Source organism: Pseudoneobacillus rhizolycopersici, assembly GCF_054786815.1.
Genome location: NZ_JBTOOE010000021.1, coordinates 1 through 57,671, shown reverse-complemented (window position 1 = coordinate 57,671; position 57,671 = coordinate 1). Strand labels below are relative to the sequence as shown.

Below are 57,671 nucleotides of genomic sequence, written 5' to 3'. Positions count from 1 at the left end.
CATTTCATTTACAGTAAGCAATGGTAAGCCTAGTATCAACCCATTTATCATCCTCCTACAAGAGGATAATCTTCAAGGGACGCTGTTAATGGGCAATTCACCAGCTAAAGATGGAGTGATTTATCTTATTGGAAAAAATAATAAGAAGGACTATCGCTTTTTTGTTCGAAATGGGACTTTTTCGGGTAGCTTACCTGACGGGGAATATCAAGTTGTTCGTTATATATCTAATGGGAGTGTTATCGACCGAAAATGGAGTCAGGAATTTACGATTTCAAACGGGCAATTAAGCAAGCCACTACTCATCTCACTGCCCGATAATAATTTTACCGGGACAGTAGAAAAGAGCGGTGAAGTCATCCAACTTGGTACGATGACCATAAAAAACAAAGAGACAATGAGTGAGTTCATCGTTAGAATTAAGGATGGGGTATTCACCGATTACTTAGCTGACGGTCGGTATATGATCATCAATGTATCAAGCAACACCATAAGAAATCACTATGAGGAAATTCACTTCCAAGTGGAAGATGGTCTTATTTCCATTTCGACTGAAATCAAACTGAAGGAAGATAATGTGATTGGGACAGTGCGAAAAAATGACACCGGCATTACTGGATCGATGATCATTAAACAGGAAAGTGGTCCATTTCGAGTGAGACTTGCGATCATGGATGGAAAATTGAGTACCTACTTACCAGATGGAATCTATAAGGTCATATCGATCTATAGCCAAAACGGCAAGAGCGAAGAATTTGACACAACATCTTTTATAGTCAGCGGTGGAAGCTTACAGGGGACATTGGATATACAATTAAAGTGAGGTGGACATTATTCCGCCTTGCTTTTTTACTTTTTAAGATAAAGTTGTAGGTTGGGCTTACTTGGGCAGATGCGAATGACAAAGGGAGTGTAACACCGTGTACTTGTCACCCGAGCGAGTAGCTTTAAGGAACAGAATTCAACAAAAAAGACGGAATCCGATTGATTTCGTCTTTTTGTGTTCTATTTAATAAAAATAGCTTGGCTTTTGTAGTGACTAGCTTTACTCAGAGATTTCTTGATTCAATTGGTCTATTGCAGATTTGACTTTTTCCACTAATTCGCGTGGGCTAAAGGGTTTTAAAATGTAATCATCTGCACCAAGTTCAAAAGCTCTGACTTGTGCTTCGGATTCCCCGTGCGCCGACAAAATCATAACCGGAGTATTTTTGATTTTCCTTAGTTCTTCTAACACTTGAAAACCGTCTTTTCCAGGCATAAATAAATCTAAAAAGATGATATCAAAATCTTGCTGAAGTGCTTTCTCTAAACCCACTATTCCATCGGTTGCGATCTCTACCTGACATGACTCCCTTTCGAGATAGAGTTTTAATAGGTTTGAGATTCGAATCTCATCCTCAACTATTAATACTTTAACCCCCATTATTCCCATCTCCTCCTCGTGAAGCCAATGATTCCTTAGTGAATTATACCATTTGTGTCTATTTTGTGACAATGATAAGACGATTTTAAATGTCCGGTCTAAACTTACCCTGACCACTTCGAGCACCTCATCTGTATATAGGGAATGAAAGGAATTATTTGAACAGAAAGGGCAGTGATGAAGAATGATTCATGGGCAAGAAGAAGAAAAACAAAATTCTTCCGCAAATCAAAAGCCAGTGGGTGAACGACCTTTCTTTCCATGCACAAAAGGGGAAGACGTGAAAGAAATCATGGAGATGTGGGATGCTAACGGATTTGGTTATTCAAATCTTTATGCCAAACAGCAGCTGTTAGCTTGGTTGGATGACTCGAAATTTTTACATCCAGGGCAAGTGATCGTCAAAGCCATGAAGATTGCCTGTGCCAACAACAAGCGGAAGCTGAACTATGTGGTAGCGATCCTTCAAAACTGGCAAAATGAATCGCTATTGACCATGGAGGAAATCGAATCTTATCAAGAAAAGCTAAAATCTTTACAAAAAACAAGGCAAAAAACAGAAACAGTTTGTTCTGGAAGAGCGATTCCAAATCGAACGGAAGTTGACTTAACGGCAGGTGAAGATTGGTGAGTATGGTGGAAATGGCTTTTTTAGGAAGTTTAATCAAAGCGGAATATTTACTGAAGGATACAGTGGTTCAAGTGGAGCATCTGGAAAGTAAACGGCATCAAGAAATCATGAGAAAAATGATGCAGTTATCTCGTGTTGGTAAAAATATCGATCTCATTACCTTTACCACCGTACCTGAACTCGATTCATTTGGTGGGATGTCGTATCTTTCAGAATTGTTATCGCATGCAGATCTTGGGAAATTTGAAGAAATCGAGCAACTCATTTTAGAGCAGTGGAAAGAGCGGGAGAAGAGAAATATATTAACGGTCGCAAGAATTCATGATTGGGATATTGCGAAGGTCATTACCGAATTAGATAAAATCAATCAAATAAGAATGGATGATCATACGTCGATTCATGAAGCATTAGCAGTCATTTATGAATCGCCTTGGGAAGACCAACCATCCTTTAAGGGAGCAACCACGGGTATCCAAAAACTCGATGACTTTACGGGTGGCTTTCAGAACGGTGAGGTGACCATTCTAGCAGCAAGACCTTCAATGGGAAAAACGGATGTGATGCTTCATTTTGCCAAAATGGCCGGTTGGGCTGGATATCTTCCGATCGTCTTTTCTTTAGAAATGCCTGAAAGGTTAATAACGATACGATTAATGGCCTCAACTGGGGGATATAATCGGTCAAAAATGCGGGATCCAAAAAGGAGGCTGGACGAAAATCAAAAGAACAAATGGTCGGATGTCGTAGGAGCTCTCGCTAAAACGAATTTACAAATTTTTGATGGGGCTGGTCAAACGATTGCCGAAATGAGGGCCAAGACCCGTAAAGTCATGAACCAATTTCTCAAAAAGCGACCGATCATTTTTATCGATTACTTAACGCTCATTCGTTCTAGTCAACCTTTCGGGGGCAACTCCCATTCTCAAGTCACAGAAATATCTCGATCTCTCAAAATGATGGCAAAGGATTTTGATTGCCCGGTGATCTGTTTGGCTCAGCTTAATCGCTCGGTGGAAAACAGGGCTAATAAACGACCGATAATGTCAGATATTCGTGAATCAGGCAGTGTCGAACAGGATGCGGATGTCATTTTATTTCTGTATCGTGAAATGTATTATGACAAGGAGTCTGAGGATCGAACAATCGAGATGATCATTTCGAAAAACCGTAATGGTCCAGTAGGAACATTCTCCGTTCATTACAATGAATATACCGGTAAGATTGACGAGCTATACGAGCAAAGTCAATCAGCTGACTAATAAAAGCCAAAGTAGTGTTTCAAAATGCAAATAGAGGGGTGTAATCGTATGTTAATCCGAGAACTATACCTGGATAGTATTCATTATGATGAATCCGTATTAGCCCATTTCATCTATCATTTACTAAAGGAGAAGAAAATTGCATTAGATGACGACATTTCCAAACTAGATTTATATGAAGCAGACACGCAGTTAGTAGCGAAAATGATAGACGACAATATTTTAGGGATTCATCCGGTTAGGATTTACTCACTCAAAATGTCTAGGGAAACATTTGTTTTTATCTTTGCTAGAATTGAACAGGCTGCCATCCAATTCTTTATGCAAAAATTTCGCCAAGCGCCATTGAACTGTCAAGAATATCCACTAGGTGTTCCATTTACTAGAGGAAATGATCTCATTTCCTTTCGGGATATGAGGAAAGAGATGAGGTGTTTTCCTGCAATAGCAGGGTATTTTAGGAAAATGGATTGAGTTTTTACAAAATAGACAAAACGTTTAGTTTAACCCATAAAAGTATGAAAAGCAGTGTGTTTTTTAAAAACACACTGCTTTCAGTGAGGAGTGTAGAAGATGACATACATACCGAAATTAGCTTATGAATTGCAAACATTTGATGGTGTGGAATCACTGAATCACCATATGAATCTACATTATCAATCTCTCAAACATCATCTGACAGAAAGTGGCGATCGCGTTTTTCATTCCATAAAAAAGTATTCGTGCAAAGTGGCAGGTGTATGCTGGTTAAAGCAGGAAACACTAGCAAAGGCTGCAGATGTATCCATCAAAACGGTCGAACGGACGGTAAAATGGTTAACAGAGGCTGGCGTCATGAAAATCTATCACACGAAGCGCTCTAACGGGCTAAATGGAAATTGTTATTATGTCTTACAACCATTTATACAGCAAAACCTAGCAGTAGACGTGGAAGAGATCAGCTCGATTGAGGAAGCAAATGTCGGAGCGGATGAAAGCCTATTAGATCAGATGGCTCTTGGACATACCAATCACGAAAAAAGTGACAAACTCTTTAAAAGCTCTTATAAAACTTCTATAAACTCAACTAAAACAACTATAAACTCTTTTTCAACCTCCAAAAAAGGAGAAGGCTTCGATGAATTAATGACGTTTTGGGACCAGAATGGATTTGGTGCTACTAATCATTATGGAAAACAGCAGTTGTTGTTATGGTTGGATCAAACATGTTTTATACAACCCTTTGAAATGATATTAAAGGCCATGTATATTGCATGCGATCAAAATCAGCGAAAACTAAGCTATGTAGTTGGAATTCTAAAAAATTGGCAAAAAGCCTCTTTACGGACTCTAGATGAAATAGATTCTTATCAGGAAAATAAGCAAAAATCAGTAGCAAAGACTAAGAAAATAACGGAAATAACTACTTACGGTAGAGCGATTCCTAGAGAAAGTGAAGTTGATTTTAGTGCGGGGGAAGACTGGTGATTATGATGAAAAGATGCTTTGGGCGAAATATTTTCAGAACACAAGTAACGGATGCCATGTCGAGGAGATATTTTTGACATGATTGAGCTGGTACTAAAGGGTACTAACCTTTTAACATGCAACTTAGAAGGTTTCGGACTAGAAATTTAGTGAAATTGGACCAAATTTTGTTCGGAACAAGGTGAGCTGTTTTATATAAAATGAACCTCTCTATCCATCTTTCATTTTTAGTTCCAATTAATTTGAGACCGGTTGCATAAATGGTTGACAAGTGTAATACAAATGAACTAAGAATATTCTGAAAAGTTGGTAAGGTGAGACATGGTGAAGAAAAATATTACGATATCAGATGTTGCAAGGATGGCGAATGTCCATAAGTCTACTGTTTCAAGGGTATTAAATAATCAGCCATCCGTTAATCCCAAAACGAAGGAAAAAATATGGAAAACAATAAATGAACTAGGTTATTCGCCAAATCGTTCTGCACAATCTCTTGCATCTGGAAAAACGAAGATTATTGGGGTGATTATCTCGGATAATCATTTAAGTAACCTATTAATAGGTCCGTTTTTCCCAGCTATCTTAAAGGGAATAACAGCTGCTGCCGAAAAAGCGGGATTTAATATATTGCTAATCCCTTCACCAAATAACAATACGGATTCCTATATTGAAGTCATCAAAAAAAATACGGTTGATGGATTTGTCATTGTAGGGACACCTTATCATGACGACCTTAATCAAATATTGAATGAACAAAATATTCCTTATGTTTTCATTGGAAAAACGAAAACATCTAATGATGAAAATAGTTATTATGTAGCAGCGGATAATGAAGCGGGTGGTTACATGGCAACGAACTATTTGTTAAATATGGGACATCGAGATCTCGTTGTAATGGTATCAGAAATTAATGACTTCATCCTTCTTCATAATCAAGAAAGAATTTCTGGAATCAAACATGCATTCCAAGCACATAATCTACCATTTCAAGACAATATGATCGTTAAAACACCTTCAGGTATGGATGATAGTTATTATTTTATTCGTAACTATTTAAAAACAAATAAACCGACTGCTCTACTGGTTTTGAATGAAATTACAACCATGTCCTGCATAAATGCGTTACTAGATGATCAATATCATATTCCAAAAGACATTGCCATTATTGCATTTGGAGACCCACTATTTTATAGCCAGATTAGACCTCGATTAACAACCGTTAGCCAAGATGTTGAATGGTTAGGTAAAACCGCACTAGAAATGCTCCTTAGACGAATCAATATGGAAGAAATTTATCCAACCTGCATTGTAAATAAACCAGAATTAATCATTCGAGAAAGTACGTAATCATATAAATTTACGTCATGTAAATAAATGAAACCGGTTGCGAAATGAAAAATAGTAGAAATAGACGAAGCTTATTCATTTCATTTTTAGGTCTTGTAAACACCTCATTGGGAGCAATATTCAGAATTTACATCTGAATATTTATGATAAAAATGTACACAAGGGGGCCATTCAATGACTTACAACAAAGGAAATGAGTTTGTAGGAAGGCAAAAGCATATTTTATGCCAGGAAGGTGATGTTGCACCATATGTGTTATTACCTGGGGATCCTGGAAGAGCGGAATTGATTTCTACATTTTTTGATGAGAGAAAGTTGATTGCAAAAAACCGGGAATACACCGTCTACACAGGAACCTATAAAGGTGTTCCCGTTTCAGTCTGCTCAACTGGAGTAGGCTCACCATCTGCTGCGATTGGGATTGAGGAGCTTGGCAAAGTGGGAGCACATACCTTCATTCGTGTAGGTTCCGCAGGTGGTTTACAGGACGAGGTAAATCCTGGAGATATTTGTATCGCTACTGCTGCTTATCGGAAAGAAAGTACCTCAAAGGATTATATTCCTTCAGAATACCCGGCTGTTGCCGATTTAAACGTAACTTTAGCCTTAATTCAAGCCTCACGTGAACTAGGTATTCCAACCCATGTTGGATTATGTTCATCTGGGGATGCCTTTTACGCACCAAAGCCACCAGGATTTACGGAAATGCTGCATAATTCAAATGTATTAGCAGGAGAGATGGAATGTTCAGCAATTTTTGTGATTGCTAGTTTACGGCGTTGGAGAGCTGGAGGAATCTTGGCGATTGACGGCAACATTTGGAGGAACGAAAGGAAGAAAGAAGGATCGGATGAAATTTTTAATAAAGCAGTTGAAAATGAAATCCGCATTTCACTTGAGGCTTGTAAAATTTTATACGGAAAAGAAAAGTGATTCACGGTTAGTTTTAGGTTCAGGAGGATGAAAAATGAATGTTGAATCTGAAAATACAGACCTGTCAACCTTTGAGAAGGAAAATAGGCTAAAGTCTTTTCGGTTATTTGAAAAATTCGATCAGTTCAATGAAACAACTCTAGCAAAATTGTATATTTCCCCAACTATTCTTGTATTAATATTGATCGTATTATTTCCCGTTTGTTATGCATTATTCCTTTCTTTTAACGATGTTCAATTTGTACAAGGGAAGTTAACCTATACCTTTGTTGGATTTGATAACTATTTACGAGTTTTGGAGGATGTAAGAATCCCAAATATTTTATTCAAAACTGTATTTTTTACGATCATAACCGTGGTAGGGACAATCATCATTGCGTTTGGGATCGCCTTATCTATTCATCATAGTGTATGGGGTGCAAGCTTATTTAAACGACTCTTTCTAATCCCTTGGGCATTATCTAACGTAGTCAATGCTCTTATGTGGAAGTGGATGTATAGCGGTAGTAACGGGATTATTAACGAAATTATGGTAAAGCTCGGTCTCATTGAGCAATATAAAATTTGGTTAACGGACCCTTCAACCGCATTAGGAGCTATTATCCTTGCAGATATTTGGAAAAGCACTCCATTTGCAGCTTTATTAATTCTTACAGCACTTCAAACGATTCCAAAGGATTTATATGATGCGTCTGAAATAGATGGTGCTGGGAGCTTGGCGCAATTTCGATTTATCGTACTACCGACTATTCGTCCGATTTTATTAGTCGTTTTCATCATCCAAACGATGTGGACACTCCGTGTTTTCGACCTGATTTGGGTTTTAACACAAGGTGGTCCGGTTGACAAAACGATGATTTTGAATGTTTATGCTTATGAACAGGCATTTAGATTTTTCGAAATAGGCTATGGCTCGGCGTTAGCTTATTTGATTACATTTGCGACGATCATATTAACATTTTTGTATATTAAAGTCCTTGGTAAAGGTGAGTAAATCACATTATCTATTAAGCCCATCAAAGGGGGAAAACTAAAGTGAGATCTTTTAATAAGACCATCTGGTTTGTCTGTATGATATTTACCGTGATTTTCGCAACTGCTTGTAGTAATGATACAAGTAGTAAAAATAAGGATGGGAAAAGAGAAGTAAATATCCTATATGTTGGTGAGCCGCAATTTTGGTTAGATCAAGCAGAGGAATTTGAAGAGGAAACAGGGATTAAGGTTAATTATGAAAGCATTCCTTTTACACAACTACATGACGCTATGTTTACGAGATTTTCTGGGGGAGGGAGCAATTATGATGTTATCCATGTACGAGATGATTGGGCCGCTGAATTTGCCTCTCAGGGATTCCTCCAGCCACTTGATGACTATATGACTGATGAAATGAGAGATAAATTTTCTCCGTATGCCCTGGAAGCTCTCTCATATAAAGGGAAATCGTATGGAGTACCACGTTATATGTGGCTATGGCAATTCTATTACAATAAGGAAATGCTAAAACAAGCCGGATATGACAAAGCACCTGAAACTTGGGATGAACTTGCGGAAATGGCAAAAACTGTCCAAGAAAAATTGTCGGGAGTAGGAGGGTATGCTGAACCATACGGACAAAACTTTGCTTCCACCCCATTTATTGTCCATTTAAGAGCAAATGGTGGGGAGTTCTGGGATTATGAAAAAAATGTCCCAACATTTAATACTCCTGAGGGTGTAAAGGCGTTACAGTTTATGCAGGATTTGAATGTCAATCAAAAGGTTTTATCTCCCCTTTCATTTGAGTTCACAGGGACTGGACCAATGTCTGATGCTTTTGTACAAGGGATGTTTGCCATGAATATGAACACTCCACATACCTTCCCAATGTCCAATGATGAAAAGCTTTCAAAAGTGGTAGGAGATATTGAAGTAAGCTTGATTCCTGGGGCCAGTGTAAGGTCAGCAGGTTATGCTGAAACCGGCGGATTGGCGATACCAAGTTCTGCTCCAAATAAAGATGAAGCCTTTGAATTTATTAAATTTGTTACAAGTTTTGATCAACAGAAGAAAATGGCAATTGAAGCTGGGCGGATTCCTGCTGATAAAAATGCTTTAACCGATCCAGAAGTGTTAGAGGCACATCCTCATTTTAAGACTGTAGCAGAGCAAATTGAGTATCCGTTTGGGATGTTTAAACATGAGAAAGCGACAGAAATTACCAATGCTGTTTCGAGATTTATTACCGAGGCAGTTAATGGAACTAAAACAGCCGAAGATGCTTTAAAGGAGGCCGAAAAAGCCGTTTTAAAGATAATTAATCGATAAATGATTTTCATGCCTGTGGAGGTTACAAGAATCTTGTAACCTCTCTTATCAAAATAACGAAAGGATGTCGCGATGATGAAAAGGCAGGGAGATCATTATTACAAATTAAAAAAATGGCTAAAAAATATCATTCTATTTTTTATCTCCATTCTTCTAATGATCTTTATCCTATTTCCATTTGTTTGGCTAATTCTCTCAAGTTTTAAGGTTCCAGCAGAGCTTTTTAGTAAGCCCCCAACTTGGCTCCCGAGTGAGGGAACGCTTGAATATTATATTGAAATTTTCCGGGATTCGGCTTTTAGAATGGCATTGTGGAACAGCTTGCTAGTATCTGTCTTTTCAACTTTAATCTCTTTATTACTAGGATCCTTAGGCGCATATGCCTTTGCTAGATTTGAATTTCCTAAGAAAAAGGTCTTTTTTCTATCTATTTTATGTACGCAAATGCTACCGCAGATGGCCCTTATTATCCCTTTGTTCATTTTGATGCGGATGACAGGTCTGCTTTATACGTATCAAGGTTTAATTTTGGCATACGTCACTTTTTCCCTCCCATATGTTGTATGGATGTTCAGAGCGTTTATTATCACTGTACCCTATGAAATTGAGGAAGCAGCAAGAATTGACGGATGTACGAGAATACTTGCCCTATGGAAAGTGGTATTACCTCTTGCAGCTCCAGGGCTAGTCACCACTGGGATATTTGTTTTTATAGGTGCGTGGAATGAATTTTTATTTGCCAATGTCATGGGTGGAACGAATATTAAAACCATTCCTGTTAGAATCGCTGAGTTTATTGGTGAAGAAAGAATTGCCTATGAGTTGATGTTTCCAGCTGGTGTTATTGCTAGTTTGCCAGTATTAATATTGGTTCTATTCTTCCAAAGATATATTGTCAAAGGGTTAACGGCTGGTTCCGTTAAATAAATGGAAAGAGGGTAGAAGGAAATGAATTGTGATTTGTTAATCAAAAATAGTTCAATCTTATCAAAAGACTTTGAGATTATTGAAAATCAATCCATTGTCATTCATAATCAAAAGATTGTTGAAATTGGTTCTTATCAAGATTTAGCAAGAAAATATAAAATAACAAATGTTCTAGATGGTAAAGGGAAACTAGTAATGCCTGGTTTAGTAGACGCTCATACACATACCTGTCAGCAATATCTTAGAGGAAGGGTAGCAGAAGAGTACCCAATGGTGTGGGCAAGAATTTTAGTCCCGTTTGAAAGTAATCTGACTGAAGATGATGTCTATCATGGTGCCCAATTAAGCTGTCTTGAAATGATTAAATCAGGTACGACATCTTTTGCAGATGCAGGTGGACGTCATATGCACCGAGTTGCTGAAGCAACCATTGAATCGGGAATGCGAGCAGCTCTTACCTTTTCCACTATGGATACGGGAGCCTTTATCCCCGACAATATGAAGGGATCAGTAGAGGAATGTATCGAAAATATTGAAATGTTATACCGTGACTATCAAGGTCAAGGTGATGGGCGAATAAATGTTTGGTTTGGAATAAGACAGGTATTAACTAGCACTCCAGAATTAATCAAAGCTACCGTTGAAAAAGCAAAGGAATACCAAACAGGCATTCATGCTCACTTAGCAGAGCATCGTGATGAAGTAGGTCACTGCCTGCAAAACTATCAATTAAGACCGACGGAGTTCCTGGATTCTCTGGGGGTACTCGGTCCTAATCTTTTGACCGCACATAATGTTCTACTTTCTGAAAAGGAGATTGATTTATTAGCAGAGCGTGATGTGAAACTGGTCCATTGTCCTCGTAACAATTTAAATAGTCACGGTTTTTCAAAGACACCTAGAATATTGCAACAAGGTATATCAGTTGGAATTGGAAGCGATGGAGCAGCCAATTCAGGGTTATGTTTATTTGATGAAATTAGGGTTTTAAAGTTTGCAATGAGCGGTATTTGGGGCATTCCAATTTTTGACCCAATAGTCATTCCAGCAAAGGATCTATTGAAAATGATTACTTTTGGTGGAGCAAATGCCATTATGCATGGTGATCGACTAGGGACGATTGAAGAAGGAAAACTTGCGGATTTAATTCTTATTGATATTGATCAACCGCATATTTCTCCTACACATAAGCTAATCAATACCCTTGTTGATGCTGTAAATGCCAATGATATAAAAGATGTGGTTATCAATGGAAAATTAGTCATGAAAAATAGGGAAGTCCTAACCTTAGACGAAGAGAAGATTCTATTTGAAAGTAAAGCTAGACTTAAATCAATATCTGAAAGAGCAGGGATTTAACGGATGCAAGTTGAAAAACAACGTCTACTCATTAATAGATAATCATTTACAAGGCTGAAAGGAATTGACTCATGAAAAAAGTGATTATGGACGTGGATACAGGTATTGATGATGCCCTAGCTATTGCGTATGCGATTGCCTTACCGGAAATTGATTTACTAGGCATCACAACCTCGTATGGAATGGTACCCGTAGAGTATTCTTACAGAAACACGAAAGAAGTAATCAAAAGTTTGAATCAAAAAATACCTGTTTTTAAAGGTTCTGAAAAACCATTGGTTCGAACAAAGGAGTACAAAGGGAAAATCCATGGAATAGATGGATTAGGGGAAACGTTAGGACCCGTTACTCAAACCTATGAATCAACGAAACCTGCCGTTGATTTTATCATTGAAAAGGTACACGAATATGAGAATGAATTAACCATAGTCACAACCGGACCTTTAACGAATTTAGCGAGCGCCATCCAAAAGGCACCTGAAATAGTTGAAAAAGTTGGGAGAATTGTATCGATGGGAGGAGCAGTATCAACTCCAGGTAATGTAACAAAATTTGCTGAAGCTAATATCTACATTGATCCTGAAGCAGCCAATTTGGTTCTTCAATCTCAACTACCCATAACACTTGTAGGCTTGGATGTTACAAGAAAAACACTATTATCGAAAAACGAAATAAATAAATGGAGACAGAAGGGGACTAAAACAAGCTTATTTTTTGCTCAGTTCACTGAATTTTATATAGAATCTTATAAAAAAGTCCATCCATTTTTAGAAGGATGTGCTTTACATGACCCTTTAGCCGTAGGTGTAGCAGCTTTTCCTGAAATCGTAACGACAATTCCTATAAACCTTAAAGTAGACCTGGAGGGTGAAACGAGAGGAAGAACAACAGAGGATTTGAATCAAATTAATGTAAACAATTCAACAACAGATGTTTGTTTGCTTGTCGATGAAAAAAGATTTAGGGAGGATTTTTTAAGGTATATCGTGTGGAATTTTTAGCGAGTTTATAACAAAGAGTTGCTCCAAGAAGTTCATACTTCGGTTCAAGAAGCTAGCTGCCCTAAATAAGGAACAGCAGCTTTTTTTTGTAAATGGACGTTGATATTTGAAAAGTTATCCTATTGTCATATCTCCTATGATGGTGAAGGACGAATTGAAGGAATACTTTTTGTTGTATTTGAGTTATTACTATGACATGTCGCTGCTGGGGCAGTAGTTTAATATATTGTACATTTTATAGGTGGTGACCCCGAACACCAGCAAAAATTACTTATTAGGCTCCACAAAAAATTGAAGAACCTTACTAAAGGTCTAACTCCTTAATGAATAGTTAGACCTTTTTATCAAGTAATGATAAATTTCCTATTTGTAAAATTATTTGAATTGAATGTAATAAATTGGAGATTATTGTATAATTAGAAGGAAAATAATCGAATTTTGGAGTTGTTCCTATGGCAATTACAGTTCCCGAATCTATAAGGTCATCAGCAACAGCTGGCGAACGCCTATTTTTCCGAACTCTCAAAATGTTTCTTCCCGATGATTATATAGTATATTTCGAACCCGAAATCCAAGGTAGGCGGCCAGATTTTGTTATCATTGGTCCCGATCTTGGTCTCTTGGTGTTGGAAGTTAAAGATTATACGAGGAATACTCTTTTCCAGATTAACCATGATGAGTGGCATATCGTAACTACATCTGGCGACCAGGCTGTTCTTAAAAGCCCGATGAAACAGGCACGAGAAAATATGTTTCATGTTGTAGATGCTCTAAAAAAGGATAAAAACCTAATTCAGTTGGAAGGGAAGTATCAATTTCAACTTAAGTTTCCTTATGGCCATGGAGTGGTATTTACCAGATTAAAATCAGCTGATATGGTGAAGGACTCTTTATATTCGGTTATTGAGCCAAACCTATGTCTTACAAGGGATGAAATTGATCCAGATAATGATAGTTTTTCCGAAGAAGTATTGATGGAGAAGATATTAAATATGTTTGTGGTTCCATTTCGGTTAAGAGAGCCACTAACTTTCGAGGAGATAAATTGTATCCGTTATCATTTATTTCCGGAGGTACGGATTAGTGCAGAGTTTAAACCGCCTGTTCCATATCATGATCAGCTTTTACTCTCTTTGCATGATATAAAAACAATGGACTTACATCAGGAGAACTTGGCTAAGCAACTTGGTGATAAGAACCGATTAATTAGAGGGGTAGCAGGTAGTGGGAAAACATTAATTTTGGCGAGCAGAGCAAAAATGATTTCAAAAGAGAATCCGGATTGGAAGATATTAATACTTTGCTATAATATCTCACTAGCAAATTCCATTCAACAGTTGATCATACATATGTTAAATGAACCCGAAGACTTGTTTGATTTTGATTTTTCGAATAGTGGCACTGAAATAGTGAAAAACCAGAATGTCATGGTGAGAAATTTTCATGCTTGGCTAAGGAACGATTTACGAATATCTGAGCACCAGATTCCTACCATATTAGAAAAGTTAAAGAATCATGAGACCATTTTACCAAAATATGATGCCATCCTAATAGATGAGGGGCAGGACTTTGAACCAGAATGGTTATCTTTAGTTAGTAGTTTAATCAATGAACAAACACAATCGTTATTATTGGTAGAAGATCGTGCACAGAGTATTTACAAAAGAAAACGGTCCTATCTACAAGATACTGGGTTAAGTTTCCAAGGACGTTCCAAAGTCTTATCGATAAACTATCGTAATACCGCTCAAATTGTGAAATTTGCCTGGGATTTTTATCGACAGCTCTCAAAATTCAAGAATAAAGTAGTGAACCGCGATCTAGAGGGGGAAATTATCGCTCCACAGAGTACCAAACGAAAAGGTCCAGAGGTTGGTATTGTGAAAGCTAAAAACTTTTTTGATGAGATGAGATTGATTGCACGGCAGATAAATAAACTTATTTCAGATAAAAAGGTTCCGGCTCATGAAGTACTTATCCTATACCGAGTTAAGAAAACCTATAAGTACCCAGTCATTGATATCATAAAAAAATCTTTAGCAGATGAAAAATTGCCTTATTTTTGGATTACAGAAAACGATGTTTCCAAACGGTATTTTGAAAAAGAGGATGGCAAGGTCAAGATTAGTACGATTGATAGTAGTAAAGGTCTTGATTACCAAGCAGTGTTTATTGTTAATGTCGATTCTATGCCTTTTCCTTTGGAAGATGATGAGGAGCGGGAAGTCTCTCTTCTATATATTGGGATGACTAGAGCCAAGCAATTTCTTTGTTTGTCGTATTCTGGGGAATCTAAATTCACTCAATACTTCGATAAGATACAGGAAAATAGGGCATTAGATAAAGATAAATTAAAAATTATAAAGTAAGTGAGGTACTAATGATGCCAATTTACAATAAATTAGTTCGGGATCGAATACCAGAAGTCATTGAAGCAACAGGAAAAAAATTCACTACAAGGATCTTAAATAATGAAGAATACATAACTGAATTAAAAAAGAAAACTTATGAAGAGCTAGACGAATACATGAAAACTGAAAATAGTGAAGATGCCATTGAAGAACTGGCAGATCTTCTTGAATTGATGCATGCCCTGGCCGATTATCATGGAGCATCCATCGAAAATGTTGAAGACGTTAGAAAGGAAAAAGCGCAAAAACGCGGAGGATTTAAAGAGAAAATCTTCCTCATTGAGGTTCAGGATGAGTAAGGTCGAACTAATCACTCAAAATTTAGGAGAGCATTTGCTTGAACAAATTAAGACGGCCTCTACCATTTGTATCTTGACTTCGTTTGTCATGAAATCTGGTGTTGATTTTTTAAAAGAAGCCTTAAAGACTGCAGCAGAGAGAGGAGCAGATATCAAAATCTGCACAGGTGATTATTTATTCATTACACAGCCAGAAGCTTTAAATGAATTACTAATGATCAATCCTGCTATCGAAGTTCGTTTATGGGTTAGTAATGGTATCTCCTTCCACCCGAAGGCATACTTATTTCAGACAGAAGATAAAGAATGTTTGTTTATTGGCTCTTCCAATCTATCTAGGTCTGCTTTGACTCAGGGGGTAGAATGGAATCTATCCGTTAGTGAGAATAAAACCGTTTATAAACAAGCCCTTGATCATTTTCTTAAAATATACTTAGCTGAGGAAACCATTTGGTTAAATCGTGAGACCGTTAAGGATTACAGAGAAAAGTATCAAGTCTACCATCAAAAGCATCCCCATTTGGCAACAGAATGGTCCAAACTAGAAGAGCTTGATTTGATGTTACCTACAAAACTTAATCCGAAGCAGCCAAGTCAGGTGCTGGATCCTCCGGTCACTTATGACGACATTAAACCGCGATTTGCTCAATTAGAAGCATTGGACGAACTGAATAAGACCATAGAGGAGGATTACGATAAGGCACTCGTGGTTATGGCCACAGGTTTGGGTAAAACCTACTTGGCTGGTTTTTTTGCCCAAATGTTTAAGCGGGTATTATTTGTTGCACATCGTGAAGAGATTCTTAATCAAGCTCAAGAGTCATTTCGGAATATCATGCCGGAAAGATCAACTGGTATTTATAACGGTAACCATAAGGATTCCAATGTTGATTCCATTTTTGCCTCGATAAATACGTTAAGTATGAAAGCTCATATCCAAAAATTTCGTAAAGACGAATTCGATATAATTATTATCGATGAGTTTCACCACGCTGCTGCCAACATGTATAAGCGTGTCTTAGAATATTTTAAGCCGAAATTTTTACTAGGCATAACGGCTACCCCTGATCGCAATGACAATAAAGATGTTTATGCGATTTGTGATGGAAATGTTGCTTTTCGGCTAGATTTCTTAGATGCCATAGAAAAGAAGTGGTTGTCGCCTTTTAAATATTTTGGAGTGTATGACGATACTGATTATAGTCAAATTACTTGGTTTGGTACCCGATATGACGAAGAGGAACTGTTGCAAGCCCAGTTACGAGAGGGACTTGCTGAAAAAATCCTTCAAGCCTGGGTAGAAAAAAAGCAAACGCGAACAATAGGTTTTTGTTCATCTATTAAACAAGCAAATTATTTATCAGGATATTTTAATGAAAACGGCTATCGAACAGTCGGTCTCCATTCCCAGCAGATAGGGATTAGCCGAAAATCTGCCATCGAACAGCTAAACAATGGGGAACTGGATGTCATTTTTACAGTTGATCTATTTAATGAAGGGGTAGATATTCCTTCAGTAGATACCCTTCTATTTGTAAGGCCAACTGAATCATTGACTGTTTTTACACAGCAAATTGGGCGGGGATTACGAATCTATCCTGGCAAAGAATACTGTGTCATTATTGATTTAATTGGTAACTATCGTAATGCAGATATAAAGCTTGGATTGTTTGATACTCAATCAGGCGAGAAAAAAGGGAAGCAAACTCACCCGGTAGTTCCAGAGTACTGTGAACTTAACCTAGACCTTGAAGTGATCAACCTGTTTAAAGAAATGAACAGGAAAACACAACCTAGAAGGGATCGGCTACTTAACGATTATCATACATTGAAAAATGAACTAGGCAGACGGCCAACATACCTTGATTTGCATTTAAGAGGCGAATCTGACTCTATCCAATACAAGCAAGAATTTCAATCCTATTTTGGCTTTTTAGATTGGGCAGGTGAACTTTCCGATACTGAAAATGAGATTTGGAAGCGTTACCAAGACTGGTTGATAGATGTTGAAAAAACCGGAATGACTAAAAGTTATAAAATGATTGTTCTGATGGCTATGCTTAATCGTGGACCAGCTAACTGGTATGCTCCGATTACACCGAGAGAGGTTGCACCATTTTTTTACCAATACTTAATGAAGAAGGAATATCGCAAGAGAATTGATTTTTCAGATAAATCCTCTAAGGAATTATGGCAATATAATCAAGATAAGGTTAGTAAACTAATTGCAACTATGCCAATGTCGAAATGGAATGGAAGCTCTAAACAGTTAACAACCTTTGAAAATAACCTGTTTTCACTAAATTTTAATGTTTTACCGGAAGACGAAGAAATCCTTCATAATTGGACGAAGGAAATATGTGAGTATCGGTTACATTATCATTTTGAGCGGAAAGCGAAGTAACGATTAGAAATTAGTCGAAAGTAATATTATTATGTAAACAAATAGGGCGTTACTTTGTGTTTATTCAAAATAATAGAAAGGAGGTAGCTAGATGGCTAGAAGAAAAAGTGCAGCTAAACGTGAAGATTAATTTATAGAAGGAGTATTGGGTTTATCAGGCTTCGGAATAGGTATCATTACTTGGTATTTTTCCAAATCATTTCAACTAGGCTTGACACTGGGACTTATTGGTGTAGGGATAGCAATTATTCTACTCTTTTACAGGAAGTTTAAATTTAATGAAAAAGTAAGAAAATCCAAAATCAAAGACATCGACACCATGACCGGCACTCAATTCGAATATTTCCTCAAGTTAATATTCACAGACCAAGGCTATAAAGTCCAAACAACCAAGGTAACCGGCGATTTCGGAGCTGATCTTGTGATGACTAAAGGTGAGAAACGGATTGTAGTTCAAGCTAAACGGTATAATAGTAGAGTAGGGATTAAGGCAATTCAGGAAGTCGTTTCGTCCATTGCACATTACCAAGCAAATGAGGGCTGGGTAGTAACGAACAATGAATTTACTGATGCCGCTATCCAGTTGGCAAAGTCTAATCGAATTAAACTTATTGAAAGAAACGAATTAATCCAGATGCTTTCTTCATTAGAAGAACAGCAAACTGCGAAAACGATTCAAGAAGTGGCTACCAGTCATGAAGTCGAGACCTGTCCAAAATGTGGCTCAGAATTAGTTTTACGAAAAGGTAGCCGAGGGCAATTTTATGGCTGTAGTGGTTTTCCAAAATGCCGTTATACCAGAAATGTAGAATAATTGTTTAAAGGGCAATTTCTAATTAATAGAAAATGCCCTTTAATATAGTAAACTAATTACAAAAAGATGAATATTATCTATTAGATATTACATTAATGTGTAAAACTGGGTCTTATCTACCTATTGGTTACGATTCATAAGGGGAGGAGAATATATGGATATTGCTATCCGTAATGCTAACCGTAGTGATTACGAGTCACTACTGCCTTTATTCAGACAGGTTCATGATCTACATGTTCAAGAGCGCCCAGATGTATACAAAGAGAATTCGAACCCAGTAGATCAAATGTTTTTTCAAAGCCAGCTAGATGATGTAAAACAGCATATTATTGTAGCTACCATCGAGAATAACATCGTTGGAATGGCAGTGTTGAAGGAAGAAGAGATAGTTGAAAATTCATTTGTAAATGCAAGAAAGATATTATTGGTAGCTAGTTTATGTGTGGATGAAACGCATAGAATGAAGGGTATCGGAAGAAGCCTCTTGCAATATGTTTTTGATTTTGGTAAAAGTCTGAAGGTTGATAGTATAGAATTGGGAGTGTTAGAAAAGAATTCTTCTGCAATTGAATTCTATGAATCTATAGGTATGGTAACAAAGAGTAGGAGAATGGAGTTTTTATTGGACCATAGTAAGAATGATTTTCTATAACAAGACCTTATCATAAAAAGGGGAATCTACCATGCAACTACTTGTAAAGGTAATTAAAACGGATACCGAAATCATGTCTACTTTTAGCATTTTCAAACAACTGCGTCCACATGTAATACAAGATGAATTTGTTGAAAAAATAAATCGGTTACAGGAGCGTTATGGTTATCAGTTAGTTGCCATATTGGAAAACGATGAGGTTAAAGCAGCAGCGGGATATAGGATAACCGAGTCTCTCGCTTGGGGAAAGTATTTATATGTCGATGATTTGATTACAGATGAAACAAGCCGGAAGAAGGGTTATGCGAAACTCCTATGGGATTGGCTGATCAGTCAAGCAAAGGAAAATGACTGTGAACAATTTCATTTAGATTCTAGTGTTCAACGTCATGATGCCCATCGTTTTTATCTCAAAGGTGGCTTAGATATCACCTGTCATCATTTTCAAATGACTCTTAAATAAATAAAACACCATCATTTTTGAAAGGTGAGCTCTTACGTACAGTTATTGGACGCAAAATCTAAACTGTGCATTCCATAAATAAAAATGAGGGACACACCTGTCCTTCAATGGATGAGGAGAGGCAAACATGCAAGAATCAAAATTAATTTTTATGGAAGGACTTCCCTCCACAGGAAAGTCCACGAATTCAGGTATTTTATTAGCACAGTTGAACCGAAATGGTAAAAAAGCGAGATGGATTCACGAAGTAGCAAGACCTCATCCTACTTTATTTTTTTATGAGGCCTGTTTAAAGGAAAACGAATATCGTAGACTTCTAGAGAAATACCCCAGCTCAGAAATACTACTTAACCGACTAAAAACTAGCCGCAAGAATACAATTGTATTTGATTTATTGGAGCTAGAATGGAACTATTCACATTTGTTGGATAGTGATGCTTTAGATGAAATCAAAAGCTATGATGTATGGAATTTTTCAATCGAACAGTATATAGAGGTATCGTTGGAAAAATGGCAGCATTTTGTTGAGGAACAGCTTCAACGAGACGAGATCATCATTTTAGATAGTAGCCTTTTTCAATTTCAAATATATACTTTTGTATTAGCTGGGGTCTCGTTTTCGAAACTAGAAGCATACATTAAGCAAATTTATGAGATCGTGGCTCCGCTAAATCCATCATTGGTCTATTTATATCGAGAAAATACCGAAGACACGATTGATTACTTGATTAGGGCTAGGGGAATATCGTTTTTAGAGAGAATCTGGGAACGAGATCAGAAACAACCTTATTATCAAAACCGTCCTGCCGGTGCGGAAGGTTATAAAATGTTTTTAAGAGATTATGACAAGTATGCAAGGTTATTATTTGATTCATCACCATTATCCAAGTTAGCCATCGAAATTAGCCGAGGTAATTGGAATGAATATGTAAATGAGTTACTTAAATTTTATCATATTGATTATAAAGAATTTCCGACCTATCCCTTTCCAAATGGGAGATATCATAATGAAAAGCTAGGAATATCCATTGAGATTAAAAATGAAACTTGTATTTTACCGGGTGGAGGACAAAAGAAATTATTGGCTAAATCTGAAACGGAATTCTATCTCAATGATCTGCCTGTTATTCTTCGATATACCAATGATCGTTTAGTTATTGAAGGAGAACAACTATGTGATCGATGGACGACAAAAGGTACGATTTATACAAGGTTAAATTAGAAAATAGTAGGGGACAGGTTTGTCCTTACCTTTACATAATGCAGAGGTTCATTCCAGTTTGGAGGGTAAACTTTGGGGGGTTTTCATGAATGTGTAGGGACCGTTAAGGATATCCATAGGTTTCCTGTAAAATCAATCTTAGGAGAGTCTTTATCATCCATTTCCATTGACATGAGAGGTCTCTAGATGATTTATTTCTATCACAATAAAAAACAGTTCCGTTGAATCATTAACGAAACTGTTATTAAATAAGAGAATACGTTCTAGTAATAATAAGGGGATGGATATGGATATGGGTGTGGATAGCCCATCCCAACCCCTGGAGCCCCTAAACCAAGACCTGGATAATAACCAAGACCTGAGCCAGGCCCGCCTAAACCAAGACCTGGAGCAAAACCAAAACCTGAACCAGGTCCACCTATACCAGGTCCTCCTAAACCAAGACCTGGACCAAAGCCGAGACCTGAACCAGGTCCCCCTAAACCAAGACCTGGTGAAAAACCAAAACCTGAGCCAGGTCCACCTAAACCAATGCCAGGGCGAATCCTTTCATCAATTGAATGGGTAATATAATTCACATTATAGGGTATCATTTTTATCCTCCTCATTGTATGTTACCTTAAAGCATATTCCTCCTTCGGGGAAAGCTCTTGGGTAATTGACCTAAATAATAAATTTTTTTGTGACATATGCGGAGTAAATTAACATTAACTTTTTTATCTAATACCACAATGCTTTCGGAAAATCATTTCCTTTTTATTGACTAGCAAGATTATGAAAAGATGTACTAAAACGAAACTAAACTAGCTAATAATAGCTGCTTTCTTAAGGAACTGACGGAGGCTTAACACAATAAAGCCTATAGAAATTGATCAAGCCTATTGTGATGAGCTTACCCAGATTTACAATCGCCGAGCCTTTTTTGAAAAATGTGAAGTAGAGTTTGCAACAGCGAAAAGGACTACATCCACTTATCCAGTTGTTTTGATGGATGTAGATTATTTTAAAAGAGTAAATTACACTTATGGCCACCCTGTTGGCGATCAGTTGCTGAACCATGTGGCCAAAGTTTGTCAATCGCTGGTAGGATAAAACATGCTATTTGCTCGATATGGTGGGGAAGAGTTTGTTCTGGCACTGAAGGGGAGCTCGGCATTTGAGGGTGAAAGAATAGCGGATCAAATGCGGAAGCATCTAGAAACACAACCTCTTATCATACCTGAAGGCATTATTTCTGTTACTTTGAGTTGCGGTGTGGCAAAAGTGAAGGAAAACGACGATGAAACTTTATACCAGCTCTTAAATAAGGCAGATAGAGCTTTATACATGGCAAAAGAAGATGGTCGTAATCGAGTACGAGTCTATTAAGTTTGGAGCTATTATCAAAACGGCTATACCCCTAAGTAAAATGTACCCTCATTTAGAGTGCAAAATCATAACTAACTAGTACAAATAGCGTAGTAAAAAGCATGATGCAATTTTGTTATCATGCTTTTTTGATTCTAGTTAAAAGTGCCTGTCACCTCCCCGGAGGACGGAGGGACAGCCTCTCTGTTCCGTTTGCATAGCATTTGTATTTCTTTTTGTTGGAATTTTCACATTTGGTAGTATTTTGTGTGAATATTTGGTATTTTAAAAGGATAATAACCTTATTCGGAGTAAGAATCGGTTCTCATTTTAATGAAAGGATTTGGTTGGCTAATGAAAAGACAAACAACCGCTGCTCTAATCCTTGTTTTAATAGGTATGTTAGTAGGATGTACAGATACAACTAATGAATCTACAACTAGCACTAACAAAAATAGTACTGTTTTAGAATCGACGAAAAAAATAGTATCCAAAAATGATGAAAATGACACTAGAAGTGCATTAGAGGCATGGGACGCTGTTGATACTAATGAATTCTTAAGAGCTGTTTCTGATATTAATGATTTGGAAGGGACGAAATTGGAATCAAATGAAGGAGCGGAGGAAGTAGAATCATTAGCCCAGTACTCTAGTGAAGATATTGAATATGCTCGTGTTTGGTTACAACTTGGAAGTAATCAAGCAATTGATGAATTGAATGTTCGTCATATTCCAGCGGGCACTCCACTAAATCCTGATGATGAAACCAGTGCAAGTTATCCTAGGGATGTAATCCAGTTGGCTGGTTCTCGTCTAGTTGACGGTTCCGTGACTTATTATGAAAATGGCGATGGCACCATCGTTTTGTACAACATTCCGCTGCGTTGGGACGGTATCTATCCAGCTGGAGAACCATTTTACCAAGGTATTCTGAAAGAAACAAAGCTAGTTTCCATTAACCCGGGTGACGATGAAAAGGTTATGGAACTAATAAGATTATTAAACGTTGTTGATTAAACGCTACTACGGTGGGGTAATTATTTTATCGTTAAGTGGTTAAGGAGAAGAAATCATGTTCGATATTAAAAACTACGCGTCATTTGAAAAAATCGAACCAATTCACAAGGGTTGGTCGAGTGATAAAAAGTACTATATTGAAACCAAGTCTAGTGAAAAGTTGCTGCTTCGGATGGCTGATAGTTCTAAGTTTGACAACAAAAAAAGTGAATTTGAAAGGATGAAAGTGCTGGCCGAACGCGGTTTGCCGATTTCACAGCCCATTGATTTTGGCGTTTGTGACGGAGGCATGAGTGTGTATTCACTTTTCACCTGGTGTGACGGTGAAGATGCTGCCATTGTCTTACCTCGTCTAACCGAAAAAGAGCAATATCAGCTTGGTGTGAAATCGGGGCAAGTTCTGAGGGAAATCCACCAAATTCCTGCGCCTAAAGAGCAAGAAGACTGGGGTACTTTTTTCAACAGAAAAATAGACAGGAAGATCAAAAGTTACACGGAATGTCTCATCAAATTTGAGGATGACGATAAAATCATGGCCTATATTAAAGAAAACCGATACCTCCTCCATGGTAGGCCGCAGAGCTTTCAACACGGTGACTATCATGTCGGAAATATGGTTATTTCATCAGTGGGAGAACTAAGTATTATCGATTTCAACAGAAATGATTACGGTGATCCATGGGAAGAGTTTAACCGCATCGTCTGGAGTGCTGCTGCCAGTCCGCAATTTGCAACGGGACAGCTTAACGGTTATTTTAACGGAAGACCACCTGAGCTGTTCTTTCGACTTTTGGCATTGTATATTAGTAGCAATATGATTTCTTCCATTCCCTGGGCCATTCCTTTCGGTGAAAAGGATGTAAAGGTTATGTTAATCCAAGCACAAGAGGTTCTAGTATCATTTGAAAGAATGACGAATCCTGTACCGAGTTGGTATTTAGGGGATAGTTAAATAATGAATAGGAATGAATAGAAGGAGGAATTTTTTTATGTCAAGAAAGGCTTTTAATGCATCTGGAGCAGTTGCTGTTGGACCTTATTCACATGCCGTTGAAGCGGGAGATATTGTCTTTTTATCTGGGCAAACCCCAATAGACTCACAGACTGGAAAACTGGTAGAAGGTGATATTGCTGAGCAGACAGAACAATGTTTTAAAAATCTTTTCCACGTATTGGAGGCGGCAGGTTTAACTCCTGATCATGTTGAAAAAGTGAATGTATTTTTAACGGATATGAATGATTTCAAAGCCATGAATGATGTTTATTCTAAAAGATTCTCTGAGCCATATCCTGCACGGACAACGATCGGTGTATCATCCCTGCCTCTTGGAGCACAAGTTGAAATCGAAATGATTGCTAGAAGAAGATAAACGAGTGGTATCAGTTCCGAGACCATTCATTCTAAAATGGGTACCAACTCTCGCTTCAATAGCAACGAAAAAACGGCTAGAGGGAGCTCTAGCCGTCTGTACGTACAAATTTGTTTCGGATCAAATAGACAAATAAAAACATGAACAAAGGCACAATGTCGCTAATCGTTTCTAGAAACATAGATTGTGGTTCATACATTGTTCTGATGATTCCACCATCTGAGCTACCGAGAGTTCCGTTAAAGATACCGTAGCAGACATTCCACCCCCAATGAATGCCTGTATTGGCCCAAATCGAACCAGTCTTATAAATTGCATAGGTTAATGACAGTCCAAGGATAATAGAAAATAATGTGTTCGTTAAGCTGAACCCTTCGTTCCAGAAGTCGTCGAGGGCATATAGGATAAGGGAAATCATAAACACCCATTTCACTGGAATTCTTTCTTTTAAATGCCCAAATACATACCCGCGGATGATGATATCATTTAGCAAAGAACCGACCAAAAATGTGAGCATCACCATCAAAAGTGTCATGATCATTTCTGGGAACGGCTGAAAGCCTGTTATTTCAAATCCGCCAAGTAGATAAACAATTAGGTACTTCATCAGCAAAAATGAAAAGCCAATCGAAAACCCAATGGTCATATTCCTCCACCATTTTGGATGGAAGCTGATTCCGATTTTTTTAAACTCTTTTACCTTTGTGAGCATTAAAATTCCCTTTAATAATGGAAAAAACAATAAGACTAATAAAACCTGTAGTAAAAATTGACTTGACTTTGCAATACCAACGTTCAAATACAAATCTAGTATAATGAATCCTGCTATTACGATTCCAAAAAAACGCATAAGTATCTCCTTAATTTATTTATTCTTAATTATAAGAAAAAAAAGAGGAAATGCCTAGTCGTTTTCTTCGAAATATAAGGGTGATCGTTTTTTGGATGACGTAGTCCCTAGCATTTTTAAATAGGTTAATATGGCAACATCGAACATAGCAAAAAATGTTAAGAACAAATGTTTGTATCTTGGTATAGTGGATATAAGGTAGGTGATACAAAAATGGATTATGCAGTTAGTGTACAACGAACACTTGATTATATCGAAGAGAATCTTCATGAGCAAATTTCGCTTGTGGAATTAGCAGAGATTGCTTGCTTTTCACCTTTTCACTTTCATCGTGTATTCCAGGCAATGGTAGGAGAGTCTGTCATGGACTATATCAGAAAGAGAAGGCTCACCATTGCTGCAGAACGTTTATTCTATAGTGATGAAAAGGTGATTAATATCGCAATCGATGTTGGTTTTCAATACCAAGAGTCGTTCAATCGCGCTTTTAAAAAGTTATACAGCGTTTCACCGCAGCAATATCGAAGGGCTAATCGAATTTCAGGGCCCTTGCACGGTAAAGCCTACCTAAATACAAATCAACTTTCAGGAGGATGTAAGATGGAACCAAAATTAGTCATTAAACCAGCTTTTCACATTATGGGATATGGACTCAAAACAAAAAATGAAGATGGTCAGAATAATAGGGATATCCCTGAATTTTGGCAGCAGTTCTTAAACAATAAATTGGGTTGTAACATTCCTAACCCGATTCATGAAAATGTGGAATTTGGCATTTGCACAGATTTTAACCCTGAAACAGGTGAGTTTGTTTATCTCATTGGGAAGGAAGTAAACGAAGGCACCGAGGTACCTGAAGGAATGATGTATAAGAGTTTCCCTGAACTGGAATATGCAGTATTCACGACCCCAAAGTCAAATGACGATTCCTTTACATCTTCCATTCAGTCTACTTGGAATTATATTTTCACTGAATGGTTTCCACAATCCGGCTATGAGCATAGCGGAGTAGTAGAATTTGAATTGTATGACGAGCGATGCCATGGATCAGAGAACAAAGAAATGGACATCTATATTCCTATTAAAAAGCAAACCATTAAGGCTTAAAGGCTATCTAGGAATAATGAAAAAGTCAAATCGATGGCACTTTAAGACCAATCATTTTTCTTGTCAACCGGAAAAAGCTACCACATAGGTAGCTTTTTGTTATTTTTTCTTTAGTTTCAGGCTCTCTATTTATTGATAAATTGATTCTAAGATACTTCTTTAAGACTATAATTCTCAAAGGTTGTAAATTTAACCCTATTATGTTAATATTTGATAAGATACTTTTGAAGGGAGTGAGTTTAGACGATGAAGAAAAATTTTAGCCAACTTATCTGTGTGCAATCCTCTTTACAACTCACTCGACCGGTTAACTAATTCATTAGTACTTACTGAATCCATACTTGTAAAACGGGGAATTCTTTTTCATTTCATAAATGTTGAGCCACAGGGTGAATAACTCTGTGGCTTTTTTAGTGGATTGTCACTCTGAGGTGGTTTCGAATTTTTCTTCCATTTTATTAATAATTGGAGGAAAAACATGAATAGTAAATCTTTAGGATGGAATTCTTTTTTTGAAAGTCATTTTAATAGTTATCTTGAGAAGGGCTTTTGTGCCGCTAGGGTGATCAGAAAAAATAATGAAATCTATACGATTTCGGATGGCGAACAATGTATGCAAGCCAAAATAACCGGGAAGTTTAGATACGCGACAAACCTTTCAAATGAATATCCAGCGGTAGGTGATTGGGTCGTTTTTAAACATAATGAGAATCATCCATTCGGATCGATACAGGCAGTTCTACCAAGGAAAAGCTATTTTTCACGTAAGCTCTCCATCTCAGGTGGAAGGAAGCTAAAAAAGGGAATCATTGATGGTGGCTTAACAGAGGAGCAAGTCATTGCATCCAATATCGATTTTGTGTTTATTGTCACTGGGTTAGACGCCAATTTTGACATTCGCAGAATCGAAAGGTATATCACCTTAACTTATAACAGTGGAGCAGTTCCCATCATTATTTTAAATAAATTGGATTTATGTAATAGTCTAGAAGAAAAAGTGGAACAGGTGAAACAGGTTGCGGTCCATGTCCCTATCCTAACCATTAGTGCCGAGAAACATATCAATATGAGTAGCTTGGACCCATATCTTTATTCCGGAACGACCATTGCTCTCTTAGGTTCATCTGGAGTGGGGAAATCGACGATGATTAATTACCTTTTAGGGGAGGATAAGCAATTAAAGCAATCTGTCAGCAAGGCTACTGGAAAAGGGAAACATACAACCACAACTGCTGAGCTTTGTATTCATCCATCCGGCTATATGATTATCGATACACCGGGATTAAGAGAGGTCCAACTTTGGGGCGATACCAGTAGCTTGGAGGAAAGTTTTAATGATGTTACTAGTCTATTTGGAAAATGTAAATACTCCAATTGCAGTCATCGCACCGAACCAGGTTGTGCCATTCAACAAGCCATTCAAGACGATATCATTAGCCAAGAGCGTTTCGAAAGCTATCAAAAGCAATTTGATGAACTCTACAGGCTAACACTAAAGAAAAAACAACTTGATATCCAAAGAAATAAAAGACAATTCCAAAGGAAAAGGACTAGATAAAAATAAATAATGGGAGACGGAAAGCTATCGTGACCGCTTGAAAGAGATGACACAGTTTATACTTGATAAAGTGGGACACGATCGCTTTAGTTAATAAGTCATACTCTTGTTTAGGAAGCAGGAGTATGTACTAAAGTGGGTTTTAGTAAGGTAGATATTTCTAAATCGTAAAGTTCTGGCAGGTCAAACAGGCTTTCTTGTCGAAACTTAGACATATGAAATTCATGAAATTGGAGGAAAAACAGATGGCAGAAGTGTTGTTGTTACACCATGTTTTAGGCCGAACGAAGGGGATTGAAGCAATCGCCAATCAACTGAGAGATGCGGGGCATACTGTGCACGTGCCAGATTTATTTGACGGCCGCTTGTTTTCCTCGCTGGAGGAAGGCATGGCATTTGTGAAGGAAATCGGATTTGAAGAAGTGACGGCGCGCGGCGTTCGAGCAGCAAGCGAGCTTTCACGCGATGTCGTCTATGCTGGTTTTTCACTCGGTGTCCCGGCAGCACAGCAGCTCGCTCAAACTCGTGAAGGCGCCAGAGGGGCATTGTTTTTTCATGCCTGCCTCCCGACTTCGTTCTTCGAATCTCAGTGGCCGGCCAACTTGCCTGTACAAATTCACGCCATGAGAGAGGATCCTTTTTTCGTTGAAGACGGCAACATCGACGCGGCGCGTGAGCTTGTGGCGTCGGCCAATCACGCAGAACTTTTTCTGTACGAAGGCAAGGAACATCTCTTCACCGACAACAGTTTACCGTCTTACGATGTTGAAGCGACGAAACTTGTGATCAAGCGGGTTCTCGACTTTCTCGCGTAGTTATTAACGAAAAATTTTTAAGTAGCTGGGACATTACTAGACCAAATAGTAAAAAAAAGTGCATAGCGCCATTTTAAAAATGTAGCGACTGTAGCAAAACAACTGAGATAATGGAATCATGGTGAGCTTAAGAACCATGATGACTTATCGGAGGCCGATTTGTGAAGTCGCTTTGTTTTTGGCGCTTAAAGCTGGATCCAAAAGCCACTTTTTATACTTTCTTATCTATTAAAAATGGTAGCTTCATATTCCATCCCCTAATTTCTATAGAAAATCATTATGTTTTGCCAACTCCATTTCGCTACTACGCTATAAGTATGTTACTTAAAGCTTGTTTGGAGTGGTCTAAAAATCAAAATGCAACTTCATTCGATTTAAGCGTCACAAGAAAGCCATTTCTTTTTTTGAAATTGAGGTGTAAATATGAAAATTGAATTTTATAATTTAGATTCCGTAAATGAAACAGAGTTAGAATTTGCGGTAATTAGTGCTTTTTATAAAGGGAAGTGGGTTTATGTTAGACAAAAGGGTAGAAAAACTTGGGAAACACCTGGCGGTCATAGGGAGTATGGAGAAACGATTGAATTAACAGCAAGAAGAGAGTTGTTTGAAGAAACTGGTTGTCTAGATGTTGATTTAACTCCAATTTGCGACTATTCAATGGATGATTCTGATACTAAAACTTTTGGAAGGTTATATTTTGGGAGGATAAGGGATATTGGTCATTTGCCAGTTTCAGAAATTGATGAAATAAAACTGTTTGAGAGCCTTCCTAATCATCTTACTTATTCTGAAATTCAACCACAACTCTTTGAAAAGACACTTGCGTTTGTTAAAGATTCTGAAGCTCTGGATTTAAACTAATGAAGAGTGATTCTTCCATAAGAATGGACTTTTTTTCATTCCTTAGGCGGTAAAGAGTTAGGTTAGTTTCAGAACTCTAATTTTGAAGGATTACAGCAAATAAAAGTTAGCAAAATAGTGAGATAAAATGGAGGGAGAAGGTTTATGAAGTTATTTCGACGCATCCCCAAAAATAGCGAGCCAATATCTTTGAGCCATAGTCAACTACGATTATTATTAGGAAAACAATTTGTTATTGGTATTTTATTAGGTTTTATTATTCGAGAGTTACTTATTAGATTCTGAACTAATCACGAGCGATTGTGCCAAAAGATGCCAATACAGAAAGCAGAGATTATACGGTATTTATTCATATTACTTGTTTATCTCGGCTTTTTTACTCAGATCCAGTAATGAGGCAGGACAATGCAGTAAAATAAAGGATTATTTTTTATCAATCTTGAATGAAAATATATTCTTAGTTTTTGGAGGTTGAAAATGGAATTCTATAAATTTAGTGAAGATAGTGGGAAGAAGATTTCAAGATTTAATTCAGATTTTATTATGTCCCGTATTATCCAAACTGAAAAGCCAACTCATATAGGTTGCATGTACTTAGAGGAAAACGGAGTTATAGGCTATCATCAAGCGGTAGTACCTCAACTTCTTTTAATTATGAATGGAGAAGGTTATGTTCGAGGTGATAATGAAGAATACATTAAAGTTCAATCAGGAGACGCTGTTTTTTGGGAGAAAGATGAATGGCATGAAACCAAAACGGATACAGGATTAACTGCTATCGTCATTGAAAGTGAAGAATTAAGTCCGTCATCCTTTATGCCTTTAAAGAAATAGAATGTCACCTTATTAAAGGAAGCTTAGGTTTTCATCTATTACAGTCGAAATGGATGATATTGGCTTAAGGTAACTTTCATGAACGGCTTCTATCATTAATCTAAAGCTGCAATAGTATAAAAATAGATAACAAATGAAGGAAAAGGGTTTGAAAATGACGACAATCGGACTAATTCGGCACGGAATAACTGAATGGAACACCTTAGGTAAAGCTCAAGGCGTAAGTGATATTCCTTTAAATAAGTTAGGTAGAAAACAAGCATCAGATATTGGAGATAGGCTGTCTCAAGAAGAAAAATGGGATATTCTTATTACAAGTGACTTATCAAGAGCGATTGAAACAGCAAAAATTATTGGAAGTAAAATAGATTTAGGAATTAGTCATATGGATGAAAAGATTCGAGAAATACATTGTGGGAAAATGGAAGGAACAACTGAAGCCGAAAGGATTGAAATATGGGGGGATAACTGGCGTGAATTAGACCTAGGAATGGAGAAATTTGAAGATGTGGCAATGAGAGGAATTAAATTTATGGAAGAAATAATAAGTCTTTATAGGGGGAAAAGAGTTTTAGTCGTGAGCCACGGTGCTTTAATCGGTCTTACATTACAACATTTGTTACCTGATAGATTTCCTACAACTTATATAGACAATACTTCTCTTACAATTTTAAATTATGCAGATGCAGAAGAAAAATGGGATTGTATTTTATATAACTGTACAAAACATTTAAGTTGATTACATTTTCCATTAGTAGACCAATATCAATCCTAGCTTTTGGGGTTATAAATAATTAACTATTGTTCAGGATTTTAACCTGGTAGAAATTAAATGGTTATGGGATGATATTTGATATATTCCCGAACTGCAAAGGCTAAGGTTAAATCAACTGGGTACGGGATTACCAACTAAAGCTTAAGGAGTAATCGGATGGGACGTGCATTTGCCAATTGGTATGATTTTTTTATGAATCCATTGGAGAAACGAAAGATTGGGTCGCTACGAAAGAAATTGCTTTCTAAGGCGACTGGGAAAGTACTAGAAATTGGATCCGGGACAGGTGTCAATTTTCCATTATATGTAAATGCAGAATCTGTTGTTGCGATTGAACCAAGTCTTGATATGATTAAAAATTCCTCATCTAAAATAAACATGGTCAATGTACCAATTACGGTGATCAATGCATCTGCAGAACAGCTTCCGTTTGCTAATAATTCATTTGATAGTGTCGTAGCCACCTTAGTTTTTTGTACGATTGAGGACGGACAAAAGGCTGTCAATGAAATAAAAAGAGTTGGCAAGCCGAATGGAAAAATCCTCTTAATCGAACATGTGAAAATGGATCACCGCTTTCTCTCAGGTCTCCAGGATTTATTAACACCATTCTGGAAAAAAATCTGCGACGGCTGCTGTTTGAACAGGGAGACATTGAAACTATTAACAGATAACAGATTGAAAATTAGTAAAGTAGAAAAGTATTATAATGGATTATTTATAGTGATAGAAGCGGAGAATTGCGAAAATGAATAGATTGGCATGTAATAGTTATCAATAATATAATTATGTAAACTAGTTGGTGATGCAAACTATATTCGGATAAATTATTCAATAAAGTAATATTAGGAGTAAGTTAAAATGAAATTCAAACCAAAAGAATATACTATTCATAATTTACGATATTTTATAAGAACTGCCATTGAACAGGATGCTAAAAACTTGTCTGAAGTAAGATTGCAAATAGACGGTGAAACAGAAAATTTAGATCGAGAAAAAGGCGAAGCATACCTCGATGAATTAGGCTTTAAACGAATTATTAAAGATGATTCAGAAAGTATGCGTAACCTATTTTTAGTTGCTGAAGTAAATGGAAGAATAGTTGGATTTTCAAGATGTGAAGGGAGCAAATTGAAAAGATCTTCTCATAGAGTAGAATTCGGAGTTTGTGTATTAAAAGAATTTTGGGGATACGGTATCGGCCAAAATCTTTTAAAAGAATTTATTCATTGGGCAGACCTAAATGGCATCAAGAAAATAACTTTGAATGTTCTTGAAACCAACGATAAAGCAATAAAGCTATACAAAAAATATGGTTTTGAAGTGGAAGGTATTTTAAGAAAAGATAAAGTGTTATCTGATGGGAATTACTATAATACCGTTTTAATGGGACGGTTTAAGCAAGATCATTCTAACAGTAATTAGAGACACGGCTACTATAGTTGAATTGCATTTTTGGTAAACGAGCGTACTTATTTAAAACTAGAAAGGTAGTGAAGCTAGTTGAGTGGTTATAAAGCTACGCTATTTGATTTAGATGCTACCTTGAAAAGATTTTGTAATTTTAGTAGAGTGATTCTGGCATTCCTCCAATGGGGAATGCTTTTTCATATTGAAGGAACAGACCCAAGTATAGAAAGAAGGAATCATTTAGCCTTTATCGAATATGAACAATTAGGGAGCAAAATAAGAAAGGCTGTGAGGATGAAATGGTTAATCATGAAGGGCTGTTAGGAACAGTCAGAGCGGTTAGTTTAAGCAAGACTCATATGTTCAGTAAAGTAAATCATGAGAGGATAAACTTAGTGGCGGGTTTTGGGGTCGAAGGAGATGCACACTTTGGTTCAACTGTTAAACATCGATCAAGAGTGGCACAAAATCCAGATCAACCGAACTTAAGACAAGTGCATTTAATTCAAAACGAGTTATTCGAAGAGTTAGACGATCGTTTTTCTATTAAACCAGGTCAACTGGGTGAAAATATAACAACTGTTGGAATCAATCTTCTTGGATTGCCTACTGACACGAAATTATGGATAGGGGAATCAGCCATTATTAAAGTAACCGGCTTACGCAATCCATGTGCTCAAATTGATCATTTTAAACCGGGACTTTTAAAGGCTGTTTTGGATAAAGATTCAGACGGAAATCTAATTAGAAAAGCAGGAATCATGGGGATTATCTTGCAGAGCGGAGAAGTGAAACCAGGTGATAGCATTCGTGTGGAATTGCCTCCTAAACCATTTAAAAAGCTTGAACGTGTCTAGTCAGCTGTTAAGGAAGGGACGACAAAGTAATGGGATGAAAAGCCAAAAAGCAAGTCATTATCCACCACTTGTTTTTTGGCTTTTATTTGAGAAAGTTTCCTTAGATTAGAAGAAATCACTTCGAACGTTCGTTCCTTTTTGAAGCTTTTGATTTTAAAAGATAAATTAACTATTTAGCATAAAAGTTTTGCGTAAAGTACGGCTGTGCTTGCTCATTAAAAGCAACGCCAATTCCTAAATACTCGAATTCCTTCTGCAAAATATTTTCCCGATGTCCTAATGAATTCATCAAACCCTCATGAGCAAAAATGCTGCTAAATTGCCCATAGGCAAGATTTTCACCTGCTATTTGAAAAGAAATTTGATCCTTTTTCATTCGATCAAATGGGGATTCACCCTCTAGATTGATGTGATCAAAGTAGTTGTTTGTTGCCATATCAAGGCTATGCTCCCTTGCCGTATTTCGCACATGCTGATCCCATGTCAGAATTAGCAAGCGATGCTGCACTCGCTCGGCATTCGTTAAATCAAACATTTGATACTCAAATCCTTCTTTTAACTTCGCGTTCGCTTTTGTGTACATTTCGTTTTTCCGTGTCTCTAAATCCTTACTAATTAATTGCATCGCCTTTACCGTATTATTTTGATGCTTGTCATAAAAAATGGTCACATAGCTGCCATCGGATTCAAATAGGTCATAATCTCGATCTTCTTGAAGCTGGTAAAGAATGAACCCCTTGCGAATGTTTGTCATCGGCTCTCCAAGTTTCGAATGGACTAGAGTCTTCGAACTGCCCAACTTAATTCCACTGGCAGATGATATAAGGTTCTGGTTCGTATAAAGTCCGCCTGCCTGCTTTTTTTCATCATACATCACCATTACAAAACCTTGATAATCATCATGATAAGCATACCATTCTGTTCCATACTCATTTAACGATGTCCGTTGGGCTTGACCTAACTGCTTCTCAATCGCATCCTTTGTCATCCCCAATTCAATGTTATAGATAGAAAAGAATTGTCGGGTTGGAGCTTTTAGCTCTATTTTCTTTTCTTCCGCTTTCTCAAACGAATGATCTTCGGAATTAAATTTTTTGAATACACCCTGGAGTTCATCAAGTGTAGTTTGAACGTCGGGATTATTACTCAAATCGTTTAATTCCGTTTCAATCGTTTTCATAATCTTGATAAAATCAGTGTCACTCCACTGGTTTTCGATGAAGGGCCACGAAACACCTATAAATAATAAAAACACAACCAACATGAAGAAACGAATCATAGTCCAGCCTCCATTTCTATTAAAAAATTATAGCTAAATTGTAAAAAATTTATAAGTTTCTTCCAATTGGATTTAGATATTAATGATAACATACGTAGAAGAGGGATATTTTAACAGAAGATTGTGTCACTTTGTCGTTGAGGGCGTCCGTCAACGCCAATTCTAGCAAAATCTTAAGTCATTTTGTCGTTGAGAGCGTCCGTCAACGCCAATACTAGTAAAATCTTAAGTCACTTTGTCGTTGAGAGCGTTCGTCAACGCCAATTCTAGCAAAATTCTAGGTCAATTTGTCGTTGAGAGCGTCCGTCAACGCCAATTCTAGCAAAATTTCAAGTCACTTTGTCGTTGAGAGCGTTCGTCAACGCCAATTCTAGCAAAATTCTAGGTCAATTTGTCGTTGAGGGCGTCCGTCAACGCCAATTCTAGTAAAATTTCAAGTCACTTTGTCGTTGAGAGCGTCCGTCAACGCCAATTCTAGTAAAATTTCAAGTCAATTTGTCGTTGAGGGCGTCCGTCAACGCCAATTCTAGCAAAATTTCAAGTCACTTTGTCGTTGAGAGCGTTCGTCAACGCCAATTCTAGCAAAATTCTAGGTCAATTTGTCGTTGAGGGCGTCCGTCAACGCCAATTCTAGTAAAATTTCAAGTCACTTTGTCGTTGAGAGCGTCCGTCAACGCCAATTCTAGCAAAATTTTAAGTCATTTTTGACATTGAGAGCACCCTCAACGACAAATCCGACTATATTATTCGCTAATTAGTTCATTGAAAGTGCTTACAATACCTTTCAACTGTCTTCACGGACCCAATTTTTAGAACTAAAAAGGAATTATTAAAAGGTAAATCGAAAGATAAAAAACAAACAAATATCGTGAATAGTGGTGAAAAGATGAAAGAAATGAACAAGCCTAGAATGATTGGCCAAACAAAAACCGTTGGATTTCAAGTAGGTGTTAGAAGGACTTTCCCGATATCACAGGAGAATGCTTGGGAACTGATTACTTCGGAAATAGGATTGAGTTTATGGTTGGGGGAAATTACAGGCATTATCCTTCAACCTGGTCAGACATACATGACAAAAACAGGGACAGGGGAAATTCGGATTGTTAAACCAATAGAACAGCTTCGGCCAACATGGCAAAAAGAAAATTGGCAAAGAGCTTCTACTGTCCAAGTTCGTATAATAGCGAAAGACAGCGAAAAAACAACGATAAGCTTTCATCAAGAGAATCTATCCAATGATATTGTTAGAGCAGAAATGAAGGAGTATTGGGAAAAAGTCCTTGATGAATTAAGGGAAAGGATCCAAACAAAATATTCATGAACACATTCAAGAATCGTTCTATGACGTAGCTACTTTTGATAAAGGTATCGTGTAGGATCATCCTATAAAATAAACGTAAGGATACTCAAAAATGTGGTGATCTAATTTGAAAAGGAGGAAAAATTATTATATTAATACCAATTTTTCCTATTTTGTGTTAATTTATTTGTAGTTAATGTTTAAAAAATAGGGATGGTGAAATAATGCAGATTTTGATATTTGCATGTAGTTTAGTGCTTATTTATTTTAATAAACAATTTACAAATCATTTGCTCAAGTCTGATGAAAAGACGTATAAAATAAATAACCATTTTATACGTGTTTTAAAGTTGGTCCAACTTGCACCCGTAATTGCCTTTCTTATTTTAGTCGTTTTAGTGCTCACTTATTTCCACACAAAGGCAGGGATTAGACTATCACACGCTTGGTATGATTCGCAATTTTGGGCTTACGCTACTCTTTTGTATTTCTTCTTTAGAATGACAAAAAACAAACTTAGTCTTATTTTTGGTCTAATCTCATTTTTTATTGCCATTTACAATACACCACTATTTCATTATGAACATTTATTTATCGGTAGAGGTATTATTGTTTCTGACATTTTGGGAATATTGATGTTTCTGTCTATGTGGTTTACAATTTCTAAAATTAATCGCAGTTTCAGCATTCAGAGAGCTTGAATCGTTCAGGCTCTTTTTTTATTTAGCATAATATTTATGAAGGCGATTTGGGGTCGAAGTTACCAACCAAATGTCTTTCATCAATCATATAACTTTACAAGGGAATCACTATCTTCATTGGAAGCGTTTAAAAAAAATTAGTATTAATCACATAGGAGGGAGAAGTTGGGGGAACCTAATGAAACTTTTTTAGATATTTTTCGTAAAAAAAGGTATCTAGTAACTATTTTTGTAGGTGATCAAAGTAAATGGAATCAAGAGACGAATTATTGAACGAACTTGCGAGCATTGAAAAATGGGAAAAGAGTCAAGGTGACTTATGGATATGGGATCGGATTGGTCGATTGCCGTTTAAATTATTAGATAAAATTACCCCTAAATTTATTCATATCAAAGTAGGTGCCTTGTTAGAAGAAATAGGTGTGTATATCCAAAATGGCGGCAAATATTTGATCAATGAAAACTATCTATTTGAAATGATTCAAAAAGAGACGAAAACGCCAATTCACCAAGTTTCAGATATGAAGGAAATTCCTCTATCTAGTTTAAATAAAATTAGCTTGGATGTCATGGAACAGAGAAAGAAATTAGCGACGATACAAGGCGCAAGCACATGAATTGGCGGGATTTTTACTCTTGCAATTGATATTCCAGCGCTTTTAGCGATTTCTTTAAAAACGCTTCAGGAAATTGCCATCATTCACGGTTATGATCTGAATGATAAAAATGAAAGAATTTTTATTATTAAATGCTTGCAATTTTCATCGGCGGATATCGTAGGTAAACAGGCGATATTGAATGAGCTTTCAAGTTATTATCAGAGAGATAATAAATCAACAGAAATGATGTCGCAGCTGCAAGGTTGGAGAGAGGTTGTTTATACCTACAGAGACCAGTTTGGTTGGAAAAAGCTGTTTCAAATGGTACCAATTGCTGGCATCCTCTTCGGTGCATTTACCAACCGAGCCATGATCAATGACCTTTCCGAAACCGGGATCATGTTATATCGAAAAAGAACTATTTTAGAAAGATTAGAACAAATGTAGCAGAGGTGTCCGTTACAGCGGATTCCTTTTCTTAAAACTGTATTTAGGATGGTGAAAAAAGTCATCTTGGATACAGTTTTTTATATAAGTTGAAATATCTAGTATGTAGTGCTAAATAATATTATTATGTTAACTAGATGCGGGTGAAAATCTTAAGCGGACAAGTGTTCCGTAATTTTCCTAAATGCGAGCATTTTAAGGGGGTTGCGGACTTAGGTTCCTCTATTTGTAAAAATATCACTCATTTTAAGTGAAAAATCACCGATTAACGGATTCTATGTCCGGAAAAGCCACAAAAGGCGTGAATTTTAATGTAATAGCGGATTCTATGTCCGAATAACATGCAGACGTGTAAGGTATCAAATATTTCCTTTAAATTTTTTATCGAAAACTAGGTAGATATCTATGCTTATCCCAATAGGTAGACATACACTATCAAGAGAAATAAAGGAGGCGATTGAATTGAGTAAAAGACACTGTTGTGGCGGTCAAATGGGCTATCCGCAAATGATGGGCGGTTATCCTGGGACAATGGTAGGAGGCTACCCACAAACGATGGGAGGCTATCCGTATATGGGCTATCCTCAGATGGCAGGAGGTTACCCTTACACAGCCAATCCACAAATGATGGGCGGATATCCTACTTACGGGGGAGTACCAGGGCAAGTTCCTACTGGTTATCCGTATGGTATGGGTCCAATGGGTGGCAAACGCAAATAAATAAAGTTTTAAAAGGATATTTGATTAACCCTGTTCCTTTAATCGTTTAGTAATCACCATAAAGCCGAAAATACCCAAGTTTCCATTTGAAACTTGGGTATTTTCGGCTTTATTAATTTTTAGAAAGAAAGATGGGGAATGATAAAAGTTAGCCGCTTGATATTCAGTTGAAGACAGTCAGGAGGGAATTCCCATCAATTTAAAAGGTCAGCTAGCCCAAGCATTTATCATTAGTTTGATTTCGCTGGTAGCCTTTAGTTATATGGCTTTCTTAATCAGCGCTCACAAAATCGTTCGTTTTGACAGTTCGATTATTGGGTTTGTCCAGGGGTTTGAGTCACCTGTTTTGACTCCAATGATGGAATTTTTTACTTTTATCGGATCAGCCCAAGTTACCGTGATTCTCTCGATTCTTATCTTAATATTTCTCTATGTCGTGTTGAAACATCGGGCGGAACTGATTTTATTTATTGCACTGATTGTTGGTTCACCGATCATAAATTCCATTCTTAAAAGTATTTTTCATCGGGCCCGTCCTGATTTCCATAGGTTAATTGAGATTGGCGGATACAGTTTTCCCAGCGGACATGCAATGAATGCCTGTACCGTTTATGGGATTCTTACGTTTTTACTTTGGCGCCATATTTCGAAAAAAGGCGGACGTATTTTATTGTTAATTTTTAATATCACCATGATCTTGATGATTGGCATCAGCCGAATTTATTTGGGCGTACACTATCCAAGTGATGTGATTAGTGGGTATTTCGCTAGTGGATTTTTGCTTGCCATGTCGATCTGGTTTTTCCAGCGATATAAAGATAAACGAGCAAGACGTAGGCAGAATCTTTCTGGGTAAATGGTCATAGGAAAGTTATTAAAATCACTAATAATAGTCTATAGAAAATGGGCAACATAGAGAGGCAAATCATTTTTCATAGAAACAATGGTAAGGTTAATCCTCATTGGCACCTATATGAACAAAAGGTTTGGAAATCTTTTCAATTGTTTGGGGGTTTCATCAGATGACGATATTAGTTGGAATAATCGGGATCATTTTGCTCTTATGTATCGCCTGGTTGATGTCAAACGATAAGTCTCATATCAATTATCGTGCAGCTGCGATCATGCTTGCATTTCAGCTATTGATTGCGTGGTTTATGCTCAATACCAAGATCGGTAAAACCGTTCTTCATAAGATTGTAAATCTGTTTGATAAAATTCTTTCCTTCGGTAAGGAAGGAATATCCTTTGTGTTTGGGGATTTGTCAACGAAGGGGTATTTCTTCATAGATGTATTGATGATGATTATATTTGTTTCAGCACTACTGTCCATTTTAACCTATTTGAGGATCTTGCCACTGGCGATTAAATATATTGGTGGGACGGTTGCTCGAATTACTGGACTTCCTAAAGTGGAATCGTTTGTTGCCGTCAACTCGATGGTTTTCGGTGATACTACCGCTATCCTTTCGGTAAAATCACAGTTACATAAACTTTCTCCTAATCGATTGTTCATTGTCGTAACGTCTTCACTTGTGGCAGTGTCCTGCTCGATCTTAGGGGCCTATATGCAAATGATTCCGGCTGAGTATGTTTTGGTGGCCTTACCGATTAACGTATTTTCCGGGTTAATTCTTTCTTCGATTGTTTGTCCAGTAACAAAGGAGGAAGATGAGGACATCGATATCAAGGAAATGATTCCTGAAAAATCTTTGTTCGAAGCGATTGGAAACGGTGTCATTATCGGTGGGAAAACGGCATTAATTGTTGGGGCGATGTTGATTACCTATATTGGGTTATTGGCGATGATAAACTTTATCTTAACTAGTTTAGTCGGGATGACCTTCCAAGAATTAATTGGGTATATCTTTGCGCCGATCGCCTTTATTATGGGGATTCCGCATACCGAAATGGTGAGAGCTGGCTCCATTATGGGAACGAAAGTGGCTGCTAACGAATTTGTTGCGATGCTCGATTTAATGAAAGTGATGGGGGATTTTTCACCGAAAACCGTCGGAATCCTATCCACATTCCTAGTTTCATTTGCGAATTTCTCTTCCATCGGAATCATCCTAGGAACGGTACAAGCTATTAACAACGAAAAGGCCAGCCAACTGGCAAAAGTCGGCCTCAAAGTCCTCCTAGTCGCCACAATGGGATCCGTCCTAACCGGCACCATCGTCGGCCTATACCTCTAACACTTTAACGCATTAACGCATGTGGGGACAGTCCCCACATGCGTTAATGCGTTAAAGGATTATTATGTGAATGAATGGTGGTATTTTTCTTATTGGTTGGTATCAGGGCGTTTCCCCAATCAAATTAGGCATGATCATCATAAGATGTAGTATCTTATAAAAATAGAGGAGGAAATACTTTGTATAATTATTATATGCCAGCGTACCGGAATATCGGTCATCATGAAATAGATCCAAATGATTATCGGTTTTTTCCGTTTTTAGGACTTGGACTTGGCTTTTTAGGTGGCCTTGCGACAGGTGCATTACTGGCTCCGGGTCCAGGATTCGGTCGATACCCTTATTATCCAATGCCGTATCCAATGCCATACCCGTACGCTCCAATGCCATACGCACCGTTCTATTAAGATTTTCTAATCCCACTTTAGTAAGGTAATGGCCTCTTCAAATTAGGAGGATAACAACTAAAAGAGCATCCATCATACAAAATGGATGCTCTTTCGATTCGTTCTTCAAATTCCAAGTAGCCATACAATGATGGGACCTAATAAGGAGCCAATAATGGCAGATAATGTCATGGAAACCGAACTCATTGAAAACGTAAGTTCATTATATTCAGCAGCCTTTGCGGTTCCTAAGGCATGGGAGGCGCTGCCAAGGGCAATACCTCTGCCTATCGAACTTTGAATTCGCGCGTATTTAAAAATCAAGGGAGCTACGATTGCACCGAAAATACCAGCTATCATGACGCCAATGACTGCCATCGAAACATTTCCGCCTATTCCTCTCGTCACTTCTATCGCAACAGGCGTCGTAAGTGACTTAGGGATAATGGAAAGCGTTATTGAATGGCTAAATCCAAACAACTTCGCCAATAAACCGACACTTACCATTCCAGATATGGCACCAACCAATACGCCTCCTAAAATAGGGAACAGATGATTTAATAAAAAATGTCGTTGGTTGTACAATGGATAAGCAAATGCCACAACTGCCGGTCCTAATAGAGAATCAATCCATTGGCCACCAATCATATAGGTTTGATAAGGAATTTCTAGCCATACAAGGACGATGATCATCAGAATGGTCGCTGTTAAAATAGGAATGAAAAAGGAGTACGAATACCGCTTGAACAAACGAATCGCCGCAAAATAAGCGACAATGGTTAGTAAAATCATACCTACTGCGAATAGAAGTTGCTGCACTCATTTTCATCCTTTCCTAAATGATTTCTCTTTCTCAAAGTATTGACTAACCGTTCCTGCTATAGCAATAGAAATGACCGTGCTTAATAATACAACTAAAAAGAACAATAAACCTTTCAATGAGAGCAAAGAAGGGTAGTTCATAATACCTACAGTCGCAGGTATAAAAAAGAACGTTAACATACTTAACATAAAACCTGCGCCATGCTCAATAAACTTAACGGGGATGATTTTTAAGCATAAACAAATGAATAGGAGAATAAGTCCATTAATACTACCAGGTATGATCGTATGGAAAAAATTGTGAATGACAGTTCCAATGAAGAAAAAAAGATACAAAAGGCAAATTTGCCCTATAATGATCAGATACTTCATACTTGCAGTAATCCCTCTTTTCCAATGAAGCTATATTGCTAGCTTTTGAAATATAGACCTCTCTATTTTATGCATATTAGTCATTTTACTCATACGAACAAAAAATGTATACTAAATGAGAATTACTGTATATGAAATCAAAACTGAAGCTCGTCTAACTCCAATGTGATTTTTATCAATAAAATTGGAACTTCTATTAAACTTATTCGTACTTATGGTAGGAAAAATAAACAAATGGGGGAAAGTATATGGACAATCAAAAATGTCTACAATTTGGATGGTTATCTATCAATATGAAACGAAGAGGTACATATCGTGTCAAAATCTAAAACCCAATTCTGGCTCATCCAAATTTTGCTTATCGTAACGATTATTTATGTTTCAACTAAAATCTCGTTTATGTTTGCACCTGTAGGAGTCTTCTTTTCAACGGTGTTCTTTCCGCTCCTCATTACGGGATTTCTGTTTTTTTTATTGAATCCATTAGTGAATTTTCTTGCTAGGAAAAAAATACCTAGGATTGTCGCGATTCTGATTATTTATATTGGTTTTGCTGGGCTTATTACCTTGGCTGTCGTCAGTTTAGTTCCAGCCGTGTCAAAACAAGCTAGCGATTTGGCTAATAATTTGCCAGTTATTGCCCGCGAGGCGACTGATATTTTTCATAATGTCGTTAAATCCTCTGAGTTTAAGGCATTTCGGGATGAGCAAACAGAAATTATTCAATCTGTGCAACAGCGGTTAATCGGCTATGCTAATACCTTGCCCAACAAGCTAACAAATGGAATCATGGGGATTTTTGGCATGATCACCAATATCGCCATTATTCTTGTTACTGTACCGTTGCTGTTATTTTATCTGTTTAAGGATGGTCATAAATTTCCGCGAGCTGTGGCCAATTTTATTCCGACTGGCTATCGAGATGAAGGCTTGAGAATTTTAAAAGAAACAGGAGAAACTCTTTCTGCTTATATTCAAGGTCAAGTCATGGTTGCCCTCGCGGTAGGAACTTTAGCCTTTATCGGCTTTTTGATTATCGATTTAAAATATGCGTTAACCTTAGCGCTTATTATCGCTTTTACCAATATCATTCCCTATGTTGGACCCATCATCGGTGGAGCACCTGCCTTGCTCGTCGGCTTTTTTGAATCACCCATGAAAGGTATTTTGGTCATTGTTGTCATCCTTGTTGCTCAGCAAATCGAAGGAAACTTCCTGTCACCAATGATTTTAGGCAAATCCTTGGATACCCATCCGGCCACAATCATTATTATATTACTAGTTGCCGGCAACCTAGCAGGTGTCTTAGGCATGATTTTAGCTGTTCCAACCTATGCTGTCGCTAAAGTCATCGTCTTGAATCTAGTTAAATTTTTAAGGGCACGAAAGGCTGCCCAAATGACGGTAAAAGAGACCTGAGGCTAACAGCTGGAGTTAGTGTGATGGAACAGGTTGTTAACAGTTGGGGGAAAATGGAAGTGTTTAAAAAGCCGTCCACTGTTCAAAGTTGAATACGGATTACAATGAGCATGACCTATCCGATATGGGATGGGTCATGTTTTTTCATTCTTGATAAAAGATTTGAGACAAAAGGAAAAATGGGTGTGAGTTCAGACAGGACTAGCTCTAATATTTGTAATCGAGTCCGAACTGGAGACGAGTTCGGACAGGAGTAGCCCAAAAAACTGAAATCGAGTCCGAACTGGGAATGAGTTCGGACAGGAAAGGCTCAAAAAACAGAAATCGAGTCCGAACCGGGAATGAGTTCGGACAGGGAAGGCTCAAAAATCTGAAAACGAGTCCGAACTGGGAATGAGTTCGGACAGGAAATGCTCAAAAATCTAAAATCGAGTCCGAACTGGGGATGAGTTCGGACAGGAGTAGCCCCAAAAATTGAAATCGAGTCCGAACCGAGGATGAGTTCGGACAGGAAAGGCTCAAAAATCTGAAACCGAGTCCGAATTGGGGATGAGTTCGGACAGGAAAGGCTTAAAAATCTAAAATCGAGTCCGAACTGGGGATGAGTTCGGACAGGAGTAGCCCCAAAAATTGAAAACGAGTCCGAACCTGGCATGAGTTCAGACATAAAATACTCCAAAAACCGTAATCAAGTCCGAACAAAACAACGATTAGGACAGCCATTTAATAAATGATAAAATAAAACCAACAAAGTTTTTTTAAAATAATCAAACCTCCCCTAAGGGTGTTTCGTCTATAACTATTGAAAGGAGGGACGGCTATGGAAGATATTATTGCTGCAGCAATAGAAGCCGATGATAAAGAAGTCCTTTTAGATGAACTAATGAATGTATATGGACAAGATATTTTAAAGCTTGTTTATTCTTATGTGAAAGATAAAACGATCGCGGAAGATTTGACCCAAGATATATTTGTGAAGTGCTACAAGTCCCTTGATACGTTTAATGGGAAGTCCAAATGGAGAACGTGGTTGTGGCGGATTGCCATTAACCATTGCAAGGATTTTCTAAGAAGTTGGTATCAAAGGAATGTCGTCACTCCTGGTGAGGAAGGGATGGCATATAAAGGTACAAACAAGGATCATATCGAAAATAAAGTCGTTCAAAAAGAAGAGGATGATCAACTGATTTCGGCAATTATGATGCTACCTATCCAATATCGGGAAGTGATTTATTTATATTACTATGAAGAACTGTCGATTAAAGAAATTGCGGTATTGACAGATACGAATGACAATACTGTTAAAACGAGACTCCGACGCGCGAAAGAACTTCTGAAAGAAAGATTGGAGGGTATGTGATGGAGGACCGATTAAAAAACCTAAAGAAAGTCATGGATCAACGCACATTTAGTGAGCTTACCTTTACAGATCAGCATAAAAAGAAGATATTGGAAAGAGCCAAACAAAATGAATCGGAATCGGATATCCAGTTGGCCGTTTTGCAGCTACTTGTTCAAGCGAAAACGGGTTATGAATTAAGCTCGCTACTGATGGCAAGAGGGATTAAATCGTTTCAAGATCAGGAAGGGACGTTATATACCTTATTACATCGATTGGAGCAATCTGATTACTTACGTTCAAGTTGGGATGAATCCGGTGGCAAATACTATGAGCTCAATGATAAAGGGAGAAAATTATTAAAGAAATCTGAAAGTAAACAACCGGAAAAACGGCTAGCGTTTAGGGCTTTGTTTGAGGGTGGTGGCAAGTAAGTGGAAAAGAATCGCAAGCAGATATTCCTGAGAGAAGTCACCGAACAAATCAAATCAAAGGAAGCAAAGCAGTTTGTCGTGGACGAATTGACCTATCATATTAAGCAATCGAAACAAAGTTGGATAGACAGAGGGTTGACGGAATCCGAGGCAGAGGCTAAAGCGATTGAGAGTATGGGAAGTCCTACAAAACTTGGAATCGAAATGAATAAGCTCCATCGCCCGAAAATGGATTGGTGGACGCTCATTTTGTTAGGTGTAATCTTACTGTTAGGTTTCCTGCCCCTGTTGGCCCTGGGACAAAACGGGTATATGGCAACCACTATTTTTCTAAAAAATAAGGTTATTATCGTACTTCTCGGTGCTTTATTGGCTGTTGGTATCATGTTCTTTGATTATCGCAGGTCGCAAACGAAAGGGTGGCTTTTCTATGGATTAGGTATCCTGCTGCTGTTAGCGATAAAGTTCATATCTAACCGAATAATCGGTGGCGTTCCCCGGATTGAAATAGGGCCCTTAACGATTGAAAGCCTGATGGCAATTCCCTTATTCTTACTCGCCTGGGCCAGTTTTTTCAATCAGACCCGATTGAAGGTTTGGTCGTTTATTGGACTGTTTCTAATTCCCATCTATTTGTTTCTGTCGATACCAAGTTTGCCAAACGTCTATATTTATACGATTATGGTGTTTGCAATGCTTTTTTGGAGTAAATTTGGTAAAAAAACAGCCACCATCTTATTAAGTTCTGCTATAGGATTGGGTATCCTTTTTGGCGTGATTTCTTGGAATTACTTAAAAGAATACCAGAAGTTAAGATTGCTTGGCTTTTTGTCTCCAGAAGATCATGCCATGACGTCTGGAAACATTTATATACGTTTGAAAGAGTTTTTGGCCAATGCAGGCTGGTTTGGATTTGAAGGAGAAGCCAAATTCTTGCCTGAGGCTCATACGGATTATGTATTTGTTACCTTTACGTATTATTACGGTTGGCTCCTAGCCGCAGCTCTAGTGGTTATTCTTAGCTTACTTGCAGTAAGAATGATGTTCGTTGCGTTAAAAATAAAAGATACCTTTGGCAAGCTGTTGCTTATTGGCGTTGTTGGCCTTTATGTAGGTCAATTAGCGACCAACGTAGCGATGTCGATAGGATTGGTGCCTATCATTGCCGTTTCACTACCTTTTATGAGCTACGGATTAATGCCAACTGTCCTAAATGCCGTTTTGATCGGAATCGTGCTATCCATTTACCGGAGGAAGGATATGGCCGTTTTGCAAGGCTAGTATATTTTTATTTTTCCAACCAGACAACCGGACATAGGTTCCGCTATCTGCGGATAAAGTCAACGTTTTTAAGGGATGGAGGACACACATTCCGTTATTTGATAAAAAATGGGTTCATTTCGCGTTGAATCTAGTGAATAACGGATTCAGTGTCTTCAATAGTCTATAAAACGACCATTTTTAAGATATAACGGAATCTATGTCCGCTCCCCAACCATTCCCCAACCTTTTTCTCATGAAAAGCAGGAAATCTTCGGTACTTGTATAATAGTTAATAGAGTAGAGAACATGCTAATAGGAGGAGTTTCATGAAACCGAAAATAATCGAAAAACCCGTTTTTCACGTCCTAGGGTATGGTATTGAAACCACCACTCTTAACGGGCAGAACAGTTCAGATATTCCAAAATTTTGGCAAGAATATTTGGAAAATAATCTTCGAAACAATATTCCCAACCCAATCTCACCAAATGTTGAATTAGGTATTTGTACCGATTTTCATGATGGCAGCTTTACCTATTTGATTGGCATGGAAGTGGAACCAACAGACCAGGTTCCAGAAGGAATGATTTATAAAACATTCCCAGCTAGCCAATATGCCGTTTTTACCACACCGAATGCAACGAATGAAACCTTTACGCAAAGCATCCAAGAAACATGGGGGAATGTTTTTCAAACATGGCTTCCAACCTCAGGGTATGAGCATAGTGGGGGAGCCGAAATCGAGTGGTACGATGAAAGATGCTGGGGAAATGAATACAAGCAGATGGATATTTATGTCCCTGTTAAGAAGGTTGAGTAAGTCTTAAGTAGAGTAGAAGAATAGTGATCGGTGATCTTTTCCTGAAGTATTCCTAAAATGATATTTTTAAATACCAGACATTTGAACACCAATACCTTTTCATCCCCGAATATGTTCTGTTAGCTTTTTTGGGGGAAATATGCTGTAATTTGGGTAATATTGTACATTCCAAAAACTTAGGAGGAATCACTTTGTCAAAAAGTCAAACAATTGTTCCGCATTTATGGTATGAAAGGGAAGCGAAAGAAGCGGCTGAGTTTTATACTTCCATATTCCCAGACTCCAAGGTTACAAATGTAACAACAATCCGCAACACACCTTCAGGTGATTCCGATATTGTATCATTTGAGTTATGGGGACAGAAATTCATGGCAATCAGTGCGGGACCATTTTTTAAAATCAATCCGTCCGTGTCATTCATCGTTAATTTTGATCCATCGCGAGAAAAAGACGCAAGTGATAAATTAGATGAGGTTTGGAACAAATTGTCCGAAGGTGGCACAGCATTAATGCCACTTGGTCAGTATCCTTTTAGTGAAAAGTTTGGTTGGATTCAGGATAAATATGGTTTGTCCTGGCAGTTAATCCTTAGTAATCCCGAAGGTGAGGAGAGGCCAGCCATTGTACCGTCACTTTTATTTGTCGGAGATAACTGCGGCAAGGCTGAAGAAGCCATCCAATTCTATTTATCCGTGTTTAAAAACGCAAAACAGGGACAGCTCACTCGCTATCCAAAAGGCATGGAACCTGACAAAGAAGGTACCATCATGTTCACTGATTTCAGCTTAGAAAATCATTGGTTTGCAGCAATGGATAGTGCACACCAACATAACTTTAAGTTTAACGAGGCCATCTCATTCATCGTTTACTGCGATAACCAAGAAGAGATTGATCACTACTGGGACAAGCTCTCTGCAGTACCCGAATCTGAGCAGTGTGGTTGGTTAAAAGATCAGTATGGGTTATCCTGGCAAATTGTACCTAGTGATATGAACGAGATGATGAGCAAGAGCACACCTGAGCAACTTGCGCGGATCACAAAAGCCTTTCTGAAAATGAAAAAATTTGATCTTGCAGAGCTAAAAAAAGCATACGAAGGATAAATGAAAATTAAGTTGCTCTTTAAAAGATAGATTGGTTGCAAAACTTAATCAATAAGGGGGCAGGGGAATGAAAGTAATGGGATTACCAAAGGTCTCCTTAAGAGAATTAACCCTTGACGATGTCGAGGACCGCTATCAATGGTGTTTAGATCATGAAGTAACCAAATACCTAAATATGCCTGAGAAATATCCACCTTTTAGTAGAGAAGAAACTCGCATTTGGATTAAAATGTGCATAGATAAAACCAATGGTTATGAACAGAAAGCAATTGAAACGGAGAACAGTGTACATATTGGTTGGGTGGATTTGAAGAACATTGATAAAGTGAACAAGCATGCAGAATTAGGGGTCACCATTGGGGATAAAAACTTCTGGGGCAAGGGCTATGGATTATCTGCCATGCGTGAGATGCTAACTTGGGGTTTCCGTGAACGTAGCCTTAACAAAATTTGGCTTAGAGTCGATGTAGATAATGAAAAGGCGATTCGGTCTTATAAGCGAATGGGTTTTGTAGAAGAAGGTATATTACGCCAAGATCGACTAAGAAACGGAGTGTATGTTGATCGGTCGAGGATGAGTATTCTTAAAGATGAGTTTTATTGTAATTAATGGAAATAGCAATGTTAAAAAAAGAGTTTCTTAATGCTCAAGTGAACAAGCCATTTAGGATGACTTGTTTACTTGGGCATTTTTATATTCTAATTTTCTTGCAAGTATGCTACTTCTGAAGTGAAGTTGGTAGCAACAGAAATTGTATAGTTACTTATATTTATACAATTTTTTGTAATTGTTGTTATGGAACTCTAAACCAGCTAATAGTATGTCAATATTTTTCAATAAAAAAATTAAAACTCACATGATATACTAAAAATAAGCATGCCAAATAACCTACCGTTATTATGATTCTGGAAGGTATTGTGATATTTAGTTAAATTTAGGCATTAAGATATATCTTGGAAAGTAGTTTTATTCTTTAAAAGGGCGAAAATCCAATGTAAGAGCTTATTAACACATGCTATCACAGCTACTTTGAAGGGCTTGCCTTCTCCACGTTTCTTGTCGTAATACTCTCGCATTCTTTTATTACGAGGGATTATTTCATCAGTTGTTTTCTTTTTACGACAATCACGAATCGCACAACGAACAGCCATATAGAGTGCATGTCTAAGCCTACTTGATCCTCTTTTAGTGATTCGATTTTTGGTGGCGAAAAATTTGCCTGATTCAAATACACTAGGATCAACTCCTGCGAAAGCAACGAGCTTTTTAGGGTCATTAAATCGATCTATCTCCCCAATCTCAGAAATAATCGTTGCAGCGATCTTTTCTCCAATTCCAGGGATAGATTTGATGATATTATATTCCTCAACTTCTTTAGCGAGAGTATCTATCTCTGACTCTAACTTCGATAGATGCTCTTTGTACTGAAGTAGTATATTTATATAAATTCTAAGGCTCAATATATGACTCTGGTATATAGTCTTTTCGAACGGATTACGTAAAGCCGCTGATTTTAGATCCTTGGCTTTTTCTTTTGCCCACCTGATAGAACGACTCTTACAAAACTCTAGTATCTTGTCCGCTATTTTTTCTTCATCCGTATTTAATATATCTTCAGATGATGAAAACTCTGAAAGAGTTAATAGTGATACTACCGAATATAGATCCCCAAAAACCCCTGCATATTCAGGAAACACTTGTTCAAGGACGGCTTGAAATTGAAGTTTTGTTTGAATCATGACACCAGTAATATTCTCATGTTGTCTTGTAAGATTCCGTAGGTTTAACAACTGGACTCCACGTTTTTTGTATGGCTCGAAATCCTCTTTATAAAACAATTCACATAGAAGATATGATCAATTGCGTCTGTTTTTACCTTTCGAAGACTGGATGCTCTTGCCTTGTAGGAAATAAGAGGATTAATAATTATTAATAAATATCCACGTTCCTCTAAATACTGAACGACAGAAGTTTGATAATGCCCAGTTGATTCTAATATAACCGATGGTTTCTTTCCTGATTCAGACTGAATTTCCTCAAGAAATTCTTCTAATAAACTTAGACCCTCATTAGTATGAGGTATTTTAAAGCTCTTACGATATGGTTTCCCTTAATCCAAAAACGCTTGTACCTGACTTTCTCCTTTTGATACATCCAGACCAACGACTGGATTCATTCTAAATCTCCTCCTAAACTAGTAATTTACCAGTACCCCTAATTCCTCTATGCAGTGTCACAGCTTCGCTTGTTATACGAGATCTAAGTCCCAACCAGCCTCAATCATGTTTCTACAAGTAGGGGGCGAACGGTTTAGTTCACGGGGTCTAAGCCCCACGGGCAGTTACGTTCTACCCTGGCTACTGATATAATAAGACCAAAAAAAATAAGGTCAACCAGAAATATTTTCTTATCTGGTTAACCTTATAATACGAACGGGGCAGTTTAGTGGCAGATGACCTATCTACTCTTGGGAGGATTTAAGCGGATATTCTGCGAATATAAATCTTTAGTAAATAATCCATTATCGATAACACAGATAAGTAAGGGATTGGAGGAAATATTGAGTTTTAATTTAAAAAAGGTTATTACACATTTTTAATTATGTACGGATAATTTAGGAATAGGTGTATAAATCTTTTCATAGACAAACGTACCATCGGTGCTAAAGGATAATTTAAAAATGTGTTGAATATATCTATGTAATATGGGAAAGGAGGAAATTAAAATGTTATTAATGGTGTTTACTATTCATTTTTTTATCATGGGTGCATTTGTACTTTTAATAAGCGGGCTCATTAGTTTTATATTTCCTCGACTTTATTTCATTATTACAGTTCTTCTTAGTATGATTGCAGGTTTAATTTTTTCATATGTTTTTGAAGTTAAAGAATTAGCAATGTTTGCGATAATATTAAATGGGTTGCTTTCCCTTCTTGCTATTGGGCTAGTGAGGGCGGGAATTTACGCAAAGCAAAAGGCAGATAATTATAGTGATTAACAGCTAATGATATGTAACTAATGATGAGCATTTGTTACTTAAGCAGCCAATTCAGAAAGCCGAGAATTTACGAGTTTTTATTCATTTAAACTTGTTTATCTCGGCTTTTTTGCTATGTGAGATTTTGTAAAGATGTAGGTTAGTGGCATAAGGGATAATAAATGATTTTAATGAAAAATGGGAAAATCGAATCCAGTAAATAGTTTGTTTTTGTAGTGGTTAAATCTGCTCCATTAAATGGAAACTTTAATAAGGAAAGTCCGTATATTTAAGATACAGACGATTTTAAGGGGAGAAATATGAAATGATTCTATTAGGAGTAATTCTAATAATCATTGGTGTTTCAATGATTATTAAACCTTCATTTATTTGGCGTATTACAGAGAGTTGGAAATCAAACGATGGTACGGAGCCTTCGGATTTGTATGTTTTGTCAACACGATTTGGGGGAATTATTATGACCTTGGCTGGAATCGGTTCTGTTGCTGCAGTTATATTTTTAACAAGCTAACTCTTTTTTAACTATGGCTAATGAATAAAACAATCCATTTAGGCTAAGGGAGTAACGAGTGCAATCCTTCCATAAGGATGTATCGCGTTAAGCCAAAAATATGCAAGTTGTTACATAACTTGTTATTTTTGGCTTATTTTCATTCCTTTAGGGAGTAAAGGGGCAGGCTAGTTCAAAAAAAGTTTTAAAAATTTCTATAATTATTCGTAGATATAAGAAGTTCGAATAATGCAATAAAGCATATATATAAAGTGAAAGGAAGGGGTGCAAAGTGAAAAAGGGCACTAAATTAGGGTTATTTCTTTCATTGTTTGTATTAATTGGTTTTCCAGTTGTTTTTGTAGTTATCTCATTGCTTACAGGACAATGGGATACTTTTTTAATTGGTTTTCCAGCTTCATCTGCTGCGGGATTTATGGGTGTATGGATAGCTATTAGGGAAATAAAAAAGGAACGGAAGAGTGGTTAATCGTCCCCACTGATTTAAACATTAACTAGCTAAACGGAGTGGATAAGGAAGACGTATGTTTATTTACTGTCAAATTTATATCTAAAGAAGGAGAAAAAAATGTCGACCATTATATAAGCAAATTATCTTAATGTGTTTGTGAAGAAATATACTTAAAGTAAACGGGTGCGATTGTAGCTTAAGATGCTAATTCAGAAAGCCGAGAATATACGAGTTTTTATTCACCAAGACTTGTCTACCTTGGCTTTTTTTGTTTAGAAATCCAGCAAATGGGAAAAACAATTTCCTAAAAAAGGAATTATTGTACTTTTGTGGAATATTTAAAGGTAGAAAAATAGGAGGGATTTATATGTTAAATACATTTTTTTATTTTCGGTCGGAGCAATCTACAGATCATAATTAAAGGACGGGATTACTATAAACATTGCAATGGTTGATGTAAAAGTTTCTAACAACGAAATTGACTTAAATGAACGTGAAAAAAAGATTTTGGAAGTATTTTTGTTAAATTTATGTGCTCAGGCGAATGCTCAGGCCACAACTAAAGATATGGCGTTTACCCCATTGGAAAAAGAGAATCAGGATATACTGCACTTCCAATTTGCTTGGCAGTCTTCCATTGCTTCTGAGACCTATGTAGAGCTTAAGGAAGGATTTGATAGAAGAATTAAAGTTGCTTTAAAAATGTGTGGACTTCCTGAATGCGATATTACTTATAAAGAAAACTCTTATTTAAATTCCAATAGATAAAGGCAAAAAGGGGGGCAATCATCTCCTTTTTAATGATTACCAGAGCAGGTTACTTAAAGGGTAATACATAAGTAAACCCCATTAAAGAAATGTATTAAAAAAAACGGGTCGTAGAGTGAAAGTAGGGAGATGCAAGATCATCTTCTGTATTAACACTAACAGCAAATAATATAAAACCTTATGGAAGTAATGACGCTATCGTTACATAAGCAGCTATTACAGAAAGCCGAGAATATACGAGTTTTTATTCATTAAAACTTGTATAACTCGGCTTTTTTTGCACGGGCTCTAGTAAAGTAGGAGGTTTGGTGTCTAGTAACTTAATTTTTCTTGTTAATTTTACCATAGTGGAAAATGTAAATCTTATAATGGTACTAGTTAAGGCAAAGGTAACTTTTGAAACTTCTTAAAATTGCACTGAAAAAAGGTTAATGTGACCCTAAGATTTCCTTTCTAAAAATTAGTATAAATTTTTGAACCGCATATACCTTGGGTTTCGTCTTTATTTTTGAAAAGAAAAATTGGGGGGGAGAATGTGGACCTTACTGGAAGAGAAGATTTAATTGATTTTAATAAAATTGTTTTGGCTTATGTCAATGATATAAGAAAGATCGTTTTTTCATATGTAAAAAACCATCATGCAATGGAGGACATTACACAGGAGGTATTTCTTTCAGCCTATAACAATCTTGATCATTTCCGCGGAGATAGTTCTGTTAAGAATTGGCTAATAAAGATAGCAGTGAATAAATCTAAGGACTATCTAAGAAGCTGGCAATACCGTAGGGTTCAAATTACTAATTGGTTAGCCAAGGAAGAACTAGACAAAAATGATGTTGAATTAAAGGTCATCAGTAATTTCAGGGACAAGGAGCTCGCAAATTTGATTATGGAACTTCCAGTCAAATATCGAGAAGTTATTATTCTGTATTATTATCAGGATCTAGACACAAATGAAATCGGTAGTCTGCTTAATTTAAGTGTAAATACAGTGAAGACAAGATTAATTCGTGGCAGGGATCTTTTGAAAAGGAGGTTTGATTTTTGATGGATGACTTGAAACAAAATGTCAAAAAAGCTCTTGATGACCATATCTTGAATCAACTTAACCTAACAGATTCAGAGGCTACTCAATTTGCAACTTCAATAAAACAGAAGGCTATAAAAAGACGGCAGAAGGTAACATTAAGATTCTTTGCCCCTGCTGCAGCGGTTATCTTGCTATTGTTAATTTCAGGATTTTTGCTTATTAGTCTTATTCTACAGAATAACGGTGATTCAGAATTTCAAACAATTTCGCTACCGGAAATAAAGATGAAAAGTGAAGAAGAACAAAAAAGGATGCTGGAAACTTTTACTTATGATGATTATAAAAGGGAATTAGATGCTGTGGTAACCGAGGCTAATCGTTATAAGGTTGATGAAAAATTAAAGAAATGGATTATCAGAACTTTAGGATGGGAGAAACTCTATTATGAAACAGATTTGACTGCTGAGGAGGTAGTTCAACTATCTAAAAAGAACATGGAAGAAGATAGAGTATGGAAGGAAATTGCAAAAAGTGAATATGGTATTACTGTAACGGAAGAAGAAATTGATAATTATATAAAAGAAGGGCCAGATACAAGTGATTTACCGCAACACCTAGCATATGCAGCTGCACTAGGCTTGTCATTGGAAGAGCTAAATCACGGTTTCGACAGAGACATATATATAAAAAATGTCATTTGGTTAAAACTTAGACTTGAATTAGAAAAGAAATATGGTATTACCGATAATAATAAACTGGTGGAAAAATATGAGGAGGAAGTTAAGAAACGGATAAATAAAAAAAATCTTAACTGAAAAAGATTTTTTTTAGTCACTGATTTATTATTATTGTTGCTCTTATTTTACTAGGAGTTCTTTTAATAATCTATTCCCCACTTTTCTACTAACGACGTTCGATTATAGCTTAAGCTACTACTGAAGAAAGCCGATATTATACGAGTTTTTATTATAGGCTCTGTTAATTTTTAATGTTGATAATTAGATAAAATAATAGGGAAACCATTTCTTATGGATTTCCCTGTTCTCGATATATATATGTATCGGCAATTAGTTAAATAGTTGTTTTGTTTATTGGTTTTTATATGCTTTAAACCTTGCAAAATAAGGAAACAGAATGATGACTGCAAGTGAAAATAATATTACAAACAATATCCCTAAACCAAATGAAACATTATTCAAATAGAACAATGAAATAGCCACCATTATTCCTGTTGAAAGACCTAAAGTAAGCCTTGTTTGTATGGAAACATTATGTTTTGTTCCACACTTACAACATACAAGTGGTTTATAATTCACTCGACTAACTTTCTGTATTTCCATCCAAGTAAACTGATAACCGCAATTGTCACATTTTTGGATTCCCAAAACACCACCTCTTATTAAAGAAAATTATCCCCTGAGTTCATAAAAATATCAAAGGATTTTGCAGGCGAAAATAATATACATTAAAATTTCCCAATCGCATACTGTCATATGTGTCTGTCATTTCAAATACAAATGATGCTAATAAAAATTCTTTGATACGCCGTTAAGTATTTTCGTTGCTACGACTAAAGAAAAATAAGAACCAAACAAGGTTACTTTTTGTTACCTTTTTTTGAAGATTGATTAATATTAATTAAAAACGGAACCACTGTTAGTATGCCGACACTAAGAAAAAGCCCAACGAGAATTAATGAGTCTATCCATCCCAAATGACCAACAACAATAAACCAAATTGATGGTGGAATCGAAAAAAAGACTATTAATGTGAAAATCAATCTTAACAGTAATTTCTTGTTTCTTTTTGTCTTAAATATAAGAAAAATGCCAATAGTACCGATTACAAGTATATAACCTATCACTACATTTATATTGTTCATTGATCTAATTCCTTTTTATTTAGTCATTACTCATTATTTTGTCTCACTAAAGTAACTTTTACTAAATAATGTGTATCGAATATCAACATTAAACATTTACCTTTGACAGAGCCTTAATTATAGTTGCGGTACAAAGTTTTTATATTTCAACCATATAAAGAAGTTTAATTTACTTATTTAAGTTAGTATTGTGAAGGTTTGCACTTAAACTATCGGGTGCGTTTTTTTCTCTAACAATTAATCGTAAGAAGTCCAAAATATCCAGTATTTTTTACATCTTTTCCATATCTTGGGCGATTGTAGCATAAGCATCTAAAAATCAAGCCCGAAATAAATAGTCTTGAAAAAACTATTACTTCGGGCTTTTTGATTTGCTTTTATTCACCTTAAATGCCTATTTTTCGGAAATTGTGATTAATCCCTTTTAAAACAAATTTGCAGGAATATATAGGAGATATTGCGATTTTAATTAATTAACAATCTTTAACGGTCCCAAAATATCCTGCTTGTTGTTATACTACGTTAAAATAATTAGGGGGAATTTACTATGATTGGATTAATATGTATTATTCTTGCATTTTCACATTTTATTTTAAGGCTAATCATTGTTGGACATGAAAGAAAAGAACTCACTGAAGATGGTAAAACAGTTGACCTTTGGGGGAAGGTAATGCTTTCAGCTCTTGGAATCATTACTTTCATTTTTATTTATATTGAGAGCGAAGCAATGAAGTGGTTTTGGATAATTTTCGTAATAGCAGCATTGGGCTTTCAATCATTTGTAGATTGGAAATATCAAAAGGAGTCGAAGCGATATATTGTTTCACTCATTGTATTAATTATTGGTGTTACATTAGTTTATTTTCTCATCTAAAATACATTCTTCAATAAAAATAATTTTAAAAAGTAAGAAAAATATATGATTTAGTAGCTCTGCTTTATCTTAGTTTGATAATGAACTAAAGGTAAGCTAAACTTATATCTTTCAATCCGATAAAGCCGGAGATTATACGGGAATTTATGCATCCTTTTTTTGTTTTCAGTCTATTTGTTGTAACTGCTAATCTATAATTAACAGTTTTCGCTAATTAAGAATGAACACTT

Annotated in this window: 58 protein-coding genes and 3 pseudogenes (1 of these 61 running past the window's edge); 53 read left to right on the top strand and 8 right to left on the bottom strand. The window is 36.8% G+C overall.

What is annotated here, in order from left to right; all coding sequences use genetic code 11:
* Positions 1-823 carry the end of a hypothetical protein gene (locus ACX9YW_RS18050; RefSeq protein WP_460349030.1) on the top strand. 2,360 nt of this gene lie to the left of the window's left edge, so 823 of the gene's 3,183 nt are visible here — the last part of the coding sequence; the start codon falls outside the window, past its left edge; its stop codon occupies positions 821-823.
* Between the two features lie 222 nt (positions 824-1,045).
* Here ACX9YW_RS18050 and ACX9YW_RS18045 read toward each other — a convergent pair whose 3' ends face one another.
* Positions 1,046-1,426 carry a response regulator transcription factor gene (locus ACX9YW_RS18045; RefSeq protein ID WP_460349028.1) on the bottom strand — a complete coding sequence of 127 codons (381 nt, stop codon included), beginning with the start codon at positions 1,424-1,426 and terminating at the stop codon, positions 1,046-1,048.
* Between the two features lie 184 nt (positions 1,427-1,610).
* Here ACX9YW_RS18045 and ACX9YW_RS18040 point away from each other — a divergent pair, with 184 nt between their 5' ends.
* The 18 genes from ACX9YW_RS18040 (at position 1,611) to ACX9YW_RS17955 (ending at position 20,922) form a co-directional block, all read left to right on the top strand.
* The gene (locus tag ACX9YW_RS18040; RefSeq protein WP_460349026.1) at positions 1,611-2,057 is read left to right on the top strand and encodes a DnaD domain-containing protein; all 447 of its coding nucleotides are present in this window, start codon (positions 1,611-1,613) and stop codon (positions 2,055-2,057) included.
* Positions 2,054-3,316 (top strand): DnaB-like helicase C-terminal domain-containing protein, encoded by a 1,263-nt coding sequence (locus ACX9YW_RS18035; protein ID WP_460349024.1) that lies wholly within the window; start codon positions 2,054-2,056, stop codon positions 3,314-3,316. Before ACX9YW_RS18040 ends, ACX9YW_RS18035 begins: the two co-directional genes overlap by 4 nt.
* A gap of 48 nt (positions 3,317-3,364) precedes the next feature.
* Complete coding sequence (locus ACX9YW_RS18030) at positions 3,365-3,790, top strand: hypothetical protein (protein WP_460349022.1); 426 nt, start codon at positions 3,365-3,367, stop codon at positions 3,788-3,790.
* Between the two features lie 99 nt (positions 3,791-3,889).
* Positions 3,890-4,783, top strand: a complete 894-nt coding sequence (locus ACX9YW_RS18025) for a DnaD domain protein (RefSeq protein ID WP_460349020.1) — start codon at positions 3,890-3,892, stop codon at positions 4,781-4,783.
* Positions 4,784-5,107: 324 nt separating this feature from the next.
* A complete protein-coding gene (locus tag ACX9YW_RS18020; RefSeq protein WP_460349018.1) occupies positions 5,108-6,130 on the top strand; it encodes a LacI family DNA-binding transcriptional regulator in 1,023 nt (340 codons plus the stop codon).
* A gap of 174 nt (positions 6,131-6,304) precedes the next feature.
* Positions 6,305-7,063, top strand: coding sequence for a nucleoside phosphorylase (locus tag ACX9YW_RS18015; RefSeq protein ID WP_460349016.1), 759 nt, complete (start codon positions 6,305-6,307; stop codon positions 7,061-7,063).
* Between the two features lie 34 nt (positions 7,064-7,097).
* Positions 7,098-8,057 carry a carbohydrate ABC transporter permease gene (locus ACX9YW_RS18010; protein ID WP_460349014.1) on the top strand — a complete coding sequence of 320 codons (960 nt, stop codon included), beginning with the start codon at positions 7,098-7,100 and terminating at the stop codon, positions 8,055-8,057.
* A 41-nt stretch (positions 8,058-8,098) separates the two neighbouring features.
* Complete coding sequence (locus tag ACX9YW_RS18005; RefSeq protein WP_460349012.1) at positions 8,099-9,370, top strand: ABC transporter substrate-binding protein; 1,272 nt, start codon at positions 8,099-8,101, stop codon at positions 9,368-9,370.
* 72 nt (positions 9,371-9,442) lie between these two features.
* Entirely contained in the window at positions 9,443-10,297 is an 855-nt protein-coding gene (locus ACX9YW_RS18000; protein WP_460349010.1) for a carbohydrate ABC transporter permease, read from the top strand.
* A gap of 21 nt (positions 10,298-10,318) precedes the next feature.
* The gene (locus ACX9YW_RS17995; RefSeq protein ID WP_460349008.1) at positions 10,319-11,656 is read left to right on the top strand and encodes an amidohydrolase family protein; all 1,338 of its coding nucleotides are present in this window, start codon (positions 10,319-10,321) and stop codon (positions 11,654-11,656) included.
* 71 nt (positions 11,657-11,727) lie between these two features.
* Positions 11,728-12,657: a nucleoside hydrolase gene (locus ACX9YW_RS17990; protein ID WP_460349006.1), complete on the top strand. Its 930-nt coding sequence runs from the start codon at positions 11,728-11,730 to the stop codon at positions 12,655-12,657.
* A gap of 452 nt (positions 12,658-13,109) precedes the next feature.
* Entirely contained in the window at positions 13,110-15,026 is a 1,917-nt protein-coding gene (locus ACX9YW_RS17985) for a 3'-5' exonuclease (protein ID WP_460349004.1), read from the top strand.
* Positions 15,027-15,040: 14 nt separating this feature from the next.
* A complete protein-coding gene (locus ACX9YW_RS17980) occupies positions 15,041-15,367 on the top strand; it encodes a nucleoside triphosphate pyrophosphohydrolase (protein ID WP_460349073.1) in 327 nt (108 codons plus the stop codon).
* Positions 15,360-17,771 (top strand): DEAD/DEAH box helicase family protein, encoded by a 2,412-nt coding sequence (locus ACX9YW_RS17975; RefSeq protein WP_460349002.1) that lies wholly within the window; start codon positions 15,360-15,362, stop codon positions 17,769-17,771. Before ACX9YW_RS17980 ends, ACX9YW_RS17975 begins: the two co-directional genes overlap by 8 nt.
* A 145-nt stretch (positions 17,772-17,916) precedes the next feature.
* Entirely contained in the window at positions 17,917-18,585 is a 669-nt protein-coding gene (locus ACX9YW_RS17970) for a restriction endonuclease (protein WP_460349000.1), read from the top strand.
* Positions 18,586-18,739: 154 nt separating this feature from the next.
* The gene (locus ACX9YW_RS17965) at positions 18,740-19,237 is read left to right on the top strand and encodes a GNAT family N-acetyltransferase (protein WP_460348998.1); all 498 of its coding nucleotides are present in this window, start codon (positions 18,740-18,742) and stop codon (positions 19,235-19,237) included.
* 31 nt (positions 19,238-19,268) lie between these two features.
* On the top strand, positions 19,269-19,700 hold the full coding sequence (locus tag ACX9YW_RS17960) for a GNAT family N-acetyltransferase (protein WP_460348996.1): 432 nt from the start codon (positions 19,269-19,271) through the stop codon (positions 19,698-19,700).
* 127 nt (positions 19,701-19,827) lie between these two features.
* Positions 19,828-20,922: a P-loop NTPase family protein gene (locus ACX9YW_RS17955; protein ID WP_460348994.1), complete on the top strand. Its 1,095-nt coding sequence runs from the start codon at positions 19,828-19,830 to the stop codon at positions 20,920-20,922.
* 263 nt (positions 20,923-21,185) lie between these two features.
* On the opposite strand, the gene ACX9YW_RS17950 is transcribed toward ACX9YW_RS17955, so the two are convergent.
* Positions 21,186-21,515, bottom strand: a complete 330-nt coding sequence (locus ACX9YW_RS17950) for a hypothetical protein (RefSeq protein WP_460348992.1) — start codon at positions 21,513-21,515, stop codon at positions 21,186-21,188.
* Between the two features lie 259 nt (positions 21,516-21,774).
* On the opposite strand from ACX9YW_RS17950, the pseudogene ACX9YW_RS17945 reads away from it, so the two are divergent.
* From ACX9YW_RS17945 to ACX9YW_RS17930, 4 genes and pseudogenes are all read left to right on the top strand, one after another.
* Positions 21,775-22,290 (top strand): annotated as a pseudogene (locus ACX9YW_RS17945) (GGDEF domain-containing protein).
* A gap of 333 nt (positions 22,291-22,623) precedes the next feature.
* Complete coding sequence (locus tag ACX9YW_RS17940; RefSeq protein ID WP_460348990.1) at positions 22,624-23,286, top strand: YdeJ family lipoprotein; 663 nt, start codon at positions 22,624-22,626, stop codon at positions 23,284-23,286.
* A 55-nt stretch (positions 23,287-23,341) separates the two neighbouring features.
* A complete protein-coding gene (locus ACX9YW_RS17935; RefSeq protein ID WP_460348988.1) occupies positions 23,342-24,238 on the top strand; it encodes an aminoglycoside phosphotransferase family protein in 897 nt (298 codons plus the stop codon).
* A gap of 37 nt (positions 24,239-24,275) precedes the next feature.
* On the top strand, positions 24,276-24,656 hold the full coding sequence (locus ACX9YW_RS17930; protein WP_460348986.1) for a RidA family protein: 381 nt from the start codon (positions 24,276-24,278) through the stop codon (positions 24,654-24,656).
* 88 nt (positions 24,657-24,744) lie between these two features.
* Here ACX9YW_RS17930 and ACX9YW_RS17925 read toward each other — a convergent pair whose 3' ends face one another.
* Complete coding sequence (locus ACX9YW_RS17925) at positions 24,745-25,506, bottom strand: CPBP family intramembrane glutamic endopeptidase (RefSeq protein ID WP_460348984.1); 762 nt, start codon at positions 25,504-25,506, stop codon at positions 24,745-24,747.
* A 213-nt stretch (positions 25,507-25,719) separates the two neighbouring features.
* Here ACX9YW_RS17925 and ACX9YW_RS17920 point away from each other — a divergent pair, with 213 nt between their 5' ends.
* From ACX9YW_RS17920 to ACX9YW_RS17875, 10 genes are all read left to right on the top strand, one after another.
* A complete protein-coding gene (locus ACX9YW_RS17920; RefSeq protein WP_460348982.1) occupies positions 25,720-26,613 on the top strand; it encodes an AraC family transcriptional regulator in 894 nt (297 codons plus the stop codon).
* 478 nt (positions 26,614-27,091) lie between these two features.
* The gene (gene rsgA / locus ACX9YW_RS17915) at positions 27,092-28,171 is read left to right on the top strand and encodes a ribosome small subunit-dependent GTPase A (RefSeq protein ID WP_460348980.1); all 1,080 of its coding nucleotides are present in this window, start codon (positions 27,092-27,094) and stop codon (positions 28,169-28,171) included.
* A 245-nt stretch (positions 28,172-28,416) separates the two neighbouring features.
* Positions 28,417-28,986, top strand: coding sequence for a dienelactone hydrolase family protein (locus ACX9YW_RS17910; RefSeq protein WP_460348978.1), 570 nt, complete (start codon positions 28,417-28,419; stop codon positions 28,984-28,986).
* Between the two features lie 423 nt (positions 28,987-29,409).
* The gene (locus tag ACX9YW_RS17905) at positions 29,410-29,850 is read left to right on the top strand and encodes an NUDIX hydrolase (protein WP_460348976.1); all 441 of its coding nucleotides are present in this window, start codon (positions 29,410-29,412) and stop codon (positions 29,848-29,850) included.
* Between the two features lie 477 nt (positions 29,851-30,327).
* Entirely contained in the window at positions 30,328-30,684 is a 357-nt protein-coding gene (locus tag ACX9YW_RS17900) for a cupin domain-containing protein (RefSeq protein ID WP_460348974.1), read from the top strand.
* A gap of 154 nt (positions 30,685-30,838) precedes the next feature.
* Positions 30,839-31,423: a histidine phosphatase family protein gene (locus ACX9YW_RS17895; RefSeq protein ID WP_460348972.1), complete on the top strand. Its 585-nt coding sequence runs from the start codon at positions 30,839-30,841 to the stop codon at positions 31,421-31,423.
* Positions 31,424-31,615: 192 nt separating this feature from the next.
* A complete protein-coding gene (locus ACX9YW_RS17890) occupies positions 31,616-32,215 on the top strand; it encodes a class I SAM-dependent methyltransferase (protein ID WP_460348970.1) in 600 nt (199 codons plus the stop codon).
* A 105-nt stretch (positions 32,216-32,320) separates the two neighbouring features.
* Positions 32,321-32,884 (top strand): GNAT family N-acetyltransferase, encoded by a 564-nt coding sequence (locus tag ACX9YW_RS17885; RefSeq protein ID WP_460348968.1) that lies wholly within the window; start codon positions 32,321-32,323, stop codon positions 32,882-32,884.
* A 78-nt stretch (positions 32,885-32,962) separates the two neighbouring features.
* Positions 32,963-33,193, top strand: coding sequence for a hypothetical protein (locus ACX9YW_RS17880; protein WP_460348966.1), 231 nt, complete (start codon positions 32,963-32,965; stop codon positions 33,191-33,193).
* Positions 33,169-33,726, top strand: coding sequence for an MOSC domain-containing protein (locus tag ACX9YW_RS17875; protein WP_460348965.1), 558 nt, complete (start codon positions 33,169-33,171; stop codon positions 33,724-33,726). Before ACX9YW_RS17880 ends, ACX9YW_RS17875 begins: the two co-directional genes overlap by 25 nt.
* Before the next feature lie 169 nt (positions 33,727-33,895).
* Here the strand turns inward: ACX9YW_RS17875 and ACX9YW_RS17870 are convergent, their stop codons facing one another.
* The gene (locus ACX9YW_RS17870) at positions 33,896-35,005 is read right to left on the bottom strand and encodes a CAP domain-containing protein (RefSeq protein ID WP_460348963.1); all 1,110 of its coding nucleotides are present in this window, start codon (positions 35,003-35,005) and stop codon (positions 33,896-33,898) included.
* 886 nt (positions 35,006-35,891) lie between these two features.
* On the opposite strand from ACX9YW_RS17870, the gene ACX9YW_RS17865 reads away from it, so the two are divergent.
* The 6 genes and pseudogenes from ACX9YW_RS17865 (at position 35,892) to ACX9YW_RS17840 (ending at position 41,377) form a co-directional block, all read left to right on the top strand.
* A complete protein-coding gene (locus ACX9YW_RS17865) occupies positions 35,892-36,326 on the top strand; it encodes an SRPBCC domain-containing protein (RefSeq protein WP_460348961.1) in 435 nt (144 codons plus the stop codon).
* Positions 36,327-37,254: 928 nt separating this feature from the next.
* Positions 37,255-38,052: pseudogene (locus tag ACX9YW_RS17860) on the top strand (EcsC family protein).
* A 462-nt stretch (positions 38,053-38,514) separates the two neighbouring features.
* Positions 38,515-38,772: a hypothetical protein gene (locus ACX9YW_RS17855; RefSeq protein ID WP_460348959.1), complete on the top strand. Its 258-nt coding sequence runs from the start codon at positions 38,515-38,517 to the stop codon at positions 38,770-38,772.
* 262 nt (positions 38,773-39,034) lie between these two features.
* Positions 39,035-39,628: a phosphatase PAP2 family protein gene (locus ACX9YW_RS17850; RefSeq protein ID WP_460348957.1), complete on the top strand. Its 594-nt coding sequence runs from the start codon at positions 39,035-39,037 to the stop codon at positions 39,626-39,628.
* 166 nt (positions 39,629-39,794) lie between these two features.
* Positions 39,795-40,970, top strand: coding sequence for a NupC/NupG family nucleoside CNT transporter (locus ACX9YW_RS17845; RefSeq protein ID WP_460348955.1), 1,176 nt, complete (start codon positions 39,795-39,797; stop codon positions 40,968-40,970).
* A 179-nt stretch (positions 40,971-41,149) separates the two neighbouring features.
* Positions 41,150-41,377 (top strand): hypothetical protein, encoded by a 228-nt coding sequence (locus tag ACX9YW_RS17840; protein ID WP_460348953.1) that lies wholly within the window; start codon positions 41,150-41,152, stop codon positions 41,375-41,377.
* 105 nt (positions 41,378-41,482) lie between these two features.
* On the opposite strand, the gene ACX9YW_RS17835 is transcribed toward ACX9YW_RS17840, so the two are convergent.
* Together ACX9YW_RS17835 and ACX9YW_RS17830 are read right to left on the bottom strand one after the other, a co-directional pair.
* Positions 41,483-42,175, bottom strand: coding sequence for an LrgB family protein (locus ACX9YW_RS17835; RefSeq protein WP_460348951.1), 693 nt, complete (start codon positions 42,173-42,175; stop codon positions 41,483-41,485).
* A gap of 6 nt (positions 42,176-42,181) precedes the next feature.
* Positions 42,182-42,550 carry a CidA/LrgA family holin-like protein gene (locus tag ACX9YW_RS17830; RefSeq protein ID WP_460348949.1) on the bottom strand — a complete coding sequence of 123 codons (369 nt, stop codon included), beginning with the start codon at positions 42,548-42,550 and terminating at the stop codon, positions 42,182-42,184.
* 315 nt (positions 42,551-42,865) lie between these two features.
* Here ACX9YW_RS17830 and ACX9YW_RS17825 point away from each other — a divergent pair, with 315 nt between their 5' ends.
* The 7 genes from ACX9YW_RS17825 (at position 42,866) to ACX9YW_RS17795 (ending at position 49,536) form a co-directional block, all read left to right on the top strand.
* Positions 42,866-43,969, top strand: coding sequence for an AI-2E family transporter (locus ACX9YW_RS17825; RefSeq protein WP_460348947.1), 1,104 nt, complete (start codon positions 42,866-42,868; stop codon positions 43,967-43,969).
* Positions 43,970-44,789: 820 nt separating this feature from the next.
* On the top strand, positions 44,790-45,329 hold the full coding sequence (locus ACX9YW_RS17820; RefSeq protein WP_460348945.1) for a sigma-70 family RNA polymerase sigma factor: 540 nt from the start codon (positions 44,790-44,792) through the stop codon (positions 45,327-45,329).
* Positions 45,329-45,742: a PadR family transcriptional regulator gene (locus tag ACX9YW_RS17815; protein ID WP_460348943.1), complete on the top strand. Its 414-nt coding sequence runs from the start codon at positions 45,329-45,331 to the stop codon at positions 45,740-45,742. The genes ACX9YW_RS17820 and ACX9YW_RS17815 overlap by 1 nt, the downstream gene beginning before the upstream one ends.
* Complete coding sequence (locus ACX9YW_RS17810) at positions 45,743-47,023, top strand: FtsW/RodA/SpoVE family cell cycle protein (protein WP_460348941.1); 1,281 nt, start codon at positions 45,743-45,745, stop codon at positions 47,021-47,023.
* 308 nt (positions 47,024-47,331) lie between these two features.
* On the top strand, positions 47,332-47,823 hold the full coding sequence (locus ACX9YW_RS17805; RefSeq protein ID WP_460348939.1) for a GyrI-like domain-containing protein: 492 nt from the start codon (positions 47,332-47,334) through the stop codon (positions 47,821-47,823).
* Between the two features lie 191 nt (positions 47,824-48,014).
* Complete coding sequence (locus ACX9YW_RS17800; protein WP_460348937.1) at positions 48,015-48,926, top strand: VOC family protein; 912 nt, start codon at positions 48,015-48,017, stop codon at positions 48,924-48,926.
* Positions 48,927-49,002: 76 nt separating this feature from the next.
* Positions 49,003-49,536, top strand: coding sequence for a GNAT family N-acetyltransferase (locus tag ACX9YW_RS17795; RefSeq protein WP_460349070.1), 534 nt, complete (start codon positions 49,003-49,005; stop codon positions 49,534-49,536).
* A 332-nt stretch (positions 49,537-49,868) separates the two neighbouring features.
* Here the strand turns inward: ACX9YW_RS17795 and ACX9YW_RS17790 are convergent.
* Positions 49,869-51,103: pseudogene (locus ACX9YW_RS17790) on the bottom strand (IS110 family RNA-guided transposase).
* Between the two features lie 549 nt (positions 51,104-51,652).
* On the opposite strand from ACX9YW_RS17790, the gene ACX9YW_RS17785 reads away from it, so the two are divergent.
* From ACX9YW_RS17785 to ACX9YW_RS17760, 6 genes are all read left to right on the top strand, one after another.
* Entirely contained in the window at positions 51,653-51,925 is a 273-nt protein-coding gene (locus tag ACX9YW_RS17785) for a hypothetical protein (RefSeq protein ID WP_460348934.1), read from the top strand.
* 304 nt (positions 51,926-52,229) lie between these two features.
* Positions 52,230-52,436 carry a DUF6199 family natural product biosynthesis protein gene (locus tag ACX9YW_RS17780; protein ID WP_460348932.1) on the top strand — a complete coding sequence of 69 codons (207 nt, stop codon included), beginning with the start codon at positions 52,230-52,232 and terminating at the stop codon, positions 52,434-52,436.
* 271 nt (positions 52,437-52,707) lie between these two features.
* Positions 52,708-52,905 (top strand): hypothetical protein, encoded by a 198-nt coding sequence (locus ACX9YW_RS17775; RefSeq protein WP_460348930.1) that lies wholly within the window; start codon positions 52,708-52,710, stop codon positions 52,903-52,905.
* A 429-nt stretch (positions 52,906-53,334) separates the two neighbouring features.
* Positions 53,335-53,655, top strand: coding sequence for a hypothetical protein (locus ACX9YW_RS17770; RefSeq protein ID WP_460348928.1), 321 nt, complete (start codon positions 53,335-53,337; stop codon positions 53,653-53,655).
* 535 nt (positions 53,656-54,190) lie between these two features.
* Positions 54,191-54,703 (top strand): sigma-70 family RNA polymerase sigma factor, encoded by a 513-nt coding sequence (locus tag ACX9YW_RS17765; RefSeq protein WP_460348926.1) that lies wholly within the window; start codon positions 54,191-54,193, stop codon positions 54,701-54,703.
* On the top strand, positions 54,703-55,500 hold the full coding sequence (locus ACX9YW_RS17760; protein WP_460348924.1) for a hypothetical protein: 798 nt from the start codon (positions 54,703-54,705) through the stop codon (positions 55,498-55,500). Before ACX9YW_RS17765 ends, ACX9YW_RS17760 begins: the two co-directional genes overlap by 1 nt.
* 273 nt (positions 55,501-55,773) lie before the next feature.
* Here ACX9YW_RS17760 and ACX9YW_RS17755 read toward each other — a convergent pair whose 3' ends face one another.
* Entirely contained in the window at positions 55,774-56,070 is a 297-nt protein-coding gene (locus ACX9YW_RS17755; protein WP_460348922.1) for a TIGR04104 family putative zinc finger protein, read from the bottom strand.
* 1,044 nt (positions 56,071-57,114) lie between these two features.
* Between ACX9YW_RS17755 and ACX9YW_RS17750 the strand changes: the two genes are divergently transcribed.
* A complete protein-coding gene (locus ACX9YW_RS17750; RefSeq protein ID WP_460348920.1) occupies positions 57,115-57,441 on the top strand; it encodes a DUF4181 domain-containing protein in 327 nt (108 codons plus the stop codon).
* The last annotated feature ends 230 nt before the right edge of the window (positions 57,442-57,671 follow it).

What these genes read in the sequence shown, in the direction of transcription:
- ACX9YW_RS17960 (WP_460348996.1), top strand. Translation starts at nt 19,269, where the DNA reads ATGCAACTACTTGTAAAGGTAATTAAAACGGATACCGAAATCATGTCT.
- ACX9YW_RS18010 (WP_460349014.1), top strand. Translation starts at nt 7,098, where the DNA reads ATGAATGTTGAATCTGAAAATACAGACCTGTCAACCTTTGAGAAGGAA.
- ACX9YW_RS17925 (WP_460348984.1), bottom strand. Translation starts at nt 25,506, where the DNA reads ATGCGTTTTTTTGGAATCGTAATAGCAGGATTCATTATACTAGATTTG.
- ACX9YW_RS17770 (WP_460348928.1), top strand. Translation starts at nt 53,335, where the DNA reads ATGGTTGATGTAAAAGTTTCTAACAACGAAATTGACTTAAATGAACGT.
- ACX9YW_RS17900 (WP_460348974.1), top strand. Translation starts at nt 30,328, where the DNA reads ATGGAATTCTATAAATTTAGTGAAGATAGTGGGAAGAAGATTTCAAGA.
- ACX9YW_RS17990 (WP_460349006.1), top strand. Translation starts at nt 11,728, where the DNA reads ATGAAAAAAGTGATTATGGACGTGGATACAGGTATTGATGATGCCCTA.
- ACX9YW_RS17865 (WP_460348961.1), top strand. Translation starts at nt 35,892, where the DNA reads ATGAAAGAAATGAACAAGCCTAGAATGATTGGCCAAACAAAAACCGTT.
- ACX9YW_RS17750 (WP_460348920.1), top strand. Translation starts at nt 57,115, where the DNA reads ATGATTGGATTAATATGTATTATTCTTGCATTTTCACATTTTATTTTA.
- ACX9YW_RS17845 (WP_460348955.1), top strand. Translation starts at nt 39,795, where the DNA reads ATGACGATATTAGTTGGAATAATCGGGATCATTTTGCTCTTATGTATC.
- ACX9YW_RS18025 (WP_460349020.1), top strand. Translation starts at nt 3,890, where the DNA reads ATGACATACATACCGAAATTAGCTTATGAATTGCAAACATTTGATGGT.
- ACX9YW_RS17905 (WP_460348976.1), top strand. Translation starts at nt 29,410, where the DNA reads ATGAAAATTGAATTTTATAATTTAGATTCCGTAAATGAAACAGAGTTA.
- ACX9YW_RS17955 (WP_460348994.1), top strand. Translation starts at nt 19,828, where the DNA reads ATGCAAGAATCAAAATTAATTTTTATGGAAGGACTTCCCTCCACAGGA.
- ACX9YW_RS17950 (WP_460348992.1), bottom strand. Translation starts at nt 21,515, where the DNA reads ATGATACCCTATAATGTGAATTATATTACCCATTCAATTGATGAAAGG.
- ACX9YW_RS18040 (WP_460349026.1), top strand. Translation starts at nt 1,611, where the DNA reads ATGATTCATGGGCAAGAAGAAGAAAAACAAAATTCTTCCGCAAATCAA.
- ACX9YW_RS17910 (WP_460348978.1), top strand. Translation starts at nt 28,417, where the DNA reads ATGGCAGAAGTGTTGTTGTTACACCATGTTTTAGGCCGAACGAAGGGG.
- ACX9YW_RS17820 (WP_460348945.1), top strand. Translation starts at nt 44,790, where the DNA reads ATGGAAGATATTATTGCTGCAGCAATAGAAGCCGATGATAAAGAAGTC.
- ACX9YW_RS17815 (WP_460348943.1), top strand. Translation starts at nt 45,329, where the DNA reads ATGGAGGACCGATTAAAAAACCTAAAGAAAGTCATGGATCAACGCACA.
- ACX9YW_RS18000 (WP_460349010.1), top strand. Translation starts at nt 9,443, where the DNA reads ATGATGAAAAGGCAGGGAGATCATTATTACAAATTAAAAAAATGGCTA.
- ACX9YW_RS17795 (WP_460349070.1), top strand. Translation starts at nt 49,003, where the DNA reads ATGGGATTACCAAAGGTCTCCTTAAGAGAATTAACCCTTGACGATGTC.
- ACX9YW_RS17830 (WP_460348949.1), bottom strand. Translation starts at nt 42,550, where the DNA reads ATGAAGTATCTGATCATTATAGGGCAAATTTGCCTTTTGTATCTTTTT.
- ACX9YW_RS17975 (WP_460349002.1), top strand. Translation starts at nt 15,360, where the DNA reads ATGAGTAAGGTCGAACTAATCACTCAAAATTTAGGAGAGCATTTGCTT.
- ACX9YW_RS17890 (WP_460348970.1), top strand. Translation starts at nt 31,616, where the DNA reads ATGGGACGTGCATTTGCCAATTGGTATGATTTTTTTATGAATCCATTG.
- ACX9YW_RS18030 (WP_460349022.1), top strand. Translation starts at nt 3,365, where the DNA reads ATGTTAATCCGAGAACTATACCTGGATAGTATTCATTATGATGAATCC.
- ACX9YW_RS17930 (WP_460348986.1), top strand. Translation starts at nt 24,276, where the DNA reads ATGTCAAGAAAGGCTTTTAATGCATCTGGAGCAGTTGCTGTTGGACCT.
- ACX9YW_RS17875 (WP_460348965.1), top strand. Translation starts at nt 33,169, where the DNA reads ATGGTTAATCATGAAGGGCTGTTAGGAACAGTCAGAGCGGTTAGTTTA.
- ACX9YW_RS17995 (WP_460349008.1), top strand. Translation starts at nt 10,319, where the DNA reads ATGAATTGTGATTTGTTAATCAAAAATAGTTCAATCTTATCAAAAGAC.
- ACX9YW_RS17780 (WP_460348932.1), top strand. Translation starts at nt 52,230, where the DNA reads ATGATTCTATTAGGAGTAATTCTAATAATCATTGGTGTTTCAATGATT.
- ACX9YW_RS17760 (WP_460348924.1), top strand. Translation starts at nt 54,703, where the DNA reads ATGGATGACTTGAAACAAAATGTCAAAAAAGCTCTTGATGACCATATC.
- ACX9YW_RS17935 (WP_460348988.1), top strand. Translation starts at nt 23,342, where the DNA reads ATGTTCGATATTAAAAACTACGCGTCATTTGAAAAAATCGAACCAATT.
- ACX9YW_RS17940 (WP_460348990.1), top strand. Translation starts at nt 22,624, where the DNA reads ATGAAAAGACAAACAACCGCTGCTCTAATCCTTGTTTTAATAGGTATG.
- ACX9YW_RS17895 (WP_460348972.1), top strand. Translation starts at nt 30,839, where the DNA reads ATGACGACAATCGGACTAATTCGGCACGGAATAACTGAATGGAACACC.
- ACX9YW_RS17920 (WP_460348982.1), top strand. Translation starts at nt 25,720, where the DNA reads ATGGATTATGCAGTTAGTGTACAACGAACACTTGATTATATCGAAGAG.
- rsgA (WP_460348980.1), top strand. Translation starts at nt 27,092, where the DNA reads ATGAATAGTAAATCTTTAGGATGGAATTCTTTTTTTGAAAGTCATTTT.
- ACX9YW_RS17980 (WP_460349073.1), top strand. Translation starts at nt 15,041, where the DNA reads ATGCCAATTTACAATAAATTAGTTCGGGATCGAATACCAGAAGTCATT.
- ACX9YW_RS18045 (WP_460349028.1), bottom strand. Translation starts at nt 1,426, where the DNA reads ATGGGGGTTAAAGTATTAATAGTTGAGGATGAGATTCGAATCTCAAAC.
- ACX9YW_RS17885 (WP_460348968.1), top strand. Translation starts at nt 32,321, where the DNA reads ATGAAATTCAAACCAAAAGAATATACTATTCATAATTTACGATATTTT.
- ACX9YW_RS17805 (WP_460348939.1), top strand. Translation starts at nt 47,332, where the DNA reads ATGAAACCGAAAATAATCGAAAAACCCGTTTTTCACGTCCTAGGGTAT.
- ACX9YW_RS17985 (WP_460349004.1), top strand. Translation starts at nt 13,110, where the DNA reads ATGGCAATTACAGTTCCCGAATCTATAAGGTCATCAGCAACAGCTGGC.
- ACX9YW_RS17870 (WP_460348963.1), bottom strand. Translation starts at nt 35,005, where the DNA reads ATGATTCGTTTCTTCATGTTGGTTGTGTTTTTATTATTTATAGGTGTT.
- ACX9YW_RS18015 (WP_460349016.1), top strand. Translation starts at nt 6,305, where the DNA reads ATGACTTACAACAAAGGAAATGAGTTTGTAGGAAGGCAAAAGCATATT.
- ACX9YW_RS17785 (WP_460348934.1), top strand. Translation starts at nt 51,653, where the DNA reads ATGTTATTAATGGTGTTTACTATTCATTTTTTTATCATGGGTGCATTT.
- ACX9YW_RS17850 (WP_460348957.1), top strand. Translation starts at nt 39,035, where the DNA reads ATGGCTTTCTTAATCAGCGCTCACAAAATCGTTCGTTTTGACAGTTCG.
- ACX9YW_RS17965 (WP_460348998.1), top strand. Translation starts at nt 18,740, where the DNA reads ATGGATATTGCTATCCGTAATGCTAACCGTAGTGATTACGAGTCACTA.